The organism is Kitasatospora sp. NPDC057738 (assembly GCF_042798815.1).
In the GTDB taxonomy this organism is placed as follows: Bacteria; Actinomycetota; Actinomycetes; order Streptomycetales; family Streptomycetaceae; genus Kitasatospora; species Kitasatospora lactacystinica.
In genome coordinates, this window is sequence record NZ_JBHVJT010000065.1 from 8,195 (window position 1) to 57,405 (window position 49,211).

Sequence of the window (49,211 nt, forward strand, 5' to 3'; positions counted from 1 at the left end):
CCTGTGGGTTGGTGTCGCCGTAGGGGGGGTCTAGGGCATCCCCTGGGAGACCACCGGGCACTTAAGGAAGCGCCGCGGCGGGGAGCAACCCCCCCCGCGGCCCCGCCGGTCGGGGCGGCCCCGCGGGGGGGGCGCTCAGCCCTCGAAGTCGCGGGCGGCCGAGAGCTCGTAGGCGCGGTCCGGCTCGCTGAGGGCGGCCAGCACCTCGAAGCGGCGGTGCCACTGCCCGACCGACCAGGCCAGCCCGGCGGCCAGGCCCTCCGGAGTGGCCGCGTGCAGCAGACCGGGCACCGGCGGGACCTCGAACTCGTCGTCCTCGTCGGCGGCCTCGGCCAGCTCCGGGTCGTACGGCGGCTCCGGGGCGTCCGCCCCGGTGTCCCAGCGCCAGTCCACCGCCGCCTCGCCGCCGTCCGGCCCGACGACCAGCAGCTCCTCGTGCTCCTCGTAGGCGACCGGGCAGCCGGGCAGCAGTTCCCGCACCACCGCCGGGACCCGGTGCAGCACGCCCTCGGAGAGCACCCGGCCGCCCGCCACCTCACTGGCCAGCGACACGTGCAGCCGCTCGGCGAGGTCGGCGGCCAGCGCCGGGGCGACCGGCAGCAGCGGGTACCGGTGCAGCAGCTGGACCAGGTCGGGAGCGTCGGCGACGACCGCCTCGGTGGCGTCCACCACCACCGTGTGGTCCGGCCGGCGCCCGGTGTCCGGGTCCAGCGGCGGCAGCGCCCGCACCACGTCCAGCGGCTCGATCCGCCCACGGTCCACCCGGGCCAGCGCGGTGTGGATGCCGTGCAGCTGACGGTGGCCGACCTCGGCCTCCGGGTCGGTCATCCGGTCCAGCACCTCGTCCGGCCCGTGCGGCTCGGCGAGCAGCGCGGCCAGCGTGGTGCGCACCCCGAGCGCGTGCAGGAACTGGTCGTCCAGGGTGGTGCGGGCCTCGTCGTACAGGCCGCGCAGCAGCGGGTCGGCCCCGGCGGCACGCAGACCGGCCGGCTCCCGGCCCGCCAGCACCGGGTGGTCGCGCAGCCACCACGCGGTGTACGGCGGCAGGTCGGCGTACGAGCCGTCCGGCAGCAGGGTGCGCACCGGGGCGACCACGGCGTCCCGGTACGGCGGGCGGGCCAGCGCCGCGAGCGCCTCCGGCCAGGCGTCGTCGTCCACCAGGTCGAGGTCGCGCACGGCCAGCAGCTCGGCGGCCACCGGCGGGACGCCGACCGCCTCGTCGGCCTGCAGCGCCTCCAGCGCGTCCTCGGCCCACTCGGCGAGCCCGTCCGGCGCCTCGTCCAGCAGACCGGTGGGGTGGCCGCCGGCCGCGCGGTCGGCCGGGACGGTGGGGTCGAGCCGCTCCAGGTCGTCCGGGTCGAGCACCACGTCCTCGGCGCGCACCAGCACGAAGTCGGCCAGCACGCCGACGGCGGTCAGCACCTCCGGCCCCCAGCGCTCCAGCAGCTCGTCGTCCACCCAGCCGGCGTCCTCCTCGCGGGCGAGCGCGGCGAACGGGCTCCCGGGCAGCACGAGTTCGCCGGCCCGGGCGGGCTCGCCCTCGTCGTCGAGCAGCGCGAGCCGGGCCAGCCAGGGGTGGGCGCCCGGCTCCGGGGCGGCGGCCTTCACCAGGGCCAGGACGGCGTCGGCGAGTTCGAGCGCCGCGTCCAGGTCGTCCTCGGCCAGGTCGTAGGAGCGGGCGACGGCGGCCCGCACCTCGGGGGTGTCCAGCACCCCGGCCGGGGTGGCGGTGCCGGCACCGAGCTTGGCCAGCAGCGGGTGGGCGGCCTCGGGGTGGGCCAGGCGCAGGTCGAGCGCGGCGAGCGCGCCCGCCAGCGACTCGGGGTAGCCGGGGAAGGCCGCCCAGTCGGCGTCCTCGGAGGGCAGCAGGACGCGCCGCGGCCCGGTGACCGTCCGCCCGTCGGCGAGCGGGACGGGCAGCGCGCCGAGCGCCTCCGGGTCGGCCGCGCCCAGCGCCGCGTACAGGTTGCGCCACCAGGCGGGCTCGCGGTCCAGCCCGCCGAGCTGGTCCACCACCTCGGCCAGCGGCACCCGGCGCACGTTCAGCACCCGCAGCTCGGTGCGCCGCTCCAGGCCGGCCGGCAGCAGCCCCGGGAAGATCGGCGAGAGCGCCTCGACCACCGAGCCGTCCGCGCCCTCCAGCAGCGTCGCGTCCCGCGGCCGCAGCGCGGGCGTGCCCTCCTCGACCGGCGCCGGGTGCGGCAGGAACGGCGTCCCGGGCAGCCGGGAGAGCACCTCGGCGCGCAGCGCGTTGTCCAGCGCGCCCTGGCCGAGCGGGGCCGGTACGAGGCCGAGCGAGCCGAGGTCGGCGCCGCGGGCGCGCAGCAGCTCGGCGTAGCTGTCGGCGGCGCGCTCGGTGAGGAAGTCGGCCAGCGGGCCGGGGGCGACGTGCCGGCGGGTGGAGTCCAGCGGGTACGAGGCGATCAGCAGCGCGGGCAGACCGACCGGCTCGTCGCTGGGGGTGGGCGCGTGCAGCACGGAGGCGATCCCGGGCCGCTGCGGGACGCCGTCCGGGCCGACCGGGACGGCCCAGGTCACCGTCCAGTACGGGCGGGCGCGCTCCTCGGTGGGTCGGTCGCCCAGCAGCTCCGCCGAGAGCGTGCCGGAGGCCCCGACGGTCTGCCAGACCGTCTGCCGCAGCCGGCCGCCCGCGTCGTCAGTGACGGTGACCTCGGTGACCCCGTCCGGGCGGGTCTCCGCGGCGTCCCGGGTGAGCGTCCGGGTGCCGTCCGGGGTCTCCACCACGACCTCGCGCAGGCCGGGCAGGGTGAGCAGCAGCGCGTCGTCGATCCCGGCCAGCAGACGGCGGGTCAGGTCCTCGGCGGCGGCGTCCCGCAGCGGCAGCACCACCACCGTGTCGTAGCCCTCCGGGGCCGGGCCCTCGGCCGCGAACGGCAGCCGCAGCAGCGGCACGTGGCCGTCCCGGCGGCGCAGTTCGTCGGCCAGCTCGGGCTGGGCCGCGGCCAGCGCCCGCGCCTCGCCGAGCGACCAGCGCACCCCGCCGGTCGCGCTCAGCACTGCGGGCTCGTCGGTGACCGCGAGGACGGCGGCGAAGCCGACCCCGAACCGGCCGACGGCGGGCGTCTCACCGCGCTTGGAGGAGGCGCGCAGGGTGGACAGCGACTCGACGGCGGCCTCGTCCAGCGGGGCACCGGTGTTGGCGGCGGCGAGCACGCCGTCGGCGAGGGTCAGCCGCAGCCGGCCGGGGCCGTGCCCGGCCCGGACCGCCGCGTCGGCCGCGTTCTGCGCCAACTCGACCACCAGGCGGTCCCGGTAGCCGCCGAGCGCCAGCTCCTCCTCCGCGTTGGCGTCCTCCCGGAACCGGGCCGGCGAGGCGGCCCAGGCGGCCAGCACCCGTCGGCGCAGCGCGGCGCTGCCGAAGGGGTCCGCGAGGTGCTCGTCCGTGCCGCTGCCGATGATCCGAGGTTCCACTGGACCTGCCGCCTTCCGCTGCCCTGTTCGTCGTAGGGCATTCTTCCCTGCCCCACTGACTGCTCCCGACCACGGGCCCCGCCGCCGGCGGGCCGGGGACGGCGCCGGCGGCGGACCTGACGGCCTTTCCGCCGCCCGCCCGCAGCCCGGAAAGCAGCGCGGCCCGCGCCGGTCGTTGACCGGGCGGGCCGCTGGAGCCTGGGCGCGTGCCCGGCTCAGGAGTGGCCGAGCTCCTCGGCCGGGGCGTCGGGTTCGACCGAGCCGGAGGCACGGTCGGGGTGCAGCGGGAGCGGCTCGACCACCAGCTCGTCCAGGATCAGCTCGGACGGCGCCGGCGGGGCCGGGATGACGGCCGCCTCGGAGTGCCCGCCGCAGCCGTACGCGAAGGAGACGATCTGGCCGTCGGCCGGGCCGAACTCGTTGCCGCACACGCCGAAGGCCTGTCCGAGCGAGCCGCCGATCGGCACCAGGAAGCCGCAGCTCGCGCACGAGGCCGGTGCGGCCTGCGCCATCGGGGTCTGCGAGCCGTGGGACTTCTCCCAGCGCTCGGCGGCCAGGTGCAGGCCGAGCCGGGAGAGCACCCGGCTGCGGCCGAGGCCCAGCTCCTCGGCGACGGCGTCGATCCGGGCGCGGGCCGGGGCGGGCTGGACGTGCGGGTCGGTGACGACCAGGTCCTCGTCCTGCGCCAGGGCGACCGCGGAGTTCGGCGCGGGCTCGTCCTCGCCGGTCCAGCCGGGCTCCAGCCGCAGGTCGTCGGCGCCGGTGGGCAGCAGGTCGCCCGGGCCCATGTCGCCGGGGCGCAGCCGGTCGCTCCACGGCACCCACTGGGGCGCGAGCACCGCGTCGGGGCCGGGCAGCAGCACGACCTCGTCCAGGGTCACGTTCTTGGCGCGCGGCGCACGGGCGACGGTGACCGCCCAGTGCCAGCCGCGGTAGGCCGCGTCGAGGCACTCGAAGGTGTGGGTGACGACGCGGTCGGCGTCCGCCTGGACACCCAGGTGCAGCCCGACGGCCTCCGCACCGACGGCCTCCTCGGCGGCCTGACGGGCGAGTTCGACGGCCTCGGCACAGAGCCGGTCGGGGGTACGGCTTCGCATCGCAGCACTCACGGCGTCGATTCTCTCCCAGTTCTTCTGTCGCCCACGGCGTGTTGCCTGTTCCGTCGCGGCTCGGTGTCCCTCGTCCATTCTGCGTGACCGGGAGCCCCCTCGGGTACCGGCCGCGCCGCTCGACCGGCCTGCCGGCGCCCCGGCGGGTCGGCGGGTCGACCTTGGGCAGGCTACCCGTCGGTCGGCGCCCCGGCACAGTCCGGGGCGGACCCGGCCCTTCCGGGACCGCGCCGAGCCGGGCCCGCTCCCGCGTCGGCTCGGCGATTCTGGGGCAGGATGGGCTTGTGGCGGACCACGACCCGTCGCAGCACGCACTGCGCGACCCACGGGCCGGCAGCCCCGACCCCACGGACGCCGTGCCGCGACAGCAGCCCCCGGTCCCCGGCGCGGACGAACCGCAGCCGGCGGACGGTCCCGGGCCGCCCGCAGACACCGTGGACCCCTCCGGGGCCGAAGCCCCGGAGGGCCCCGACCGGGCCCCGCGGGAGCCGGACGGGGACGAGAACGAGGCCCCCGAGCCCCGCCGGCACTTCCTGATCCGCACCGCCTCCGCCGCCGGCTCCCGCACCGGCAAGGTGGTGCACGGCACCGGCCGCCGGATCCGCCGGGCCACCGCCGCCGAGGGCGCGGGCGAGTCCGGCCTCGCGAAGCTGATCGAGCTGCACGCGCTCAACTCCTTCGGCGACATGCTGATCACCGTCGCGCTGGCGTCCACCATCTTCTTCTCGGTGCCCACCGGCGAGGCCCGCGGCCGGGTCGCGCTCTACCTGCTGATCACGATGGCCCCGTTCGCCCTGCTGGCCCCGGTGATCGGCCCGCTGCTGGACCGGCTGCCGCACGGCCGCCGGGCGGCCATGGCGATGGCGATGCTGGCCCGGGCGGTGCTGGCCTGGACGATGGCCGGGGTGATCGTCGGCGGCGGCATCGCGCTCTACCCGGAGGCGCTCGGCGTGCTGGTCGCGTCCAAGGCGTACGGCGTGGTGCGCAGCGTGGTGGTGCCGCGACTGCTGCCGAGCCGGCTGTCCCTGGTGAAGGCGAACTCCCGGGTCACCCTGGCCGGACTGCTGGCCACCGGCGTGGCGGCCGGGGTGGGCGGGCTGCTGCACCTGGTCGGGCCCGGCTGGCCGCTGCGCGGCGCCTTCCTGGTGTTCGTGGTCGGCACCCTGATGGCCTTCCATCTGCCGCCCGCGGTGGACTCCGCCAAGGGCGAGCAGCGCGCCGTCCTGCACGCCGAGGTGCACGGCGAGGGCTCGCACCTGATCCATCACAGGCCGCCGCCGGTCAAGGCCTCGCTGCGCACGGTCGGCCCCTCGGTGATCCTGGCGCTGCGGGCGATGTCGGCGATGAAGTGGCTGGTCGGCTTCCTGGTGATGTTCCTGGCCTTCCTGCTGCGGGAGGAGCCGATCGGCGGGCTGCGGCCGACGGTGGCGCTGGGCCTGGTGGCGCTGGCCGCCGGGACGGGCAACGCGCTGGGCTCGGTGCTCGGCTCCTGGCTGCGCACCCGGGGCCCCGAGAAGACCATCAGCGCGATGCTGCTGCTGGCGACCTGCGCGACGGCCGCGGCCGCGCTCTGGTACGGCGTGGTGACGGTGGTCGTGGTCGCCGCGGTGGCCGGGATGGCTGCCTCGCTGGGCAAGCTGGCCCTGGACGCGCTGATCCAGCGGGACGTCCCGGAGGCGGTGCGGACCTCGGCGTTCGCCCGTTCGGAGACCCTGATGCAGCTGTCCTGGGTGGCGGGCGGCGCGGTCGGCATCCTGCTGCCGCTGAACGGGAAGCTGGGCCTGTCGATCGCCGCCGGGGTGGTCGGCCTGGCGCTGCTGTGGACGCTGCGCTCACTCCTGCGGGTGGGGCCGCGGCGGCACCCGGCGACGCCCCGGGTCGCCTGACCGCGCCGACGCGGCAACACGCGGTGCCGACCCCCGCGTCGCGTGATCGGCCGGGCCCGGTAGATTCTGACGCATGAGCCTCAATTCCCGTGCCATCGCCGCCCTCGGCGCCGTCGTCGTGGTCGGCGCCGCCACGGTGGGCACCTCCGTCGCCATTGCCGCCGGCCAGACCGAGCACATCTCGCACCGTGCCACCCTCACGGTCGGCAACTCCTCGATCGTCGCGGACCCGCTGTGCTGGAACGCCGGCAGCCCGCTCACCGACGACCAGCAGCAGAAGTGCCAGGAGGACGCGACCAAGGCCCTGCACGACGGCACGCTGCCCACCTCGGACGTCGTGGGGAGCGACCGGGTCGGCGTCGGGGTCTCCCCCAACGTGGCCGACACCGGCTGGTGGGCCTTCACCAACGGCGGCTCGTCCAACCAGGGCGGTCGCTACACCCTGTTCTCGGCCGCCAAGGGCCCGACCTGGTCCGGCGCCCAGTCGGCGAACAAGGTGCTCAACTCCAGCGGCAAGACCGTGGTGACCGTGGTCGAGGGCGACCCGAACCAGGAGGCCCCGATCGCCGTCTGGTACTTCCAGCTGAAGACCGAGGGCAACAGCTCCGACAACGGCTGACCGGTCCTGCGATGACCGCGCCCGCCGTCACCGACGGCCGCACCGAGCAGTCGGGCCCCGCACGGGCCCGGCTGCTCGTCGTCGTCGCGGTGGCCGCCGAGGCCGAGGCCGTGCTGCGCGGCCTGCCCGGTGCGACGGGCGCGCTGCCGCTGCCCGGCGGCACGCTGCACCGGGCCCAGGAGGTGCCGGTGGACGTGCTGGCCGCCGGGGTCGGCCCGGCCGCCGCCGCCGCAGGCGCCTGCGCCGCGCTGGCGGCCAGCACGTACGCGCTGGCCGTCTCGGCCGGGATCGCCGGCGGCTTCGCCCCGCTCGCCCCGGTCGGCTCCACGGTGCTGGCCGACGCGATCGTGGCCGCGGACCTCGGCGCCGAGACCCCCGAGGGCTTCGCCGACGTCACCGAGCTGGGCTTCGGCACCGTCCGGCACGCCCCGCCCCCGGCCGCCGTCGCGCTGGTCGCGCGGGCGCTGGGCGGCCCGGGCCTCGCCGTCGGCCCGGTACTGACCGTCTCCACCGTCACCGGCAGCGCCGCGCGGGCCGCCGAACTGGCCGCCCGCCACCCCGGTGCCGTCGCCGAGGCGATGGAGGGCTTCGGGGTGGCCGAGGCCGCCGCCCGGTACGGCGTGCCGGCCCTCGAACTGCGCACGGTGTCCAATCCGGTGGGCCCGCGCGACCGGGCCGCCTGGCGGATCGGCGAGGCGCTGGCCGCCCTGGAGCGGGCCTTCGCCGCGCTGCCCGTGCACGACCTGGCCGCGCGCCACGAACCGGACCCGGCCGCGCGGCACGAACCGATTGAGGAGGCCGGCCGTGGCTGAACGGCTGAGCATCGCGTACTCGCCCTGCCCGAACGACACCTTCGTCTTCCACGCCTGGGCGCACGGCCTGGTACCCGGGGCGGACGCCCCCGAGGTGACCTTCGCCGACATCGACGTCACCAACGGCCGGGCCGAGCGCGGCGAGCTGGACGTGCTGAAGATCAGCTACGGCGCGCTGCCCTGGGTCCTGGAGGAGTACGCCCTGCTGCCCTGCGGCGGCGCGCTGGGCCGCGGCTGCGGCCCGCTGGTGCTCACCCTGCCGGGCGTGGCCTCCCCCGCCGACCTGGCCGGGAAGACCGTCGCGGTGCCCTCCGAGCGCTCCACCGCCTACCTGCTGTTCCGGCTCTGGGCGGCGAAGGCGGTGCCCGGCGGTTTCGGCGAGATCGTCGTCCTGCCGTTCCACGAGATCATGCCCGCCGTCCGGGACGGCCGGGTGGACGCCGGCCTGGTGATCCACGAGGCCCGCTTCACGTACCAGCAGTACGGCCTGCACAGCCTGGCCGACATGGGCGAGGCCTGGGAGCAGGAGACCGGCCTGCCGATCCCGCTGGGCGCGATCGTCGCCCGGCGCTCGCTCGGCGCCGAGCGGCTGCGGGCGATCGCCGACGCGATCCGCGCCTCCGTGCGGCAGGCCTGGGCGGACCCGGCGGCGAGCCGCGAGTACGTGCTGGCGCACGCCCAGGAGATGGACCTGGACGTCGCCGAGCAGCACATCGGGCTGTACGTCACCGAGTTCAGCGAGGACCTCGGCGAGGAGGGCTACGCCGCCGTCCGCGCGCTGCTCACCCGGGCCGCCGCGGAGGGGCTGGTGCCCCCGCTCGACCCGGGTGCGCTCGCGTTCTAGCCGTCGGCCGGCCGACGGTCAGACGTCGAACTGGTCGGCCACCGCGCGCAGCAGGCCGGCCAGCTTCTGGCCGGTCGGCTTGGCGGGGTAGCGCCCGCGCTGGAGACCGGGCAGCACCGCGTCCAGCGTGGTGATCAGGTCCTGGACGATCGGTGCCATGTCGTCGGCGCTCCGGCGCTGGGCGGCGGCCACCGAGGGCAGCGCCTCCAGCAGCTGTACCGCCATCGCCTGGTCCCCGCGGTGCCCGGCGACCACGCCGAACTCGACCCGCTGGCCCGGCTTCAGCGACGTGACACCGGAGGGCAGCGCCTTGGTGTGGACGAAGACGTCGCCGCCGTCGTCGCGCGACAGGAAGCCGAAGCCCTTCGTCTCGTTGAACCACTTGACCTGGCCGGTGGGCATCTCGAACAGTCCTCGAATGGGTGTGGGGGATCCCGGCCCGGGCCGGGGATCACTGGGTGGTGGGAAAAGACGACCGGCCTCGACTCGGCGCCCGTGGGCGCTCATGGCCGGCACGCGGTCAGGAGCAGACTAACCGTCCGTCACTGCCTCATCCGCGTTCCGCGAGGGATCCGCGTTCCGAGGCCCGGTCGGGGCGGCGGGACCGGGATCTCGCGGTCACGGGCAACCCGGCGCCGGCACGGCCGGGGCGCGGCTCCGCGCGGTCCATCGGCTCACACCCCCCCGGGTCTGAGGACGCGGGGCGCACCTGTAGCGCCCCTCGGCACCCCGTGCATACCCCCGCTCAACAGGGATCAAAACGTTCAGCTGCCGGGAAACTGCGCAACGTGACCGACCCGCTCCGGTGGCGGCCCCCGGCCGCCGCTCTGCCAGACTGGGGACAGTGCCGACCGGCCCGGAGGAGTGAGCAGACGTGAGCAGCCAGAGCACCGACCCCGGCGACGTGTACGTCAAGGCCGGGGCGATCGTCTTCGGTCTCGGCGCACTCGCCACCCTGGTCACCTTCGTCCCGCTGTTCCTGCACCTGACGCCGCTGCCGACGGCGGCCTACTGGCTGAGCATGCTGATGCCGGCCGGTTTCCTGGCCGCGCTGACCGGGCTGCTGCTGAACGCGCGGTCCCAGCGCCGCCGGAGCACGCCCGTCGAGTCCTGAGGACGGCCGGGACGGCCGCCGGGGACCGGCTGCGGGCCGCGCGGACGGCTACGGGCCCGCCCGGCCGCTACGGGCCGCAGCGGGCCGCAACGGGCCGGCGCTAGCGTTCGGCCAGGTGCGCGGCGAGCCAGTCCGGGAAGTCGGTGAGGTCCGCCAGCACCACGTCCGCACCCGCCTCGCGCAGCTCCTGCGCGCTGTACGGGCCGGTGGGCACGCAGACCGCGAGGGCGTCCGCGTGCCGGGCGCCCCGGATGTCGCCCAGGTGGTCGCCGACGTAGACGCTCGCGCCGTGCTCGCGCAGCGCCTCGCCCTTGGTCTCCGCCCACAGGTCGCCGATCACGGTGTCCGCGGCCAGCCCGGCGTGCTCCAGGTGGAGGCGGGCGTTCGGCTCGTACTTGCCGGTGATCACCGCGACCCGGCCGCCGTGGGCGCGGACCGCCTCGACGGCGGCGTGCGCGCCGGGCAGGGCCACGGTCGGGGCGAAGGCGTGGTCGCGGTAGAGCTCGCGGTAGCGGTCGGCGACCCGCTCCACGTCGGCCTCCGGGAACCAGTTGCGGATCTCGTCCAGCAGCGGCGGGCCCAGCCGGGTGACCACCAGGTCGGCGTCGACGTAGGTGCCGGTCTCGGCGGAGAGCGCCAGGTAGGTGGCGCGGATACCCGGCCGGGTGTCCAGCAGCGTCATGTCGAGGTCGAAGCCGACGGTGAGCGGAGCGGGTGGGGTCGCGGACATGCCGTCAGGCTACCCAACCGGCGCCGCGGACCACGAGGCGATTTGCCCGGGCTTCTCAGCTGAACTTAGGTTTACCTGAGTTGTCTGCGGAGAGGGCCCATGACCGACACCAGCGCACCGCCCGGCGCACCGCCCGGCTCGCCGTACCGCGCGCCTCGGCGCCGAGCACTGTGGCTCGCCGCCGCCCTCGCCGTCCTGGCCGCCGCGGTGCTGCTGAGCCTGGCGGTCGGCAGCCGGACCATCCCGTTCGGCGACACGCTCGACGCCCTGCTGCACGGCGGCGACACCGCCAACGCCGTGGTGATCCGCGAGCTGCGGGTGCCGCGCACCGTCGTCGGCCTGGCCGTCGGCGCGGCGCTCGGCCTGGCCGGGGCCGTCATGCAGGGCCTGACCCGCAACCCGATCGCCGACCCCGGCATCCTCGGCGTCTCCCAGGGCGCGGCGGCCGGCGTGGTGGTCGCCATCTCCGGCTTCGGCGTCTCCACCCTCACCGGGTACGTCTGGTTCGGCTTCGTCGGCGCCGTGATCGCCACCGCGCTGGTGTACGGGCTCGCCGGGCGCGGCCGGGGCGGGGCCACGCCGATCAAGCTGGCGCTGGCCGGCTCGGCGACGTCCGCCTTCATCGCCTCGCTCAACACCCTGGTGCTGACCACCGACGCCGCCACCATGGACCAGTTCCGCTTCTGGCACGTCGGCTCGCTCTCCGGGCGGACCTCGGACGTGGCCTGGCAGCTGCTGCCGTTCCTGGCCGTCGGCACGGTGCTGGTGGTCGCGGTCGCGCGCGGACTGGACGCGCTGGCGCTCGGCGACGACACCGCGAAGGGGCTGGGCGCCAGGACCGGCCTGGTCCGGGCGGTCGGCGCGCTCGGCGCGACCGTCCTGACCGGTTCCGCGGTCGCGGCGGCCGGTCCGATCGCCTTCGTCGGCCTCGCCGTCCCGCACGCGGCCCGCGCGGTGGCCGGCGCCGACCACCGCTGGATCCTCGCCTTCTCCGCCGTCCTCGGCCCGGCGCTGCTGCTGCTCGCCGACACCCTCGGCCGGGTCCTGTTCCCGCCGTCCGAGGTCCCGGCGGGCGTGATGACGGCCCTGGTCGGGGTCCCGGTGCTGGTGGCCCTGGTCCGCCGCCGGAAGGTGGTGGCGGCATGAGTTCCGTCCCCGGCACGGCTCCCGGCCCCGGCGCGCCTCCCGGCCGCCGCAACGGTTCCGTCCCCCTGCGCGGGTACTCCGTCGTCCGGGCCGGACGGGCGTCGTTCCTGCTGCACCGGCGCTCGGTGGCCGTCGCCGTCGGGCTGCTGGTGGCGCTGGCCGCGACCGTGGTGGCCGCGCTCTGCCTGGGCGAGTCCACCGTCCCGCCGGGCGAGGTGGTCAAGGTGGTGCTCGGACGGCCCAGCCCGCACGAGCTGGTGGTCGGCGAGTTCCGGCTGCCCCGGGTGGTGGTCGGGCTGCTGGTCGGGCTGGCGCTCGGGCTGGCCGGGGCGCTGATCCAGACCGTCGCCCGCAATCCGCTGGCCAGCCCCGACGTGGTGGGCGTGACCTGGGGCGCGACCGCGACCGTGGTCGGCCTGATGGCGTACGGCGTGGTCGGCTCGACCGGCCAGGCCCCGTACGCGGCGGTGGCCGGCGGGCTGGTGGCCGGGCTGCTGGTGTACGCGCTGGCCTGGCGGCGCGGCCTGCACGCGCAGCGCTTCGTGCTGATCGGCATCGGCATCAGCGTCGCGCTGTCCTCCCTCACCTCCGTCTTCCTGACCAAGGGCGACGGCTTCCAGGCCCAGGCCGCCAAGGTCTGGATGACCGGCAGCCTGAACGGCGCCGGCTACGACCAGGCCGGATGGCTCGCCCGGGTGCTGCTCGCCGCCCTGCCGGTCGCGCTGTGGGCCGCCCGCGCCCAGCGGTCGATCTCCTTCGACGACGCCACCGCCGTCGGCCTCGGCCTGCGCCTGGACCGGATCCGCCTCGGCATGGCGCTGCTGGGCATCGTGCTGGCCTCGTGCGCGGCCGGGGCCGCCGGGCCGGTGGACTTCGTCGCGCTGATGGCCCCGCAGATCGCGCTGCGGCTGGCCCGCTCGGCGCAGATCCCGCTGTTCTGCTCGGCGCTGACCGGCGCGCTGGTGGTGGTCCTCGCCGACCTGATCGCCCGGCGGCTGCTCGCTCCGACGGAGCTGCCGGTGGGCGTGGTGACCGGCATGGTCGGCGCCCCGTACCTGATGTGGCTGCTGATCCGATCCCGCCGTGGAGGTTCCTGATGTCCGCTCACCGCCTGGAGGCCCGGGGCCTCACCCTGGCCTACGAGGCGCGCACGGTCGTCGACGGCCTGGACGTGGCCGTTCCGGACGGGCGGGTGACGGTGATCGTCGGCCCGAACGCGTGCGGCAAGTCGACCCTGCTGCGGGCCCTCGGCCGGCTGCTGAAGCCGGTCCGGGGCGCGGTGCTGCTGGACGGCGAGGAGCTGGCGCGGATCCCGACCAAGCGGATCGCCCAGCGGCTCGGCCTGCTGCCGCAGTCGCCGACCGCCCCCGAGGGCATCTCGGTGGCGGACCTGGTCGCGCGCGGCCGCCAGCCGCACCAGAGCTGGTGGCAGCAGTGGTCGCCGGAGGACGAGGCGGCGGTCGCCGAGGCGCTGGAGCGCACCTCCACCGCCGAACTGGCCGAGCGGAGCATGGACGAGCTGTCCGGCGGCCAGCGCCAGCGCGCCTGGATCGCGATGGCGCTCGCCCAGGGCACCGACATCCTGCTGCTGGACGAGCCGACCACCTACCTGGACATCGCGCACCAGGTGGAGGTGCTGGACCTGGTCCGCCGGCTGAACGTCGAGCGCGGCCGGACGGTCGTCGCGGTGCTGCACGACCTCAACCAGGCCGCCCGGTACGCCGACCACCTGGTGGCGATGCGGGACGGCCGGGTGGTGGCGCAGGGCCCGCCCGCGGACGTGGTGACGGCCGAGTTGGTGCGGGAGGTGTTCGGACTGGACTCGGTGGTGGTGCCGGACCCGGTGACCGGCACCCCGCTGGTCGTGCCGGGCGCCCCGTGGGTGGCGCTCACCCCGGACGGCACCCCCGCTTAACGGCACTTTATCTGCCATTTCGGACATAATCGACGGCGCCCCGCCCCGCCCGCGCCGCCAGAGGACCGCCGATGCCCCGGATCTCCCGCCGCACCCTCCTGACCGGCCTCGGCGCGGGCGCGCTCGCGGCGGCCGCCGGCTGCACCAGCCGGCACCCGGCCCCGGGGGCGGCGGACGGCCCCGCCACCGGCGCCTGGCCGTCCCCGGCCCCGGTGCCGCCGGTGACGGTGAACGCCGCCACCGGCCCGGTCGTGGTGCCGGGCGCGCCGATGCGGGTGGTCGTGCTGGACACCGACGTGCTCGACTCCGCGCTGACCCTCGGCATCACCCCGGTCGGCGCCGCGCTGCCGGGCCGCGACACCAGCTACCCCGAGTACTGGCCGGCCTCCCGGACGGCCGGGATCCGGCTGGTCGGCCCGGTCGGCGCACCCGACCTGCCGACCGTACGGGCCCTGCGGCCGGACCTGATCCTCTCCAACCAGACCCGCGACGGCGACCGCTACGAGCAGCTGCGGGAGATCGCCCCCACCGTGCTCACCCAGACCTCCGGGGCGCCGTGGAAGGCCGACTTCCAGCTGCACGCCCAGGCGCTGAGCCGGGAAGCGGCCGGGGCGGCCTTCGCCGGCGCGTACCAGAAGCACGCCGGACAGGTCGCGCAGGCGCTGGCGGCGGCGAAGCTGTCGGGGCGCAAGGTGAGCCTGGTGCGGTTCGTGGAGGGCGGCGGCATCCGGCTGTTCGGGCGGCAGAGCTTCCCCGGGACGGTGCTCTCCGACGCCCAGATCGGCCGGCCCGACGCGCAGAACGTCGACCAGTCGGACTTCGAGATCCCGCCGGACCAGCTCGCCCGGGCCGACGGCGACCTGCTGCTGTACGCCACGTACGGCGATCCGGAACTGTCGGGCGCCACCGCGGCACTCGCGAGCCCGGGGTGGCAGGCGCTGGGAGCCGTCAAGGGGCACCGGGCGTTCCCGGTGGACGACCAGCTGTGGTTCCAGGGGATCGGGTACACCGGGGCCAACTACGTGCTGGACGAGCTGCAGCGCTTCCTGGGGGCGTAGCCGGGGTCCGGCGCGACCCCGCGTAACGGGCCGGGGAGACGCCGACGGCCGCGGTGAAGTCCCGGGTGAGGTGCGCCTGGTCGGCGTAGCCCAGCTCGGCGGCGAGCGCGGCCAGGTCCAACCCGCCGTCCGTACCGGCGCGTTCGGCGGCCTCGTGGAGACGGGCACGGCGCAGCACCCACTTCGGGGAGGCGCCGACGTACTCGGCGAACAGCCGCTGGAGACGGCGGACGGTCAGGCCCAGCTCGGCGGCCAGCTCGTCCACCCGGCGAAGGTCCGGCGTGCGGGTGATCCGGTCCACCACGGCGGCGACCTCGGCGGCGACCGGGTCGGGCGCGGGCAGCCGGGGGCGGAGGAAGGCGTCGGCGAGCGCGGCCGGATCGCCGGGCGCCCCGAGGACCTCCGCGTTGAACCGGTCGGCCCCGGGCCCGAAGTACTCGGCGGCGGGCACGGAACGGTCGGCGAGCCCGCTCACCGGGTGCCCGGCGAGGGCGCGGAAGGCGCCGGGACGGAACCGCGCACCCAGCACGTGCCCGGCGCCCTCCAGCCGGCGGACGAAGAGCGAGCGGTCCACCCCGTACACCCGCGCCACCGGCGCCTCGAAGACCAGGTGGACGTTGGGGTGGGCGAGCACCTTCTGCTCGTACGGCGGCAGGCCGTGCAGGTCCCAGCGGACCAGCCAGTAGTACTCGACGAACACCGCCACAACCGGGTCGGGCGCGAGCCGGTCCACGGTGATCAGCTCGGCCGCCCGGGCGGGGTGGAGCACGCCCCGGCCGAGGTCGGGGGCGTCCGGGGAGGCCCGGGGGTCCGGTGCGGCCGGGGAGTCCGGGGAGGCCGGGGAGTCCATGCCCATGCCGCCAGGCTAGTCGTCGCGTTTCTTCAAGACCCGCCGGTACGGCCCGGCCCAGAATCGGGGCCATGAACGCCCACCCGATGCACCCGTTCCTCACCCGCGCCGCCTCCGCCGCGGCCGGTGTCGCCGCCGCCGTCCCGGCCGACCAGCCGCTGGACGCGCCGACGCCCTGCCCGGAGTTCGACACCCGCGCGCTGATCAACCACTGGGTGCTCTACACCTCGCACGGCCTGGAGCACCGGGCCCGGCGGATCGAGCTGCCCGAGGAGCTGAACGCGCGGGACTTCGCCGCCGACGCCGACTGGCGCTCCGCCTACGCCGCCCAGTTGGAGCGCGCGGTCGCGGCCTGGGCGGACCCGGCCGCCTGGGAGGGGGACGTCGACCTCGGCGGCACCCCGATGCCGGCCGTCGGCATCGCCCGGATGCTGATCCTGGAGCTGCTGCTGCACGGCTGGGACGTGGCCCGGGCGACCGGCGGGCGGATCGAGGTCGACGAGGAACTCGCCCTGCTGACCGGGGAGATCGTGGCGGAGAACGCCGAGCTGTACCGGCAGTACGCGGGCTTCGCCGAGGCGGTGGCCCTGCCGGAGGACGCCCCCGCGTGGGACCGCGCGCTGGCCGCCTCGGGCCGCGACCCGCACGGGAAGGCCTGAGCCGAGGACACCGGGCCCGGCCGGGTCGCACGGGCGGTACGGGATCAGCCCTGACGCAGCGCCGCCCTCAGCCGGGCCATCAACAGCCGTACGGCCGGGGAGGGTTGGTCGCGGCGGGCGACCAGCCCGAGCCGGGCCCGGATGGCGGCGTCGGCCAGCGGGACGGCCCGCAGTCCGTCGCCCGCGGCGGAGGAGGGGCTGAGGACGGCCACGCCCGCGCCGCGCTCGGCGAGCCGGAGCAGGGCGACCGGGGAGCTGGCCTCGATGTCCACCCGCGGGTCGAGGCCGAGCCGGCGGCAGGAGCCCCGGTAGGCGGCACGGATGCCGGTGCCCGGGGAGAGGCAGAGGATCTTCTCGCCCCGCAGGTCCGCGAGCCGCAGCCGCGCCCGGTCCAGGGCGTGCCCGACCGGGACGACGGCGGCGATCGGCTCGTCGATGGCGACGGTGGCCTCCAGGCCCGGGAAGACCTCGCCCGCGTAGCCGATCAGGGCCAGGTCGAGCGAGCCGGCCAGGACCTGCGCCTGGAGGTCCTCGGAGTGCCCCTCGTGCAGGCTGAGTTCGATGCCGGGGTGACTGCGGCCGAGGTCGGCGACGGCGTCCAGGAAGGGCGGGATCGAACAGCCCGTGATCATGCCCAGCCGGACCCGGCCGCGGACGGCGTCCGCGAACTCGGCGGCGGTGTGCTGGATGGCGTCGAGGGTGGCCAGGGCGTTCTTCGCCAGCGGGAGGACCGCTTCGCCGGCCGGGGTGAGGCGCACCTGCCGGCCCGCCCGGTCGAGCAGCAGCTGGCCCAGTTCGCGCTCCAGCTTGGCCACTTGGGTGCTGATGCCGGACTGACTCACGTGCAGCCGGGCCGCGGCGGCGGTGAAGGTCCCCTCGTCGACCACGGCGGCGAAGTAGCGCAGCTGGTGCATCTCCATGACCGGTGACGATATTCGACCGGCGCTCCATCCGCTCGGCCGATCGGTCCGCCGCGGCCGAGCGACCCGACGGCCGAGCGACCCGACGGGACGACCCGCGGGGACGGAGCGCGGCCGCGCGGGGCGGTCACGGCCCGGCCGACGTCACCGGCGGCGGTCCTTGCCCTGGATCTCCTTGCCCTGGACCGCCCTGCTCTGGATCTCCTTGCCCGGCGTCCGTGCCGTCCCGCCGTCGGGCAGGTCGGCCTCGATGCGCTCCTTGCGCACCCGGCCGGTGACGGTCTGCTCCTCGACGCGTTCCTCGGTCACCAGCCGCACGCGCTCGACCGGGACGGCCTCGGTGCGCACGACCGGCCGCTCCGCGTGCAGGGTGACCTCGTACTCGGCCTCCGAGATGAGCTCGCCGGACATCGCGGCACCCCGGTCGGCCTCGGCGATGGGTTCGTGCTCGACGTGGACCTCCTCGTGCCGCACCGGCACGGTCTGCCGCTCCTCCTCGGTGACGACGTACTTGCGCAGCTTCGCGTGGCCGGCTTCGTACCGCTCGACGCCGACGCGCATCCGCTCCTCGGAACGGGTCATCGCGCCGTCCTCGCCCGGGTGGACACCGGTCCCCCCGGCGGCGGAGGCGGCGCCCGGAGCCGCGGCGGCACGCGTGGTGGCGGTCGGGGTCGCGCCGGCGGTCGGGGTCGCGCCGGCCCGGACGGCCGCGGCGGCGGCACCGGTCATGCCCGCGGGACCGGCCGTGCCGACCGCACCGGTGTGTCCGGTCGTGCCGGTGTGCCCGCTCGCGGCGGCGGTTCCGGCAGCGGCGGCCGCGGCGGTGGTGCCGATGCCCGCGGCGGGCCGGTCGGCCGCCTTCCGGGCCCCGTCCCCGATGCCGTAGTACTGGTGGAGCCGATGTTCCTCGCGCTCGGAGAGGTGTCCGCCACGGTCCACGTCCACCAGCGGCGCGTTGTTGACCTTCTCCTTGGGGTACGGCACCTCCAGGTGTTCGCCGACGACCCGGGCGTCGCGGATCGGCACGAACAACTCGCCCGCCCCGAACCATCCGGTCTTGACGCTGACCCACTCCGGCTTGCCGGTGACGTCGTCGAGGAACACGTGGTCCGCCTTGCCGATCCGGCTGCCCCGTACGTCGTGGACGGGCCGGTGCAGCATGGAGCGGGCCTGCTGTTCGGTGATCACGATTCACGCCTCCTTCGCATTCCAGCGATGAGCGCCTTACCGGCCCTCACGGTCCGAAACGACTTCAGCTGGCCCTCACTCAGCGTGACGGTCGTGGCCCGCCGATCACGCAGCACACCCTTCTTTCATCATCAGTAGAGATAGATGCCATCTGATTCATCTGTTGGACCGATGGTCGTGGTGGCCGGGAGGATGGAGGCATGACGACGACGAAGACCGCGCGTGAGCTTGCCGAGACCTACTTCACCGCCTGGGAGGCGGGCGACTTCGAGACCGTCCGGGGGCTGCTGGCCGAGGACGTCGACTTCGTCGGCGCGCTGGGGACGGCCTCCGGGGTGGAGGAGGCGCTGGCCGGGCTGAAGGGGCTCGGGCAGGTGCTGGAGAAGATCGACGTGAAGGTCCGGGTGGCCGAGGGCGACGAGGTGATCACCTGGTTCGAGCTGTGCACGAGCGTCGCCCCGCCGGCGCCCACGGCGAACTGGATGCACGTCGAGGACGGGAGGATCACCCGGATCCGGGTCACCTTCGACCCGCGCGGCCTGCTGGCCGGCTTCGAGCGGAAGGCCTGAGGCCGACGGGCCTGAGGGCGACGGGCCCTACCCGGCCTCGTGCTGCGCGTACCTGGTCGTGAAGCCCAGGACCGCCACGTACCGGCCCTCGGCCGCCTTCGTGACCTCGCTCGGCCGCACGGGCTGCCAGGTCAGGTACGCGGACCGCTGCCCCTCGTCGTTCCGGTAGCGCCGGCTCCCGTACTTCTCGTACCAGTAGTCCTCACCGGAGGTCAGGAGTTCGGGGCCGGGCGGCCGGGTGACGTTCACGGCCAGTTCCGTCCGCACCGCCTCGCCCGTCGCCAGCGCGAACTCCACGGACGGGGCGATCGGCCTGGCCGCCGCCTCCGCCGCCTCCTCCGGGGTCGGGTCGGCGGGCGGCTGGTGGTCGTACTCGTCGGCCGCGACCAGGCTGTTCCACCTCTGTGAGCTGCGCCAGCCCTGGCCGTCCAGGTACCGGTCCAGATCGGCCAGCCGGGAGCGGACGTCACCCCCGTCGAAGGCCAGGTAGACGTTGACGGTCCGCTCGCAGGACACCGGCAGCCACGTACCCCGGCTGAACAGATCACCGCGGTAGTCGGTGCGGCACACGTCGACCGTCGACCTCCCCAACCCCTGCGCCCACGGCAGCAGTTCGGGCAGGTGGTCGATCCGGTCGGCCATCCGCTCCTCGGCCGCCCGGCGGGCCTCCCCGGTCACCGGGGCCTGTGCGATCCCCGGGACGTCCGGAGGGGCCGGGATGGCCGTGGCGCGGTAGAGCCGCCACCCCGCCCAGCCGCCGAACACGACCGCCGTCCCCAGGACCGCGATCATCACCCACCGCAGCCAGAACCGAACCACATCCACCTCCGGCCTCCGCCCACCCCGCTCGGGCATCGTACGGGCGCGAACGCGCGACCGTACGGTCGGTGCCGCAGGACGGCCGGTCCGCACGGGACGCCGGCCGGTCCGATCTCCCCTGCGGGGCAGCGGCGTTCACGCCCTCCCGCGCCTCCCGCCGCGGCGGAGGTGACCGCCGGCCGCCGCGGCGGAGGTGACGGTCACCCGTCGGAGCGGAGCGGCTCGCCGGCCCGGTGCAGGTGGGCGAAGATCTCCCGGTAGGAACGGAACAGGCCGGTCTCGCAGTACGGGACGCCCTTCTCGGCGCAGAACTCCCGGGTGATCCGGGCGGCCCGCCCCAGCGCCGGGGTCGGCATGCTGGGGAACAGGTGGTGCTCCACCTGGTAGTTGAGGCCGCCCATCAGCGAGTCGATGAGCACCCCGCCGCGGACGTTGCGCGAGGTGAGCACCTGGCGGCGCAGGAAGTCGAGCTTCATCCCGGGCGTCACCATCAGCATGCCCTTGTGGTTCGGGGCGAAGACGCACCCCAGGTAGACCCCGAGCAGCGCCTGGTGGACGGCCAGGAAGGCGACCGCCTTGCCGGCCGGGAGCGCGGCGAACACCAGGCCGAGGTAGCCGGCGAAGTGGACCACCAGCAGCACGCCCTCCAGCACCGGGCGCTTCATGACGGGGCTGCGCAGCGCGCGGAAGCTGTTGAAGCTGAGGTTGAGGCCCTCCAGCAGGAGCAGCGGGACGAACAGGTACGCCTGCCGGCGGCCGATGAACCGGGCGAGGCCGCTCGCCTGCCGGGCCTGCCGCTTGGACCACACCAGGAGTTCGGGTGCGACGTCCGGATCCCGCTCCTCGTGGTTCGGGTTGGCGTGGTGGCGGGTGTGCTTGTTCATCCACCAGCCGTAGCTCATGCCCATCAGCAGGTTGGCGGCGATCCGGCCGCCGATCTCGCTCGGCAGCCGCCGGTCGAAGACCTGGCGGTGCGCCAGGTCGTGGGAGAGCAGGCCGATCTGGGCGAAGACGACGGACATCGCCGCCGCCAGGCCGAGCTGCCACCAGGTGTCGCCCAGCGCGAACAGGGCGTACCAGCCGCCGAGGAAGGCGGCGAGCACCAGGCCCACGCGGACGGCGTAGTAGCCGGGGCGCCGGTCGAGCAGGCCCTCGGCGGCTATCCGGCGGGTCAACTGGGCGAAGTCGCTGCCGCCGCTCCCCGGCCGGGGGGAGGGGGCTTCGGGCGCTTCGGTCGTCATCACGGGCTGCGCGGGCATGCCCCGAGTCTGGCGGTGGCCGGCCCGCCCGCAGAACGGGGAAAGCACCCGTCCCGTACGGGTGTTAACCCCCGTGCCGCGAGGGGTGCCGGCCCGCCGCCGGGATCGGCGGGGAGGCGATTCGGCGGGGAGCCGATTCGGCGGGGCGGGGATCGGCGGGCGGACCCTCAGCCGGCTGCCGGCCGCCCGAACAGCTCGTCCAGGTGGTACGCGAGGACCGCGAGCGCCTGCTCACCGGTGCGCTGGCCGCCCAGGACGCTGGAGCCGAGTCCGTTGACCATCGCCAGCAGCCCGGCCGCGACCGTGTCGACGTCCCGCTCCGGCCCGATCTCCCCGGCCCGCTGCGCGGCGCGCAGCTGCTTGGCGAGGAAGCCCTCCAGCACGGCCGGCGGCTGCACGGCCTGCTTCTCCAGCACCTCGGGGTCGCCGAGGACCAGCGTGTAGTACGCCGCGTACGTCCTGGTGATCCGGCGGCTCTCGGCGTCCGTCGGCAGGATGCAGGACAGGACCGCCGTCACCACCTCCCGGGGGGCGCGCGCCGGGCCGATCCACTGCTCCATCCGGGCCTGGAGCTGGGTGCCGAGCCTGGCCAGGGCATCCAGGAGCAGGCCCTCCTTGGTCGTGAAGTAGTACTGCACGAGTCGCAGGGAGACGCCGGCCTCCGTCGCGACCGCCCGCATGCTGGCGGCCTGCAGGCCCTGGGTGTCGGCGATGCGCAGCAGGGCCTCGGCGATCTGCCGGCGGCGTTCCTCGTGGTCGACCTTCGCGGTCATGTTCCGGCCTCCGTACGTCCGACCCGCTCTCCTGGTACACCCGTATCATGCATGTGATACACATGTACCATGCGAATCAGCGAGTTCAGGAACGGCAAGGCCGAAGCCCGCTTCCGCACCGCCTACGAGCGCGCGCTGACCGAACTGCGGCCCCGGCCGTGGACGCCGCTCGACGTCCCCACCGGCTACGGCACCACCCGCGTCTACCGCACCGGCCCCGCCGAAGGACGGCCGATCGTGCTGCTGCCCGGCTCCGGCGGCAACGCGCTGATGTGGCACGGCTACCTCGACACCCTCGCCGCACAGCACCCCGTGATCGCCGTGGACACCGTCGGCGAACCGGGCGCCAGCGTGCAGAGCGCCCCCATCGCGGACGGCCGCGACGCCGCCGCCTGGCTGGAGGACCTGCTCACCGCCCTCGACGTGCCCACCGCCCACCTGGTCGGCTGCTCCTACGGCGGCTGGATCGCCCTCAACCACCAGATCCACCACCCCGGCCGGACCGCCGGCCTCACCCTGGTCGACACGGCGGGCCTGGCCGACCTGGACCGCCGCTTCTACACCTGGATGATCCTCGGCGGCCTCGCCGCCATGGCGCCGCGACCGCTGCGCCCCAGGCTGGCCCGAATGGTCGGCAACAGCGCCGTCCTGGAGACCGAACTGATGGCCCTGGTCCGCGCCTCGATGGGCTTCCGCCGCCGGCTGCCCCCGGCCGCCACCCTCACCGACGAGGAACTCGGCCGACTCACCGCCCCCGCCCTCTTCCTCCTCGGCGAACGCAGCGCCCTGCACGACTCCCGGGCCGTCGCCGACCGCCTGCACCGGCTGGTGCCCGCCGCCCGGGTCGAGATCGTCCCCGGCGCGGGACACTCGCTGCCCACCGACGACCCGGCGACGGTCACCGCCGGGATCCTCGGCATGGCCGCGCGGCAGGCCGGCTGACCGGGGCGGCCGCCGGGGCGCGGCCCCGGAGCCGCTACGGCCGCTCCACCGGCCCACCGAGCGCGGCGCGGACCAGACGGATGACGGCCGGGGTGGCCGCGGTCGGACCACCACCACGACCGCCGCCGTCCGGCGTGCCCGCCGCCTCCGTCCCCATCTCCGTCCCCGTCGCCGTCGCCGTCGCCGCCTCCGCCTCCGCCTCCGCCTCCAACGCGTCGTAGGTCTCGAAGGCGGTGAGGACGAAGAGCAGGCTCGCCGCGTCCGGCGGGGCCGCGGGCAGCCGGCCGGCCAGGACGGCGGCACCCTCGCGGCGGCGGGCGTCGCGGTCGGCGATGACCCGGCCCACCTCCTCGTCGAGCGCGGCGAGGGCCCGCAGCCGCCGGGTGCAGACCCGGTCGACCGCCCAGAAGCCGCCCATCACCTCGACGAAGCGGTCCACCGCCGCCCAGGGGTCGGCCAGGGTGAAGGCCTCGGCGAGCCCGGCCATGCCGCCCTGCGCGGCGAGGGCGTCGCAGACCGCCTCCAGCAGGCCCGCCTTGGAGCCGAACTGGTAGTAGACGGTCGCCCGGGCGACGTCCGCGCGGCGGGCGACGGCGTCCAGCGAGACCCCGCCGGTCTCGGCCAGGTGCGCGCGGGCGGCCGCGACGATCCGGGCGCGGGTCTCGTCGACCTCCGCCTGCCGCTGTCCCATCCGGTAGGACCGGGGGCTCATCCCGCTCGCCTCCACTCGTTCCGCTCGTCCGCGTGAACTGGCAGTATCGCCGATCGGTTCACCCGGGCGGGGCCGCCCCGGCGCCCGCCGGGACGGCCCGGCCGCTCAGAGCATGACCCGCCCGCCGCTGACGTCCAGGGTCTGCCCGGTGATCCAGGAGGACGCGTCCGAGCCCAGGAAGAGCACGGCCGAGGCGATGTCCACCGGCTCGCCGAGGCGGCCCAGCGGGTGCGCGGCGGCGACCGCGGCCTGCACCTCGGGCGGCATCTGCGCCGCCGTCCGCTCGGTACGGACGGCACCCGGCGCGACGGCGTTGACCCGCACGCCCTCACCGGCGACCTCCAGGGCGAGGTGCCGGGTGAACATCAGCACGCCCGCCTTGGCCGTGGCGTAGGCGGCGGAGGCGCCGCTGGGCAGCCGGCCCGCCGTGGAGGCCATGGTGACGATCGAACCGCTGCCGCGGGCCAGCAGGCCGGGCAGGAAGGCCTGGACGGTGAGGAAGGTGGCGGTGAGGTTGCCGTCCAGCACGGCCCGCCAGTGCTCCTCGGTCTCGCGGACGGTCGGCACCGGGTAGCCGTCGCCGCCGGCGAAGGCGGCCAGGACGTCGACCGGGCCGAGGTCCTGCTCGATCCGGGCGGCGGCGGAGCCGAGCGCCGTCGCGTCCGTGCAGTCGGCGACCAGCCCGAGCGCCCGGGCGCCCTCCGCCCGCAGCTCCCCGGCCACCTCCTTCAGCGCTGCCTCGTCGCGGCCGAGGACGGCGACGGCCGCACCCTGCCGGGCGAAGGCGCGGGCGGTCTCCGCACCGATGCCGCGGCTGCCGCCGGCGATCACGACCACCCGGTCGGCCAGATCGGGGTACCGAGCCTGCAGAACTCCCATGTCCCATCGCTCCTTTGGACTTGCACTCGCGGTGTGCTGTGGTTCACTTGATTTCATTCATACAGTCCGTCTGAATGAATGACAAGCACCGACCCCGGACCGTCCGAGTCCCGGAATCCTGAGGAGGAACCGATGAGGATCGCAGTCGTGGGCGCCACCGGACGCACCGGCCGCCTGGTGGTCGACCTCGCACTGGCGGCCGGACACACCGTCACCGCCGTCGCCCGCGACCCCGCCCGGCTACCGGCGCACACGCACGGCAGCGCGCTCACCGCGCGGGCCGACGTCGGCGAACCCGGCTCCCTGCACGGCCCGTTGAACGGCCAGGACGCCGTCGTCGCCACCCTCGGCAGCACCGGCCGCGGGGCCACCACCGTCTTCTCCGACGGCGCCCGGGAGCTGACCGCGGCGGTCCGGGACGGCGGCGTCCGGCACCTGGTGACGATGAGCTCGGCGGGCCTGGACACCAGCCGGCTCCCGTTCGCCCAGCGGGTGGTGAGCAGGCTGGTGGTCGACCGGCTGTACCGGGAGATCCATCACGACCTCGCCCGGATGGAGGCGGTGCTCGCCGGCTCCGACACCGCCTGGACGGTCGTCCGGGTGCCGATGCTCAAGGACGGACCGCCGTCCGTGGGCCCGCAGATCTCCTACGACCGGCCGCTTCCCCGCGCCGGCACCGCCACCCGCGCCACCGTCGCGCACTGGATCGTCGGCCACCTCGGCGACCCGGCGACCTTCCACCGCCTCGTCCACCTCGCCGACGACTGACGCCCGGCCCGCCGCGGCGGCCGCGTCACCCGGGCCGTGAGCGCACGGGCCATGAGCGCACGAGCCGTGAGTTCACGAACCATGGAGCCGCCGAGCCGCGAACGGCCGTCACCCGGCGGCCGCCCCCGCCCGCCCCCGGCTCAGCCCTGCTGCTGCGGCGGGCGGCGGCGCACGGCGAGCAGCAGCAGGACCACCGCCGACAGCACCGCGGCCAGCCGCAGCACGTTCGGGGCCGACGACCAGCTGATCTGGCCCAGCGGCGAGCCCGACTGGAGGCCGCCGCCCTGCCCCCCGGCCTGTTTGGCCTGCCGCATGGAGTAGAGGGTGGTCGCGCTCATCGTGACCAGCGGAATGCCGAGGATCACGAACTTGCGCATCAGGTCGGAGATCTGGCGGGACAGGTAGCCGAGGCCCCAGCCGGCCAGCATGGCCGGGAAGAAGCCGGAGACCGCGCCGCCGACCAGCAGGCCGCAGGAGAGCAGGATCAGCGGGGAGGGCTTGCGGGCGGGCGCGTCCTTCTGCGCCTCCTGGCCATGGCCCTTCGCCTTCGCCTTCCCCTTCGCTTTGCCCGCGGCCTTCCCGGCAGGGGCGGCGGCCGCCGCCGGGGCCTGCTCGATCCGGCCCCTGCGCCGCTTCTTCTTCAGGTCGGCGGCGGGCACCGCCGGTTCCGGCGCGGGCTCGGCCTCCTCCCCGGTGCGCTGCTCGGGGATGGGCTTCGGCGCGGGCCGCGGCCCGTCCGAGAAGTCGAAGAGGGTCATCGTCCACGGGCCGGTGCTCGACACCGTGGGCGGCGGGATCGCGTGCGCCCGCGCCTCGGCGGTGGCCAGGTCCGGCGGGTCCAGCGGTACGGACGGGATGCCGGCCGCGCTCGGCGCCGGCGGGTCGTACACGCTGTCGGGGTCGAAGTCCGGCACGGGCCCCGGGGCGGGGACGGGAGCGGAGGAGGAGGCGGGAGCGGAGGAGGAGGCGGACGGAGCCTCCGCGGCGCCGCCGGAACCGGAGCCCGCGTCGGCCTCCGGGCCGCCGCCCGAACGCTCGCTCCACGGCCCGCTCTTGCGCCACCACTCGCCGTCCGTCATCACCGACCACCCCGCCTCGCCCGTACCGGCCGCCCACCGAACCGCCCTCGGCGTGACGCTACCCACCCCGCCCCCGCCCGCGCGAGTCCGTCCGCGGGTCCTGCGGTGCGCCGCGGGTGCGGCGGGCCGAGGGACACCCCGTCGTCCCCGCGCCCGACTAACCTAGGTCGAATGACCACACAGCAGGGCCCTCAACGCCGGAGCAGGTCCGCCTCCGGCCCGCGCACCCTCGCCGAGGAACTGCGCGCCCGTCCGGACGACGCGCTCGCCGCCCTGCTCCGCTCCCGCCCCGACCTGCTGAACCCCGTCCCCGGCGACCTCACCCAGCTGTCTGCCCGGCTCTCCTCGCGCGCCTCCGCGCTGCGCGCCCTGGAGCGGCTCGACCGCTTCACCCTCCAGGTCGCCGAGGCGCTGGCCACCGCCCCGGACGGCACCTCGCTGAGCACCGTCCGCACGCTGCTGACCGGCCCGGCGAAGGTCAAGCCGCACCCCGGCGCGACCCCGCTCACCCCCGCCGACCGGTCCGCCGTCGCCACCGCCCTGCCGCGCGCGATCGCCACCCTGCGCGACCGGGCGCTGCTCTGGGGCCCGGACAACGGGCTGCGGCTGGTCCTCGCCGTCCGCGAGGCGCTCGCCCCGACCACCGGCAACCCGGGCCGCACCGGCCTCGGCCCCACCCTCGCCGACGCCACCATCGGCATGTCCCCGGCCCGGCTGCAGCAGCTGCTCGCCTCCGCCGGGCAGCCCGCCACCCCGGACCCGGTCAGCGCCGTCGCCGCGCTCACCGCACTGCTCACCGACCGCACCCGCTGCGCGGCACTGCTCGACACCGCGCCCGAGGCCGCGCGGCGGCTGCTGGAACGGCTGGTCTGGGGCCCGCCCACCGGCACCGTCCCGGACGCCGCCCGCCCGGTCACCGCCGAGGACGCCCAGAGCCCGGTCGAGTGGCTGCTCGCCCGCGGTCTGCTGCTGCCCAACAGTCCCGGCAGCGTCGTGCTGCCCCGCGAACTCGCCCTGCACCTGCGCGGCGGCCGCACCCACCGCACCGTCGAGCCGGTCCAGCCCGAGCCCGCGCCCGCCGCCGCCCCGCGCGACCCCCGGGCCGTGGACGGCGCCGCGGCCGGCCAGGCGCACACCGCGGTCAAGACCGTCGAGGAACTGCTGGACGGCTGGGGCCTCACCCCGCCGCTGACCCTGCGCGCCGGCGGCCTCGGCGTGCGCGACCTCAAGCGCACCGCCCAGGCCCTGGAGAGCACCGAGCGGCAGACCGCCTTCTGGCTCGAACTCGCCTACACCGCGGGGCTGCTGGCCCCCGACGGCGAGGTGGACGAACGCTGGGCCCCCACCCCGGGGTACGACACCTGGCTGCACCTGGACACCGCCGAGCGCTGGTCCGTGCTGGCCTCCGCCTGGCTCGCCGCCACCCGCGTCCCCGCCCTCACCGGCACCGCGGACGGCCGGGGCAAGCCGCGCGCCGCCCTCGGCCCCGAACTCGACCGCACCCTCGCCCCCTCCGTCCGCCGCGCCGCCCTCGCCCTGCTCGCGGAACTCCCGCCGGGCACCCCGGCCACCGCCGAGGAACTGCTGCCCACCCTGCGCTGGCAGCGCCCGCTGCGCGGCGGCCCCACCGGCCCGGACGGCCGCGAACTGCGCGACGAGCTCACCGCCTGGACCCTCGACGAGGCCGAACTCCTCGGCATCACCGGCCGCGGCGCCCTGGCCGCCCCCGCCCGCGCCCTGCTCACCGCCGAGTCCGACCCGGCCGAGGTGCTCGCCCCGCTGCTCCCCCAGCCGCTGGACCACGTGATCCTCCAGCCGGACCTCACCGCGATCGCCCCCGGCCCGCTGCTCACCCCGCTCGCCCAGGCCCTCGCCCTGTGCGCCGACATCGAGTCCAAGGGCGGCGCCACCGTCTACCGCTTCACCCCGGCCTCGGTGCGCCGCGCCCTCGACGCCGGCCGCACCGCCACCGACCTGCGGTCCTTCCTGGAGCAGCACAGCCGCACGCCCGTCCCGCAGCCGCTCGCCTACCTGATCGACGACGTCGCCCGCCGGCACGGCGTCCTGCGGGTCGGCGCCGCCTCCTCCTACCTGCGCTGCGACGACCCGTCCCTGCTCGGCGAGGTGCTCGCCGACCGCCGCTCCGCCGACCTGCGGCTGCGGCTGCTCGCCCCCACCGTCCTCGCCTCCCAGGCCGCCCCGGACGTGCTGCTCGCGGCCCTGCGCACCATGGGCTACGCACCGGCCGCCGAATCCGCCGAGGGCGACGTGCTGATCACCCGCCCGGACAGCCACCGCACCCCGCCCCGGACGGCCCCCGTGCCCGTCCCCGACGGCCCGCCCGCGCCCGACGACACCCTGCTCGCGGCCGCCATCAAGGCCATCCGGGCCGGCGACCGCGCGGCCACCGCCACCCGCCGCGATCCCGCCTCCGACCCGCGCCGGCTCCCCCGCACCGCCGCCGCCGAGACGCTGGCCGCCCTGCAGACGGCCGTCCTGCTCGGCGAGCGCATGTGGATCGGCTACCTCAACGCCGAGGGCATCGCCAGCCAGCGCATCATCGACCCGGTCAAGGTCGAAGGCGGCTTCGTCACCGCCTTCGACCACCACGCCGACGAACTCCGCACCTTCGCCCTGCACCGCATCACCGGCGTCGCGGAACTCGACGAGTGAGTCCGGGGCCTCAGTGCCCCTGCTGCGCCTCCTTCATCTTGTCCTGGACGGCCTTGTCCGCCAGGCTGCCGATCTGCCCCTGCCCGACCGGCATCGAGCCCCCGGTGACGGTGTCCGCCAGCAGGAACCCGGGCGCCGCGAGCAGGCCGCCGGGCCCCTCGCCGATGCCCGCGAGGGCGTGGGCCGAACCGGCCGAGGAGGCGGTGGCCGCGAAGGCCGAGCCCATCAGGGCGAGGGCGGTGAGAACACGCTTCGACTTCTTCATGGCCAGCTCAACGAGCGAGTACGCGCCGTGGTCACTCGAAGTAATTGACGGGCCGGTCCCATCGGCGTAGTCCGGAAGCAGGGGATTCCGACAAGGAGGCACCCACCATGCTCGGCGAATTGATCGGTGAGATCCAGGCCGAGGAGACCGGCCGACGCGTCCTCTCCGCCGGAGACGGGCACCCGGTCGTCGAGGTGTCCATCAAGGGCACCGGCAGCTACTACGGCACCGCCGTCAGCACCATCGCCACCTACGAATCCGAACTGCGCTCCGACGGCTCCCTGTTCGGCGAGGGCCAGGGCGTCGACATGACCGCCGACGGCCAGGGCGTCGGCTGGCACGGCAGCGGCATCGGCCACTTCACCGACGGCGGAGGCACCAGCTTCCGCGGCGCGATCTTCTTCTCCACCGCCTCGCCAGCCCTGGAGCGCCTCAACGGCGTCGTCGGCGTCTTCGAGTTCGAGACGGACGCCGGAGGCAAGATCACCGGCAAGTTCTACGAGTGGAAGTAGCCGCCCGGAACCGGGCCCGCCCACGCTCCCGGCGGAATGCGCGACACTGGAGGGTCTGCGTCAATCCACCCTGTCAGCCAGTGGAGGGCTTCCCCGCGTGAACGACGGACCGCTCATCGTCCAGAGCGACAAAACTCTTCTCCTGGAGATCGATCACCCCAAGGCCGGCGACTGCCGTCGCGCCATCGCGCCGTTCGCCGAGCTGGAGCGGGCGCCCGAGCACGTGCACACGTACCGGGTGACGCCGCTCGGCCTGTGGAACGCACGGGCGGCCGGGCACGACGCCGAGCAGGTGGTGGACGCCCTGGTGACGTACTCGCGCTACCCGGTGCCGCACGCGCTGCTGGTGGACGTGGCGGACACCATGGGCCGGTACGGCCGCCTCCAGCTGCTCAAGCACCCGACCCACGGGCTGGTGCTCACCACCACCGACCGGCCGGTGCTGGAGGAGGTGCTGCGCTCGAAGAAGATCGTCCCGCTGGTCGGCGCCCGGGTCGACCCCGACACCGTGGTGGTGCACCCCTCCGAGCGCGGGCAGATCAAGCAGGTGCTGCTCAAACTCGGCTGGCCCGCCGAGGACTTCGCCGGCTACGTGGACGGCGAAGCGCACCCGATCGACCTGGACGAGGACGGCTGGCAGCTGCGCCCGTACCAGGCGCAGGCCGTCGAGGGCTTCTGGCACGGCGGCTCGGGCGTGGTCGTGCTGCCCTGCGGCGCCGGCAAGACGCTGGTCGGCGCGGCCGCGATGGCGCACGCCAAGTCGACCACGCTGATCCTGGTCACCAACACCGTCTCGGCCCGCCAGTGGAAGCACGAGCTGGTCAAGCGCACCTCGCTCACCGAGGACGAGATCGGCGAGTACAGCGGGACGAAGAAGGAGATCCGCCCGGTCACCATCGCCACCTACCAGGTGATGACGACCAAGCGGAAGGGCGTCTACGCCCACCTGGAGCTGTTCGACGCCCGCAACTGGGGCCTGGTCGTCTACGACGAGGTGCACCTGCTGCCCGCGCCGGTGTTCAAGTTCACCGCCGACCTCCAGGCCCGCCGCCGGCTCGGCCTGACCGCCACGCTGGTGCGCGAGGACGGCCGCGAGGGCGACGTGTTCAGCCTGATCGGCCCCAAGCGCTTCGACGCGCCGTGGAAGGAGATCGAGGCCCAGGGCTACATCGCGCCCGCCAACTGCTGCGAGGTGCGGGTCACCCTGACCGACTCCGAGCGGCTCGCCTACGCGACCGCCGAGCCGGAGGAGCGCTACCGCTTCTGCGCCACCACGGCCACCAAGCGGCGGGTGGTGGAGGCGCTGGTCAGGAAGCACGAGAAGGACCAGACGCTGATCATCGGCCAGTACATCGACCAGCTGGACGAGCTCGGCGAGGCCCTGGACGCCCCGGTTATCAAGGGCGAGACCAGCAACGCCCAGCGCGAGAAGCTCTTCGACGCCTTCCGGAACAAGGAGATCGGCGTCCTGGTGGTCTCCAAGGTCGCGAACTTCTCGATCGACCTGCCCGAGGCCACCGTGGCCATCCAGGTCTCCGGGACCTTCGGCTCCCGCCAGGAGGAGGCCCAGCGCCTCGGCCGGGTGCTGCGCCCGAAGGCGGACGGCCACGCGGCGCACTTCTACTCGGTGGTCGCCCGCGACACCGTGGACCAGGACTTCGCCGCCCACCGGCAGCGCTTCCTGGCCGAGCAGGGCTACGCGTACCGGATCATCGACGCGGACGACGTGCTGTAGGACGGCTGTCCGGCACCGGTTCCGTACCGGACACCGTCGCGTTCAGTACCGGACACCGTCGCGCCCGAGGAAGATCACGCGCGCGGCGGTGTCCAGGGCGATGCCGACGTTGCGCACGACGGTGCTCAGCGGATTGCGGTGACGCCCGGAGACGGCGGTGGCGCCGGCCGGGCCGGATCGGGGGATGCGGTTCGTGGTGCTCATGTCTTCAACGGTAGGCACCCGGACGGCCGACGGCATCACTCCAAAGGCCGTATCCGCAGGTGCACGGGTCGTCCTGCCGGTGTACGGCGGCCCCCGACGCCCCGCAGGGAGGAACCCCGAGACACCGTGGGGAGGAACCCCCAGACGCCGCAGGGGCCCGCCCCGGGAGCCGCCGGGCTGGAACCGCCGGGCGGACGGGTCTAGGATCGTCCGTCTGCCCCCTCCCGAACCGTGGTACCTGCTGAAGTCCCGCAGGCAGCCGGGGGAGGTGCCGACCGCACGGCAACCGGTCGGCGTGCCCACCGTGAGCTCCTACGATCCGCTGCGCCCGCCACCGGGGCAGCCGGGAAGGTTCGCTGTGCCCGCCACCCCCATCACCGACCCCCTCCAGCGCGAACGCGACCACCTGGCCGCGTCCCGGGCCGCGCTGCGCGCCATGCGCGAGGACGTCGAGTCGCTCGACATCCGCGACGTGACCGGCACCTGGGTCACCGCCCTCGTGCTCCAGAACCAGATCGAGGCCAGGATCGCCGCACTGGCCGACCTCTCGCACACCCCGCTGTTCTTCGGCCGCCTCGACTACCTCCACGCGATCAGCGAGGAACTGAGCGAGGGCGGAGGCGGGGAGAACTTCTACATCGGCCGCCGGCACGTCCACGACGCCGACGGCGACCCGATGGTGATCGACTGGCGCGCGCCGGTCTCCCAGCCGTTCTACCGGGCCAGCCGCACCGCGCCGATGGACGTCGAGCGCCGTCGCCGCTTCGGCTACACCGGCGGCGAGCTCACCGCCTACGAGGACGAGCACCTCAGCGATCCGGCCGAGGACGACACCGCCTCCGCCCTGCTGGCCGCCGAGATCGAGAAGCCCCGCGTCGGCCCGATGCGCGACATCGTCGCCACCATCCAGCCGGAGCAGGACGAGATCGTCCGCTCCGACATCACGGGCACCATCTGCGTCCAGGGGGCGCCCGGCACCGGGAAGACCGCCGTCGGCCTGCACCGCGTCGCCTACCTGCTGTACGCGCACCGCGAGCGCCTCGCCCGCACCGGCACCCTGGTGATCGGGCCGAACAACGCCTTCCTGTCCTACATCGAGCAGGTGCTCCCGGCCCTCGGCGAGCTGGACGTCGCCCAGGCCACCGTGCAGCAGCTGGTCGGGCACGTCGAGGTGAGGGGCGAGGACGACCCGCGGGCGGCCCGGCTGAAGGGCGACGCCCGGATGGCCGAGGTGCTGCGCCGGGCGGTGCGCTCGGGCATCACCCTGCCCACCGAGCCCTGCGTGGTGGTCCGCGGTTCCCGCCGCTGGCGCGTGCCGGTGTACGAACTGGCCGAGATCATCGAGGAGTTGAAGGGCCGTGAGGTCCGTTACGGCGCGGCGCGGGACGCCCTCCCGCAGCGCATCGCGCACGCCGTGCTGCTGAAGATGGAGCAGGGCGGCGAGGCCCCGGACGACCGGGTGCAGGACGCGGTGGCCCGCAACAGCGCCGTCAAGGCGGTGGTCAAGGAGTGCTGGCCGGCCGTGGATCCGGCGAAGGTCGTCCTGCGGCTGCTCTGCGAGCCGGAGTTCCTGGCCGCGTGCGCCGAGGGCGTGCTGACGCCGGAGGAGCAGCAGGCGGTGCTCCGGCCCAAGCCCGACCGCTCGGTGCGGACCGCCCGCTGGACGGCGGCCGACGCCGTCCTGGTGGACGAGGCGACCGACCTGGTGCAGCGCACCCCCTCGCTGGGGCACGTGGTGCTGGACGAGGCCCAGGACCTCTCCCCGATGCAGTACCGCGCGGTGGGCCGGCGCTGCACCACCGGCTCGGCGACCGTCCTCGGCGACCTCGCCCAGGGCACCACCCCGTGGGCGACGGCGAGCTGGCCGGAGGCGCTGCGCCACCTGGGCAAGCCGGAGGCGCACATCGAGGAGCTGACCAAGGGCTTCCGGGTGCCGGAGGAGGTCATCGCGTACGCCTCCCGGCTGCTCCCGGCGATCGCCCCCGGCCTGGCCCCGGCCTCCTCGGTCCGCGAGGCCCCGGGCTCGCTGACGATCCGCCGGGTCGCCGACGAGGACACCACGGAGGCGGTCCTGGCGGCCTGCCGGGAGGCGCTGGGGCACGAGGGCTCGACCGGCCTGATCGCCGCCGACGCCCGCATCCCGCGGCTCGCCGAGGCGCTGACCGCCGCGGGCCTGCCGCACCTCTCCCCCGGCGCCGAGACCAGCGCGGAGGCCCGGCTCACCCTCGTCCCGGCCTCGCTGGCCAAGGGCCTGGAGTACGACTACGTGGTGCTGGACGAGCCGGCCGCGGTGATCGCCGGGGAGCCGGACGAGCGGACCGGCCTGCGGCGGCTGTACGTGGCGCTGACCCGTGCCGTCTCCGGGCTGACGGTGCTGCACGGCGAGCCGCTGCCGGAGCAGTTGCGGTAGCGCGCGAAAGGGCCGGTCCGGGGACCGGCCCTCTCGCCCGGTGGCCGCCCTCGGCCGGCCACCGCGGGCGCTCGGCACGGGCTCCCGACGCGGCACTCGGCACGGGCTCTCAGCGCGGCGCTCGGCACGGGCGCGCGGTACGGCGCCCGCCGCGGGCGCTCAGGCGTCGATCAGCGCCCGCCACTCGGCGACCTTGGCCGCGTCCACCGGCGTCCGCCAGCCGTCGACCCGCACCGCGCCGCCGACGTGGAAGGCGTCGAAGCCCTCCGCCCGCAGCTCCTTCAGGTGTTCGGCCCGCAGGCCGCCGCCGATCAGGATCCGCTGCCGGTAGCCGGGCTCGCCGGCCCGGGCCAGCTCGGCCGACAGCACCTCGCGCCCGGCGTCCACCCCGGCGGCCGCGCCGGAGGTGAGGAAGGTGTCCAGGCCGGGCAGCCCGCCGACGGCGGCCCGCAGGGCGGCCCGGTCGGCGCTGTGGTCGATGGCCCGGTGGAAGGTCCAGCGGCAGCCGGCGATCGCCCCGGCGACGGCCGTGGTGGCGGCCAGGTCGACGGCGCCGTCGGCGTCGAGGAAGCCGAGGACGAACTCCTCGGCCCCCTCGGCCCGCAGCGCGGCGGCCCGGGCGCACAGCCCGTCCACGTCGCCGGGGGCGAAGCCGTCCCGGATCCGCAGCATGACCCGCAGCGGGATGCCGACGGCGGCCCGGATCCGGCCGAAGTCCTCGACGGACGGGGTGAGCCCGTCGGCGGCCATGTCGGTGACCAGTTCGAGCCGGTCGGCGCCGCCCGACTCGGCGGCCTGGGCGTCCTGGGGCGTCAGCGCGATGACTTCGAAAATTGGTCTAGACATATTCGACAGCCTGCCACATCCGTCCGCCCCCGGAAACTCCGAGGAGGCCGTTCCGGTCACCCGGAAACGGCCTCCCCGCTCCTCCCGGTCAGGCCGGCCCCTGGACCGCCCCGACCGCCTCCCGCCGCCCGAACCGGTGCACCGCGACCGCCACCAGCAGCAGCACGGCCACCGTCGGCGCCGCCACCGGGAGCAGGTGCGACACCCCGCGGGACTCGCGCCAGATGTTGAACAGGCAGCCGGGGCCGGTCAGCACCAGCACCGCCGCCCCCGCCGCCGCCGGCGCCATCCGCCCGCGCAGCCCGGCGAGGGTCAGCAGCAGCGGCACGATCAGCATCACCACGACCCACCCCAGGTCCAGCGGGAAGTTGGTGTCGTCCCAGTTCTGGGCCGCCTCCAGCAGTGCGCCCACCGCCACCGAGGCCAGCACCAGGCCGCCCGTGCGCCAGGTCGGCCGGGGCAGCAGGTCGGTCGGCGCCGCGACCAGCAGCAGCGCGGCCCCGACGAACGGCAGCGTGGCCATCCCGATGTAGCCGCTCCACCACAGGTCGAATCCGGGGTACAGCGCGGCGTCCGCCAGGTCGTGCCACACGGCACCCCCCAGCTCGTACAGCGCCGACGCGCCCAGGATCAGCGCACTGCCCCGCACCGCCGCCCACCGTCCCAGGAGGGCCGCCACCACCAGCAGCGCGGCGGCCACCGGCGGGCAGAACATCGCGAACCGGGTCCCGAACGAGTCGTCCCAGGCGAACCGGTTGGCGACCCGGTCCGCCGTGGTCAGCCAGGCCGCCAGCGCCGCCCCGGCCACCGCCCCGGCGAGCATCGGCGCGAGCAGCGCCAGCAGCCGCCCGGCCGGCGAGGCCCCGGTCAGTCCGAGCCGCACCCGCAGCCCGTACACCGCCAGGCCGAGGACCTCCCGGGCGACCGCCAGCCGGCCGCCGGCCGCGGTCGTGTCGGCGAACACCTCGGCCAGTTCCTCGCCGCGCTCGCGGCGGTACCGCTCCGGGTAGAGCTGGAGCGCGGCCCGCAGCACCGCCGAGGGCGCCGCGCCGATCGCCGGCGTGCTCATGAGAGGCCTCCCCCCGCCGCGGGCCGCCCCTGCGACCCGGCCTTGCCCGGCAGCATCGACCGGATCCTGCTGAGCCGGCGCTCGGCCTCGGTGGCCACCGCCCGCAGCCGCTCCGCCTCGGCGGCCAGCGCGTCCCGGCCGGCCCCGGTCAGCGCGTAGCTGCGCCGGGCGCGGCCGTCCACCACCTCCTCGGCGGCGACCTCGATCAGGCCCTGGCCCAGCAGCCGGTCGAGCGCCCCGTAGAGCGTGCCGGTGCGCATCCTGACCCGGCCGTCGGAGATCGCGGCGATCTCCTGGATGAGCGCGTAGCCGTGCCGCGGGGCATCGGCCAGCGCGGTGAGCAGCAGCAGCGTGGGCTCCTGCATGGAGCGTTCAGTCATACGACTACATATATCGTCAACCTACCTATAGGTCCAGCGCCCGGCCGGGCCGCCACAATGGTCGCCATGCCGACCACCGAGCACGACCCGTCCGCCGCCGCGCACCGGCAGTCCGCCGGGCACCGACCGTCCACCCCCGGGCACCGGCCGCTCGGCGAAGGCCCGCTCGGCGAAGGCCCGCTCGGCGAAGGCCCGCTCACCGAAGGCCCGCTCACCGAAGGCCTGCTCGCCGCCTGGACCGCGCTGCTGACCCGCTGCGGGGCCGCCGTCGAGTCCGAACCGTACGGCCGGGAGCTGCTGCGCCGCTGGTCGGAGCCGCAGCGCCGCTACCACACCGTCACCCACCTGCACGCCGTGCTGGAACACGTCGACGAGCTGGCCGGGCACGCCGACGACCCGGAGGCCGTCCGGCTCGCGGCCTGGTTCCACGACGCCGTCCACCGCCCCGACCGCACCGAGAACGAGGAGCGCAGCGCCGCCCTGGCCGTCCGCGCGCTGACCGCCGCCGGACTGCCCGCCGAGCGGGTCGCCGAGGTCGAGCGCCTGGTGCTGCTCACCGTCGGCCACGACCCGGCGCCCGGCGACCGCAACGGCGAGGTGCTCTGCGACGCGGACCTCGCCGTCCTCGGCGGCAGCCCCGAGGCGTACGCGGCGTACGCGGCCGCCGTCCGCGAGGAGTACGGCTTCGTCCCCGCGCCGGACTTCTCGGCCGGCCGGGCCGCCGTCCTGCGCCATCTGCTCGCCCTGCCCGCGCTCTACCGCACCCCCGCCGCCCGCGAGCGCTACACGGCCGCCGCGCGGACCAATCTGACGGCCGAACTCGGCGCCCTCTGACGCCCGTCAGCCCCGCCGCGCGAGCACCCGGTCCGCGGCGGCCATCCCCGCCAGCACCGCGGGCAGGCGACCCACCACGGCCCACCACGCGTCCTGGCCGGCCCCCGACAGCTCCACCGCGGCCCACCAGAGCCCGAGCCCGCAGCACCCGCCCACCGCACCCCACACCCAGCGCCTCATGCCGCCACCGTACGCACGGGTCTACGCGAGCTTCCCCACGGGTGCCACCACCGCGCCCTGCTTGCCGCACACCCAGTGCGGGTCCGGCCCCAGCTCGGGCTCCACGCCGAGGGCGTGCGGGTCCCCGTCGGCCGCGCAGTCGGCGCACAGCGGCCAGCGCCCGTACGCCTCCAGCAGCGCGTCCTGGACGTCCTGGGCGACCAGCCCGAGCACGTACTCGGTGCCGTCCGGCCACTGCTCCAGCCACCAGCGGCGGTGCGTCACGGCCTGTTCCACCAGCGAGACGACGGCGGCGTCCGCCACGTCCCGCGCGGTGAGGTCGGCCAGGATCAGTGCCCGCGCGTTGTGCAGGGCGGTCTCGATGTCGTCAGCAGCCATCCGTCCATTCTCCGTCGACACGTCCGGAACGCCGAAACGCCCGGAACACCCGGAACACCCGGAACACCCGGACCGCCGAAACGCCGTGTGGGCGGCCCCCCGAAGGGAACCGCCCACACGGACGAGGTCCAACCGATCCGATCGAAGCGATCAGGATCAGAAGTCCATGTCACCGCCCGGCATGCCGCCGCCGGCGGCCGCGGCGGCCTTCTCCGGCTTGTCGGCGATGACGGCCTCGGTGGTGAGGAACAGCGCCGCGATGGAGGCGGCGTTCTGCAGCGCGGAGCGGGTGACCTTGGCCGGGTCGATGATGCCCTCGGCGATCAGGTCGACGTAGGTGTTGGTGGCCGCGTTCAGGCCGTGACCGGCGGGGAGGTTGCGCACCTTCTCCACCACGACGCCACCCTCCAGGCCGGCGTTGGTCGCGATCTGCTTGATCGGGGCCTCCAGCGCGACCTTGACGATGTTGGCACCGGTGGCCTCGTCGCCGTCCAGCTCCAGCTTGTCGAAGGCGACACCGGCCTGCAGCAGGGCGACGCCACCACCGGCGACGATGCCCTCCTCGACGGCGGCCTTGGCGTTGCGGACGGCGTCCTCGATGCGGTGCTTGCGCTCCTTGAGCTCCACCTCGGTGGCCGCGCCGGCCTTGATGACGGCCACGCCGCCGGCCAGCTTGGCGAGGCGCTCCTGGAGCTTCTCGCGGTCGTAGTCCGAGTCGCTGTTCTCGATCTCGGCGCGGATCTGGTTGACGCGGCCCGCGACCTGCTCGCTGTCGCCGCCACCGTCGACGATGGTGGTCTCGTCCTTGGTGATGACCACCTTGCGGGCGGTGCCCAGCAGGTCGATGCCGGCGTTCTCCAGCTTGAGGCCGACCTCCTCGGAGATGACGGTGCCACCGGTGAGGATGGCGATGTCGCCGAGCATGGCCTTGCGGCGGTCACCGAAGCCCGGGGCCTTGACGGCGACGGACTTGAAGGTGCCACGGATCTTGTTCACGACCAGGGTCGACAGGGCCTCGCCCTCGACGTCCTCGGCGATGATGACCAGCGGCTTGCCGCTCTGCATGACCTTCTCCAGCAGCGGGAGCAGGTCCTTGACCGAGCCGATCTTGGAGTTGGCGATGAGGATGTACGGGTCCTCGAACGTCGCCTCCATGCGCTCCAGGTCGGTGGCGAAGTAGGCGGAGATGTAGCCCTTGTCGAAGCGCATGCCCTCGGTGAGCTCGAGCTCCAGACCGAAGGTGTTGCTCTCCTCGACGGTGATGACGCCTTCCTTGCCGACCTTGTCCATGGCCTCGGCGATGAGCTCGCCGATCTGGGTGTCGGCGGCCGAGATGGAGGCGGTGGAGGCGATCTGCTCCTTGGTCTCCACGTCCTTGGCCTGGGCCAGCAGCTGGTCCGAGACGGCGGCGACGGCCTTCTCGATGCCGCGCTTCAGGGCCATCGGGTTGGCGCCGGCGGCGACGTTGCGCAGACCCTCGCGAACCAGGGCCTGGGCGAGCACGGTGGCGGTGGTGGTGCCGTCACCCGCGACGTCGTCCGTCTTCTTGGCGACCTCCTTGACGAGCTCCGCACCGATCTTCTCGTACGGGTCCTCGAGCTCGATCTCCTTGGCGATGGAGACACCGTCGTTGGTGATCGTGGGGGCGCCCCACTTCTTCTCCAGCACGACGTTGCGGCCCTTGGGGCCGAGCGTGACCTTCACCGCGTCGGCGAGCTGGTTCATGCCACGCTCAAGGCCGCGGCGAGCTTCCTCATCAAAGGCGATGATCTTGGCCATCAGAAGTGGTCCTCCGGGACACGGTCGACTGCTCGGACCAAGGGGTGCCCGCGACGGACGGCCCTGGTGCGCGGAGGTCCATTCCCTCCGCTCCCGGGGGCCTCACCGACCCGGTCCGCTGTCACTCTCACACTGTGAGTGCTAACGCCAATGATTAGCACTCCGGGTGGGCGAGTGCAAGCCCAATCGGCAATCCGCGAGCCGCCGCCGGGGCCGCCCGGGAACGCCGACGGGCCCGTGCGACACGAGTCGCACGGGCCCGTCGAGAAGCGAGAGGTCACCAGCCGCAGGGCCGCGCCGAGCTCCTGGGGTCGGAAGGGGTCAGACCGCGGCGCGGACCATGTCCGCCTGCGGGCCCTTCTGTCCCTGAGAGATCTCGAACTCGACCCGCTGGCCCTCCTCGAGGGTGCGGTAGCCGTCCATCTGGATCGCGCTGTAGTGGACGAAGACGTCCGCACCACCGTCGACCGCGATGAAGCCGTAGCCCTTCTCCGCGTTGAACCACTTGACGGTGCCCTGAGCCATTCCGAACTCCCCTAGTGCTGTGCTGGCCCTTCACGCGCCCGCAGGTCGCGGGCCCGGGTTGGTTGAAGGCCGGCCCGGGGAACCCCCCCTGGGCGCAGCCGTGCACGCCGCAACCCTCCGTGCAGGACGCCAGGCGGCTTCCGGCGAGCGGGTGATTGCGTCGACCGCCGCTGAATGTATCCGGATCGACGCCCTCTGCAACAGGGCCAGCCACCGGTAATTCCGCCTCGATGTCAAGGGACAGGACGGGCCGAATCGGAATAATCTCGGCATTTCACGCCGGACATAGCGGACGAATTACTCAAATGTCCGCGGGAATTCTGACATCCGCCTGACATGTTTCACGGGCCGGTCCCGCCGGCCGGACGCCCCCGGGCCGAGCACTGCGGGGGCCGAAAGGGAAACCCTGTTCCCAACCGAGCCACACTCTACTCCGACTCGACCGGGAAATATTCCGGCCGGAATGCCAGCGGTCGCCCGCGCATACGGGAAACGGAATTCCGTACGCGCGGGCGACCGCGGGTTGGTCGCGAAGGCTCAGCAGCCGCCGGCCACCGCCGGGATGATCGAGATGCCGGCGCCGTCCTCGATCTCGGTCGCCAGGCCCTCGGCGAAACGCACGTCGTCGTCGTTCACGTAGACGTTCACGAAGCGGCGCAGCTTGCCGGTGTCGTCCAGGATGCGGGCCGAGATGCCCGGGTGGTTCTTCTCCAGGTCGGCGACGACCTCGGCCAGGGTGGCACCCTCGGCGGTCACCACGGCGGCACCGTCGGTGTAGGTGCGGAGGATGGTGGGAATGCGGACGTTGGCGCTCATGACTCTCCTTGCGGGGGCGGGGCCGATCGGGTGGTTCAGGCGGACGCGAGGCCGGCGGCGCGGAACGAGTCCAGCGTCGGGCGGATGACGGCGGTCATCCCGGCGTCGGAGACGGCGTCCAGGGTCTTCAGGCCGTCGCCGGTGTTGATCGCGACGGTCTCCTTGGCCGGATCCAGCTGCCCGGTCTCGACCAGCTTCTTCAGCACGCCGACGGTCACCCCGCCCGCGGTCTCGGCGAAGATGCCCTCGGTCCGCGCCAGCAGCCGGATCGCCGCCACGACCTCGGCGTCCGTGACGTCCTCCACCGCGCCACCGGTGCGGCGGGCGATGTCCAGCACGTACGGGCCGTCGGCCGGGTTGCCGATCGCCAGCGACTTGGCGATGGTGTCCGGCTTGACCGGCTTGATCACGTCCCGGCCGGCCTTGAACGCGGCCGACACCGGCGAGCAGCCCTCGGCCTGGGCACCGAAGATCCGGTACGGCCGGTCCTCGACCAGGCCGAGCCTGATCAGCTCCTGGAGGCCCTTGTCGATCTTCGTCAGCTGCGAGCCCGAGGCGATCGGGATCACGATCTGCTCCGGCAGCCGCCAACCGAGCTGCTCGCAGATCTCGTACGCCAGCGTCTTGGAACCCTCGCCGTAGTACGGCCGCAGGTTCACGTTGACGAAGCCCCAGCCCTCGCCGGCCGAATCGCCGATCAGCTCCGAGCAGAAGCGGTTCACGTCGTCGTAGTTGCCCTCGATGCCGACCAGCTCGCCGCCGTACACCCCGGCCATGACGACCTTGCCCTGCTCCAGGTCGTGCGGGATGAACACGCAGGACCTGAACCCGGCCCGGGCCGCCGCCGCCCCCACCGCGCCGGCCAGGTTGCCGGTGGAGGAGCAGGACAGCGTGGTGTACCCGAACGCCCGGGCCGCCTCGATCGCGCAGGCGACCACCCGGTCCTTGAACGAGTGCGTCGGGTTCCCGGAGTCGTCCTTGACGTGCAGCTGGGCGGTGAAACCGAGCTCCCGGCCCAGGTTGTCCGCCTTCACCAGCGGGGTCCACCCCGGGTTCAGATTGGGCTTCGACGCCACGTCGGCCGGAACCGGCAGCAGCGGCGCGTACCGCCAGATGGACGCCGGACCGGCCTCGATCCGCTTGCGCAGCTCCTCGGCGCCCTCGCTGCCGAACTCGTAGGCGATCTCCAGCGGGCCGAAGCACTCCAGGCAGGCGAAGCTGGGGCCGAGCGGGAAGCGGGTGCCGCACTCGCGACAGGACAGCGCGGCGGCGGGGCCGAGGTCGACGGGTAGGGGTCCCCCCGGCCGAAGGCTGGGGGAGGGTGCGGCGGTGTCGATAGCCATGATGGCGAGGCCTCTCTCCTCATCTTCCCCGTGGCACGGTCGCGCCACAGGCCGGAATTGGCACCTGTCCCGCCGGGGCCTGTCGACAGACAGCCGCGCGGGAAGGTTGCCGGGACGTCAACGGGCCGTTCCCTCAGTCCCTCTGGATGAGCTTGTGAAATTGTGGTGATGCTCAACGGCGACCCCGGCGTGCAAAGGTCCGACCGCTGTACGAAGACTGTATCCGAAGGCGTCAATCCTGAACGGGTCCGTCCGCCACGCGAGATGACCCGTCCCACCGACCCCGCCGAGGAGACCTCCGTGCCCGCCGAACCGATTCCCGAGCTCCTCCCGCAGGCGGCGTCCTGGCTGCGCCGCCGCTCCTGGAGCGCGGCCGACCGGCCGGTCCGCACCCTCCTCGCCGCCAAGGAACGCACCGGCCGCACCGTCAGCGTGGTCCTCCCCGCCCTGGACGAGGAGGCCACCGTCGGCGACATCGTCCGCACCATCCGCCGCGAGCTGATGGAACGCCTCCCGCTCGTCGACGAACTCGTCGTCGTCGACTCGGGCTCCACCGACGCCACCGCCGCCGTCGCCGCCGAGGCCGGCGCCCGGGTCGAGCACCGCGACGCCGTCCTGCCCCGGCTGCCCGCCGTCCCCGGCAAGGGCGAGGTGCTCTGGCGCTCGCTGCTGGTCACCCGCGGCGACATCGTCTGCTTCGTCGACGCCGACCTGCGCGAATTCGACCCGTCCCTCGTCTCCGGCATCCTCGGCCCGCTGCTGACCGACGAGTCCATCCAGCTGGTCAAGGCCATGTACGACCGCCCGCTGGAATCCGAGGGCGCCGTCCTGCCCGCCGGCGGCGGCCGGGTCACCGAACTCGTCGCCCGGCCCCTGCTCAACCTCCACTGGCCGGAACTCGCCGGTTTCGTCCAGCCCCTCGGCGGCGAGTACGCGGCCCGCCGCTCACTGCTCGAACGGCTGCCCTTCCCCACCGGCTACGGCGTCGAACTCGGCCTGCTGGTCGACGCCCTGGAACTGGCCGGCCTGGACGCCCTGGCCCAGGTGGACGTCGGCGTCCGGCACCACCGCCACCAGGACGGCCAGGCCCTCGGCCGGATGGCCGCCACCATCTACCGGACCGCCCTGGAACGCCTCGACCGCACCCACCGCCTCAAGGCCTCCGCCGACCTCGTCCACCCCCAGCTCACCCAGTTCACCCGCGACCCGGAAACCCGCGCCTTCACCGCCCACACCCACCCGGTGACCGCCCTGGAACGCCCCCCGATGCACACCGTCCCCGAATACGCGACCCGTCATTGAGGGGTTTGCCGCCCCGAACCCCCGGCAACATCCCAACCATGGGCGATCTCACGACCAACCGTTCGAGCGCGACCGGCACCGCCCCCGTCCTGGTTGCCTCCAACCGGGGACCGGTGTCCTTCAGCACCGCCGACGACGGCACGCTGACCCTGCGCCGCGGCGGCGGCGGACTGGTCTCCGGCCTCTCCGCCATCGCGGACCCGAACGCCGTCTGGGTCTGCGCCGCCCTCAACGACGCCGACCGCAGAGCCGCCGCCGAGGCGCCGCGGGGCCGCCTCGACCTGGCCGGCCACGAGGTCGGCGGCCAGGCCGTACGGATGCTGGACATCGACCCGCAGACCTTCGCCCGCGCCTACAACGGCGTCGCCAACTCCACCCTGTGGTTCGTCCACCACCTGCTCTACGCGACCCCCACGGCACCCGCCTTCGACGCCGGCTTCCGCACCGAGTGGGCCGCCTACCGGGCGTACAACGAGGCCTTCGCCGAGGCCCTGGCCGCCGAGGCCGCCCCGAACGCCGCGGTCCTCGTCCAGGACTACCACCTCTCCCTGGTCCCGGCCCTGCTCCGGGCGGCCCGCCCCGACCTGCGGATCGGCCACTTCTCGCACACCCCCTGGGCCCCGCCCGAGTACTACCGGATGCTGCCCGACGACGTCGCCCGGGCCGTCCTCACCGGCATCCTGGGCGCCGACCGGGCCGGCTTCCTGACCGAACGCTGGGCCCGCGCCTTCGCCGCCTGCTGCGAGGACCTCCTGGACGCGACCGTCGACCACGACGCGCTCACCGTCACCCTCGACGGCCGCACCACGGGCCTCGGCGTCCACGCCCTCGGCGCCGACGCCGGCTTCCTGCGCGAACGCGCCCACCGCCCCGACGTCGACGAACGCCTCGCCGCCCTCCGCCGGACCGTCGGCGACCGCCGCACCATCGTCCGGGTCGACCGCACCGAGCTGAGCAAGAACATCGTCCGCGGCCTCCAGGCCTACCGGCACCTGCTCCGCACCCGCCCCGAGTGGCACGACCGGGTGGTGCACATCGCCTTCGCCTACCCCTCCCGCACCGACCTGGCCGAGTACCGCGACTACACGGCCACCGTCCAGCGCCTCGCCGACGAGATCAACGCCGAATTCGCCACCCCCGCCTGGCAGCCGCTGCTCCTCCACGTCGACGACGACTTCCCGCGCTCGCTCGCCGCCTACCGCCTGGCCGACGTCGCCCTGGTCAACCCCATCCGCGACGGCATGAACCTGGTCGCCAAGGAGGTCCCGGTGGTCTCCGACAACGGCTGCGCCCTCGTCCTCTCCCGCGAGGCCGGCGCCCACGCCGAACTCAAGGACGACGCCCTCACCGTCAACCCCTACGACGTCATCGCCACCGCCGACGCCCTCCACGCCGCTCTCACCATGGACCCGAAGGAGCGCGCCGACCGCACCGGGCGCCTGGCCGCGGCGGCCACCGCGCTCCCCCCGCAGCAGTGGTTCCTGGACCAGCTCAACGCCCTGTGAGCGCCTCCCCGAGAGCCCCCAGCAGCTCCACCACCCCCTCCGGCCCGGCGACCACCAGATCCGCCCGGTCGGCCAGCTCCCGCACCGGCGCGTCCCCCACCGCACCGGCGCACACCAGCACCCCGGCCACGCCCTCGCCCCGCAGCTTCTCCACCGCGGCGAAGGCCGCCACGTCCCCCAGGTCGTCCCCCGCGTAGAGCACCGCACGGGCCCCCCGCTCCCGCAGGAACCCGGTCAGCGCCGCCCCCTTGTCCACCCCCGGCGGCCGCAGCTCCAGCACCAGCCGCCCGGGCTCCACCACCAGCCCGTGCTCGGCCGCCAGGTCCCCCACCGGCGCCCGCAGCAGCTGCAGCGCCTCCTCGGGCGCCGCCGTCCGCCGGGTGTGCACGGCCACCGACCGCCCCTTGTCCTCCACCCACGTCCCCTCGGGCGCCCCGACCCGCTCCAGCACCACCGGCAGCACGTCCCGCACCCGCGCCACCCCCGGATGCGCCTCCGGCGCCGAGAGCTTCCCGTCCTCCCACCGCTCGGCCCCGTAGTGCCCCAGCACCACCACCCCCGGCAGCCCCGCGAACCCCCCGTACTCCACCGCCACCGCGGCCGGCCGGCCCGTCACCACCACCACGGCCCCCACCACCGAGCCCAGCCGCCGGAGAGCTCCCACCACCCCCGGATGCGCCCGCGCCCGCCCCGGATCCGCCACGATCGGCGCCAAGGTCCCGTCGAAGTCCAACCCGATCACGGCGTCCCCGGGCGCCGCCAGGACGGCCCGCACCCCGTCCCGGCCGGCCTCGGTCCCCGGCACGAACATCTCTTCAAAACCCATACCGAAGCCCCTACCCCGGACCGCCCCCTCCGCACCCACCCGGCGCCCGGCCGTCCTCCCTGGAGCCGTCCCGTCACCGGGCCCCCCGCCGGGCCTCCCGAATCCGCCGCAACCGATTCACCAGCACCGGCGCGTGCGCCAACGCCGCCTCCCGGTCCAGCAGAGCGTTCAGCACCTGGTAGTACCGCGTCGAGGAGAGCCCCAGCTCCTCCCGGATCGCCCGCTCCTTGGCCCCCGCCGTACGCCACTGCCGCCCTTCCAGCGCCAGCACCGCCCGCTCCCGCTCACTCAGCCCACCCGGTTCGCCCACCGGAACCACCTCCGTCCACCGCTACGGAGTGTCATTCTCGCGCGCAACCCCGACACACCCTGCTCGCCCCACCGCTCCCCGCGCCCGGCTACCGTCACCCCCATGACCACGCCCAGCTTCGCCCTGCACGTCCCCACCGCCGACCTCGACCCCGACCCGCTGGACCCGTCCCAGGTCGTCTCCGGTTCCCCCGAGGTCACCGGCAAGGTGCTGTCCGAGTCGGCCGACGGCCGCCACCTGCGCGGTCTCTGGCAGATCACCCCCGGTGTGGTCACCGACGTGGAGGCGGACGAGATGTTCGTGGTGCTCAGCGGCCGGGCCACCATCGAGATCGAGGGCGGCCCGACCCTGGAGGTCGGCCCCGGCGACTGCGCGGTCCTGCGCGAGGGCGACCGCACCACCTGGACGGTCCACGAGACCCTCCGCAAGGCCTACGCCATCACGCTCCCCTGAAGCAGCACCCCCAGCGGGGCCGGGGCGGGTCCCGGCCCCGCCCCGGTCCCCGGTCCTACTTGCGGACCTTGGCCGCTTCCTTCACCGCCGCGTCCTGCAGTCCCCCGAGCACCTGCTTGGGATCGCCGGTGACGGCCTGCCCGATCCCCGCCTTGATCCCGTTGCTGACCTCGCCCCAGGCCGGGTCGCCGAACGGGTAGAAGCTCGCGTTGGCCAGCCCGACCGCGAACTGCTTGAGGTCCTCGTGCTTGGGGTCCGACGACATCTGGGCGAAGGCGTCCTGGGTGACCGGCAGGAGGTTGTACTGCTCGTCGAACTTCAGCTGGTTGTCCTTGCCGTAGACGAAGGACAGGAACTTCTTGATCTCGTTCTTGTGCCCGTTCGCCTTGAACGCCATCATCCAGTCGGCGACCCCGAGGCTCCCGGTCCGCCCGACGCCGTCCTTCTTGGGGATCGGCGCCGTCCCGAAGTCGATCTTCCCGGCGGTCGCCATCCGCAGCAGCGTCGGGTGCCCGTTCAGCATCGCGACCTTCCCGGCGGCGAAGTCCTGGAACACCGGGGTGCGGTTCATCCTGCCCGGGTCCGGGTACGTCAGCCCGGTGCTCACCAGGTTGCTCTTCAGCCAGCCGAAGGTCGCCTGGTTCTGGGCGCTGTCGATGGTGTAGTTGCCGACGTCGTCGGAGATGCTGCCGCCGCCGCTCAGCGTCCACAGCATCGATTCGGCCGGCGCCTCCTCCGGCCCCAGCGGCAGCCCGTACGGGGTCACCCCCGGCACCTTGGCCTTGATCTTCTCCGCGTCCTGCCGCAGTTCGTTCCAGGTGGCGGGCGGCTGGGTGATCCCGGCCTGCCGGAACATCGCCTTGTTGTAGAAGAGCACCCGCGACGAGGAGACGAACGGGATGCCGTACTGCGTCCCGAGCACCTGCCCGGCGTGGGCGAAGGTGTCCAGGAACCTGGCCTGGGTGTCCACCGAGAGCACGTCGGAGGCCGGGTAGAGCCGGTCCGCCGCGACCTGGTCCGCGAAGCCGCCGGTCTGGAGCAGGTCCGGCGACTTGCCGGCCGCGATCATGTCCTCGACCTTCTTGCCGATCTCGGTCCAGCTGTCCACCTCGACGCTGACCTTGATCCCGGGGTTCGCGGCCTCGAAGTCCCTGGCGACGGTGTCCCAGTAGTGCTGGGAGCTCGTCTCGGGACTCTCCCCGTAGTCGGCGGCGACCAGCCTGAGGGTGACCGGTCCGTCGTCCTGCCCGCCGCAGGCACTGACCGCGGTGAGAACCAGTGCTCCGGCCAGCGCACCGCCGAGCACACGGGTGGGAACGTGGACGCGCCTGTTCAACGCGGGTACCGCCTTCGGGGGGATGAACGTGGATGTACGTCGACCGGATCGGGGGAAATCCGGCGGGGGGAGGCGCAACACTGCCAAACCCGCCGACCACCGGTCCACACCACCGACCGGGGTCGCCCCGGTAGTTATCGAAGTGCGCGGAGTCATTGCACAATGCGCAACAAAACCCCCGCCCCCACCCCGCACATCCCGTTCGGCACCCGGCCCCGCCCCCGGGCGCAAAGCCCCGCACACCCCCGCAGCTGCGACAAAGCTCACCCAGTATGGACCAGACCAATCCGACAACTGGACTAGACCTCTTCTACCCGCCCAAGGGAAACTGTCCTCCGTGAAGCACGTCATCGCACTCGATGTAGGCGGCACCGGCATGAAGGCCGCGCTGCTCGCCCAGGACGGCTCCGTGCTGTTCGAAGCACGCCGACCGACCGGGCGGGAGCACGGCACGGACGCCGTCGTCGCCGCCATCCTCGACTTCGCCGCCGACCTGGCGGACGAGGGCCGCAGCCGCTTCGGCGTCGCCCCGCTCGCGGCCGGCGTCGCCGTCCCGGGCACGATCGACGAGAAGAACGGCATCGCGGTCTTCTCCGCCAACCTCGGCTGGCGCGACCTCCCGCTGCGCAAGCTCCTCGGCGAGCGCCTGGCCGGACCGGACGGCGGCCCGATGCCGGTGGCCCTCGGCCACGACGTGCGCTCCGGCGGCCTGGCCGAGGGCCGACTCGGAGCCGGCCGCGGCGTCGACCGCTTCCTGTTCATCGCCCTCGGCACCGGCATCGCCGGCGCGATCGGCATCGGCGACCGGATCGAGGCGGGCGCGCACGGCTACGGCGGCGAGATCGGCCACGTCGTGGTCCGCCCGGGCGGACCGCCGTGCGGCTGCGGCGCCCGCGGCTGCCTGGAGACACTGGCCTCCGCCTCCGCCGTCTCCCGCGCCTGGGCCGAGGCCAGCGGCGACCCCGACGCCGACGCGGCATCCTGCGCCGCCGCGGTGGACGCCGGGGACGACCGCGCCCTCGCGGTCTGGCAGCAGGCCGTCGACGCCCTCGCGGACGGCATCGTGCTGGCCCAGAGCCTGCTCGACCCGTCCACGGTGATCGTCGGCGGCGGGCTGGCCGAGGCCGGCGACACGCTCTTCACTCCGCTGCGCGCGGCCGTCACCGAGCGACTGACCTTCCAGATGCCCCCGAAGGTCGTACCCGCCATGCTCAAAGACACCGCCGCGTCCCTGGGCGCGGGCCTGCTCGCCTGGGATCTGCTCACCATGGAGGTGACCGCGTGACCACCGCGGACCGTGACCGCATCACCCTGGCCGGCGCCCGCCTGGTCCTGCCCGGCGGCGTCGTCGAGGGCGACCGCCTCGCCGTCGGGGGCGAGCGCATCGCCGGCCTCGGCGGCGACACCGAACCCGGCGACCTCGACCTGACCGGGTACACCGTCGTCCC

The 49,211-nt window shown here is 74.7% G+C and carries 49 protein-coding genes and 1 riboswitch; of the genes, 22 read left to right on the forward strand and 27 right to left on the reverse strand.

Going from position 1 to position 49,211, the window contains the following annotated elements; all coding sequences use genetic code 11:
- Nucleotides 1-135: 135 nt before the first annotated feature.
- Together ACFVGO_RS29340 and ACFVGO_RS29345 are read right to left on the reverse strand one after the other, a co-directional pair.
- Complete coding sequence (locus tag ACFVGO_RS29340; RefSeq protein ID WP_380349032.1) at nucleotides 136-3,432, reverse strand: sacsin N-terminal ATP-binding-like domain-containing protein; 3,297 nt, start codon at nucleotides 3,430-3,432, stop codon at nucleotides 136-138.
- Nucleotides 3,433-3,647: 215 nt separating this feature from the next.
- The gene (locus ACFVGO_RS29345) at nucleotides 3,648-4,529 is read right to left on the reverse strand and encodes a DUF3027 domain-containing protein (RefSeq protein ID WP_359905871.1); all 882 of its coding nucleotides are present in this window, start codon (nucleotides 4,527-4,529) and stop codon (nucleotides 3,648-3,650) included.
- Nucleotides 4,530-5,077: 548 nt separating this feature from the next.
- On the opposite strand from ACFVGO_RS29345, the gene ACFVGO_RS29350 reads away from it, so the two are divergent.
- From ACFVGO_RS29350 to ACFVGO_RS29365, 4 genes are all read left to right on the forward strand, one after another.
- A complete protein-coding gene (locus tag ACFVGO_RS29350) occupies nucleotides 5,078-6,427 on the forward strand; it encodes an MFS transporter (protein ID WP_380349138.1) in 1,350 nt (449 codons plus the stop codon).
- Between the two features lie 73 nt (nucleotides 6,428-6,500).
- Nucleotides 6,501-7,046 (forward strand): hypothetical protein, encoded by a 546-nt coding sequence (locus ACFVGO_RS29355; RefSeq protein ID WP_359905746.1) that lies wholly within the window; start codon nucleotides 6,501-6,503, stop codon nucleotides 7,044-7,046.
- An 11-nt stretch (nucleotides 7,047-7,057) separates the two neighbouring features.
- A complete protein-coding gene (locus ACFVGO_RS29360; protein WP_380635029.1) occupies nucleotides 7,058-7,858 on the forward strand; it encodes a futalosine hydrolase in 801 nt (266 codons plus the stop codon).
- Nucleotides 7,851-8,702 carry a 1,4-dihydroxy-6-naphthoate synthase gene (locus ACFVGO_RS29365; RefSeq protein WP_359905752.1) on the forward strand — a complete coding sequence of 284 codons (852 nt, stop codon included), beginning with the start codon at nucleotides 7,851-7,853 and terminating at the stop codon, nucleotides 8,700-8,702. Before ACFVGO_RS29360 ends, ACFVGO_RS29365 begins: the two co-directional genes overlap by 8 nt.
- Nucleotides 8,703-8,720: 18 nt before the next feature.
- On the opposite strand, the gene ACFVGO_RS29370 is transcribed toward ACFVGO_RS29365, so the two are convergent.
- A complete protein-coding gene (locus tag ACFVGO_RS29370) occupies nucleotides 8,721-9,104 on the reverse strand; it encodes a cold-shock protein (RefSeq protein WP_359905755.1) in 384 nt (127 codons plus the stop codon).
- A 472-nt stretch (nucleotides 9,105-9,576) separates the two neighbouring features.
- On the opposite strand from ACFVGO_RS29370, the gene ACFVGO_RS29375 reads away from it, so the two are divergent.
- Nucleotides 9,577-9,816 (forward strand): hypothetical protein, encoded by a 240-nt coding sequence (locus ACFVGO_RS29375; protein ID WP_359905758.1) that lies wholly within the window; start codon nucleotides 9,577-9,579, stop codon nucleotides 9,814-9,816.
- Nucleotides 9,817-9,916: 100 nt separating this feature from the next.
- Here the strand turns inward: ACFVGO_RS29375 and ACFVGO_RS29380 are convergent, their stop codons facing one another.
- On the reverse strand, nucleotides 9,917-10,546 hold the full coding sequence (locus tag ACFVGO_RS29380) for an HAD family hydrolase (protein ID WP_359905761.1): 630 nt from the start codon (nucleotides 10,544-10,546) through the stop codon (nucleotides 9,917-9,919).
- Nucleotides 10,547-10,645: 99 nt separating this feature from the next.
- Between ACFVGO_RS29380 and ACFVGO_RS29385 the strand changes: the two genes are divergently transcribed.
- The 4 genes from ACFVGO_RS29385 (at nucleotide 10,646) to ACFVGO_RS29400 (ending at nucleotide 14,665) form a co-directional block, all read left to right on the forward strand.
- Entirely contained in the window at nucleotides 10,646-11,692 is a 1,047-nt protein-coding gene (locus tag ACFVGO_RS29385) for an iron ABC transporter permease (RefSeq protein WP_359905764.1), read from the forward strand.
- Nucleotides 11,689-12,789 carry a FecCD family ABC transporter permease gene (locus ACFVGO_RS29390; protein WP_380635033.1) on the forward strand — a complete coding sequence of 367 codons (1,101 nt, stop codon included), beginning with the start codon at nucleotides 11,689-11,691 and terminating at the stop codon, nucleotides 12,787-12,789. Before ACFVGO_RS29385 ends, ACFVGO_RS29390 begins: the two co-directional genes overlap by 4 nt.
- Complete coding sequence (locus tag ACFVGO_RS29395; RefSeq protein WP_380635035.1) at nucleotides 12,789-13,607, forward strand: ABC transporter ATP-binding protein; 819 nt, start codon at nucleotides 12,789-12,791, stop codon at nucleotides 13,605-13,607. Before ACFVGO_RS29390 ends, ACFVGO_RS29395 begins: the two co-directional genes overlap by 1 nt.
- Before the next feature lie 71 nt (nucleotides 13,608-13,678).
- Nucleotides 13,679-14,665, forward strand: coding sequence for an ABC transporter substrate-binding protein (locus ACFVGO_RS29400; protein ID WP_380349039.1), 987 nt, complete (start codon nucleotides 13,679-13,681; stop codon nucleotides 14,663-14,665).
- Here the strand turns inward: ACFVGO_RS29400 and ACFVGO_RS29405 are convergent.
- A complete protein-coding gene (locus ACFVGO_RS29405; protein WP_380635037.1) occupies nucleotides 14,556-15,521 on the reverse strand; it encodes a DUF6597 domain-containing transcriptional factor in 966 nt (321 codons plus the stop codon). The genes ACFVGO_RS29400 and ACFVGO_RS29405 overlap by 110 nt on opposite strands.
- Before the next feature lie 65 nt (nucleotides 15,522-15,586).
- On the opposite strand from ACFVGO_RS29405, the gene ACFVGO_RS29410 reads away from it, so the two are divergent.
- Complete coding sequence (locus tag ACFVGO_RS29410) at nucleotides 15,587-16,174, forward strand: TIGR03086 family metal-binding protein (RefSeq protein ID WP_359905779.1); 588 nt, start codon at nucleotides 15,587-15,589, stop codon at nucleotides 16,172-16,174.
- 44 nt (nucleotides 16,175-16,218) lie between these two features.
- Here the strand turns inward: ACFVGO_RS29410 and ACFVGO_RS29415 are convergent, their stop codons facing one another.
- A complete protein-coding gene (locus tag ACFVGO_RS29415) occupies nucleotides 16,219-17,094 on the reverse strand; it encodes a LysR family transcriptional regulator (RefSeq protein ID WP_359905782.1) in 876 nt (291 codons plus the stop codon).
- 144 nt (nucleotides 17,095-17,238) lie between these two features.
- Nucleotides 17,239-18,282 (reverse strand): PRC and DUF2382 domain-containing protein, encoded by a 1,044-nt coding sequence (locus ACFVGO_RS29420; protein ID WP_380635040.1) that lies wholly within the window; start codon nucleotides 18,280-18,282, stop codon nucleotides 17,239-17,241.
- 200 nt (nucleotides 18,283-18,482) lie between these two features.
- On the opposite strand from ACFVGO_RS29420, the gene ACFVGO_RS29425 reads away from it, so the two are divergent.
- Nucleotides 18,483-18,851 (forward strand): nuclear transport factor 2 family protein, encoded by a 369-nt coding sequence (locus tag ACFVGO_RS29425; RefSeq protein WP_359905788.1) that lies wholly within the window; start codon nucleotides 18,483-18,485, stop codon nucleotides 18,849-18,851.
- 27 nt (nucleotides 18,852-18,878) lie between these two features.
- Here the strand turns inward: ACFVGO_RS29425 and ACFVGO_RS29430 are convergent, their stop codons facing one another.
- The 3 genes from ACFVGO_RS29430 to ACFVGO_RS29440 form a co-directional block, all read right to left on the reverse strand.
- Nucleotides 18,879-19,676 carry a hypothetical protein gene (locus ACFVGO_RS29430; protein WP_359905790.1) on the reverse strand — a complete coding sequence of 266 codons (798 nt, stop codon included), beginning with the start codon at nucleotides 19,674-19,676 and terminating at the stop codon, nucleotides 18,879-18,881.
- A 194-nt stretch (nucleotides 19,677-19,870) separates the two neighbouring features.
- Nucleotides 19,871-20,911 (reverse strand): acyl-CoA desaturase, encoded by a 1,041-nt coding sequence (locus tag ACFVGO_RS29435; protein WP_359905877.1) that lies wholly within the window; start codon nucleotides 20,909-20,911, stop codon nucleotides 19,871-19,873.
- Nucleotides 20,912-21,096: 185 nt separating this feature from the next.
- Nucleotides 21,097-21,702, reverse strand: coding sequence for a TetR/AcrR family transcriptional regulator (locus ACFVGO_RS29440; protein ID WP_380635042.1), 606 nt, complete (start codon nucleotides 21,700-21,702; stop codon nucleotides 21,097-21,099).
- A gap of 69 nt (nucleotides 21,703-21,771) precedes the next feature.
- Here ACFVGO_RS29440 and ACFVGO_RS29445 point away from each other — a divergent pair, with 69 nt between their 5' ends.
- Nucleotides 21,772-22,644: an alpha/beta fold hydrolase gene (locus ACFVGO_RS29445; RefSeq protein WP_380349048.1), complete on the forward strand. Its 873-nt coding sequence runs from the start codon at nucleotides 21,772-21,774 to the stop codon at nucleotides 22,642-22,644.
- Nucleotides 22,645-22,678: 34 nt separating this feature from the next.
- On the opposite strand, the gene ACFVGO_RS29450 is transcribed toward ACFVGO_RS29445, so the two are convergent.
- Nucleotides 22,679-23,356, reverse strand: a complete 678-nt coding sequence (locus tag ACFVGO_RS29450) for a TetR/AcrR family transcriptional regulator (protein WP_380635045.1) — start codon at nucleotides 23,354-23,356, stop codon at nucleotides 22,679-22,681.
- Between the two features lie 105 nt (nucleotides 23,357-23,461).
- Nucleotides 23,462-24,235, reverse strand: coding sequence for an SDR family NAD(P)-dependent oxidoreductase (locus ACFVGO_RS29455; RefSeq protein ID WP_380635047.1), 774 nt, complete (start codon nucleotides 24,233-24,235; stop codon nucleotides 23,462-23,464).
- 132 nt (nucleotides 24,236-24,367) lie between these two features.
- Between ACFVGO_RS29455 and ACFVGO_RS29460 the strand changes: the two genes are divergently transcribed.
- The gene (locus ACFVGO_RS29460) at nucleotides 24,368-25,003 is read left to right on the forward strand and encodes an NAD(P)-binding oxidoreductase (protein ID WP_359905805.1); all 636 of its coding nucleotides are present in this window, start codon (nucleotides 24,368-24,370) and stop codon (nucleotides 25,001-25,003) included.
- 140 nt (nucleotides 25,004-25,143) lie between these two features.
- On the opposite strand, the gene ACFVGO_RS29465 is transcribed toward ACFVGO_RS29460, so the two are convergent.
- Nucleotides 25,144-26,082 (reverse strand): hypothetical protein, encoded by a 939-nt coding sequence (locus ACFVGO_RS29465; protein ID WP_380635049.1) that lies wholly within the window; start codon nucleotides 26,080-26,082, stop codon nucleotides 25,144-25,146.
- Between the two features lie 171 nt (nucleotides 26,083-26,253).
- Here ACFVGO_RS29465 and ACFVGO_RS29470 point away from each other — a divergent pair, with 171 nt between their 5' ends.
- Nucleotides 26,254-28,755, forward strand: a complete 2,502-nt coding sequence (locus tag ACFVGO_RS29470; RefSeq protein WP_380635051.1) for a helicase-associated domain-containing protein — start codon at nucleotides 26,254-26,256, stop codon at nucleotides 28,753-28,755.
- Between the two features lie 10 nt (nucleotides 28,756-28,765).
- On the opposite strand, the gene ACFVGO_RS29475 is transcribed toward ACFVGO_RS29470, so the two are convergent.
- A complete protein-coding gene (locus ACFVGO_RS29475) occupies nucleotides 28,766-29,020 on the reverse strand; it encodes a hypothetical protein (RefSeq protein ID WP_049652328.1) in 255 nt (84 codons plus the stop codon).
- Nucleotides 29,021-29,127: 107 nt separating this feature from the next.
- On the opposite strand from ACFVGO_RS29475, the gene ACFVGO_RS29480 reads away from it, so the two are divergent.
- Nucleotides 29,128-29,532, forward strand: coding sequence for a hypothetical protein (locus ACFVGO_RS29480; RefSeq protein WP_359905814.1), 405 nt, complete (start codon nucleotides 29,128-29,130; stop codon nucleotides 29,530-29,532).
- A gap of 97 nt (nucleotides 29,533-29,629) precedes the next feature.
- The gene (locus tag ACFVGO_RS29485; RefSeq protein ID WP_359905817.1) at nucleotides 29,630-31,267 is read left to right on the forward strand and encodes a DNA repair helicase XPB; all 1,638 of its coding nucleotides are present in this window, start codon (nucleotides 29,630-29,632) and stop codon (nucleotides 31,265-31,267) included.
- A gap of 42 nt (nucleotides 31,268-31,309) precedes the next feature.
- Here ACFVGO_RS29485 and ACFVGO_RS29490 read toward each other — a convergent pair whose 3' ends face one another.
- Complete coding sequence (locus ACFVGO_RS29490) at nucleotides 31,310-31,471, reverse strand: hypothetical protein (RefSeq protein ID WP_359905820.1); 162 nt, start codon at nucleotides 31,469-31,471, stop codon at nucleotides 31,310-31,312.
- 358 nt (nucleotides 31,472-31,829) lie between these two features.
- On the opposite strand from ACFVGO_RS29490, the gene ACFVGO_RS29495 reads away from it, so the two are divergent.
- Nucleotides 31,830-33,881: a HelD family protein gene (locus ACFVGO_RS29495; RefSeq protein WP_380349056.1), complete on the forward strand. Its 2,052-nt coding sequence runs from the start codon at nucleotides 31,830-31,832 to the stop codon at nucleotides 33,879-33,881.
- 159 nt (nucleotides 33,882-34,040) lie between these two features.
- Here ACFVGO_RS29495 and ACFVGO_RS29500 read toward each other — a convergent pair whose 3' ends face one another.
- From ACFVGO_RS29500 to ACFVGO_RS29510, 3 genes are all read right to left on the reverse strand, one after another.
- A complete protein-coding gene (locus tag ACFVGO_RS29500) occupies nucleotides 34,041-34,727 on the reverse strand; it encodes a copper homeostasis protein CutC (RefSeq protein ID WP_380538292.1) in 687 nt (228 codons plus the stop codon).
- An 88-nt stretch (nucleotides 34,728-34,815) separates the two neighbouring features.
- Entirely contained in the window at nucleotides 34,816-35,796 is a 981-nt protein-coding gene (locus tag ACFVGO_RS29505; RefSeq protein WP_380349058.1) for a hypothetical protein, read from the reverse strand.
- Complete coding sequence (locus ACFVGO_RS29510) at nucleotides 35,793-36,176, reverse strand: PadR family transcriptional regulator (protein ID WP_380349060.1); 384 nt, start codon at nucleotides 36,174-36,176, stop codon at nucleotides 35,793-35,795. The genes ACFVGO_RS29505 and ACFVGO_RS29510 overlap by 4 nt, the downstream gene beginning before the upstream one ends.
- Nucleotides 36,177-36,242: 66 nt before the next feature.
- On the opposite strand from ACFVGO_RS29510, the gene ACFVGO_RS29515 reads away from it, so the two are divergent.
- Nucleotides 36,243-37,010 carry a hypothetical protein gene (locus ACFVGO_RS29515; RefSeq protein ID WP_380635055.1) on the forward strand — a complete coding sequence of 256 codons (768 nt, stop codon included), beginning with the start codon at nucleotides 36,243-36,245 and terminating at the stop codon, nucleotides 37,008-37,010.
- A 6-nt stretch (nucleotides 37,011-37,016) separates the two neighbouring features.
- Here ACFVGO_RS29515 and ACFVGO_RS29520 read toward each other — a convergent pair whose 3' ends face one another.
- The 6 genes from ACFVGO_RS29520 to thrC form a co-directional block, all read right to left on the reverse strand.
- Nucleotides 37,017-37,190, reverse strand: a complete 174-nt coding sequence (locus tag ACFVGO_RS29520; RefSeq protein ID WP_380538286.1) for a hypothetical protein — start codon at nucleotides 37,188-37,190, stop codon at nucleotides 37,017-37,019.
- A 21-nt stretch (nucleotides 37,191-37,211) separates the two neighbouring features.
- Complete coding sequence (locus ACFVGO_RS29525; protein ID WP_359905840.1) at nucleotides 37,212-37,568, reverse strand: hypothetical protein; 357 nt, start codon at nucleotides 37,566-37,568, stop codon at nucleotides 37,212-37,214.
- A 156-nt stretch (nucleotides 37,569-37,724) separates the two neighbouring features.
- Nucleotides 37,725-39,347: a chaperonin GroEL gene (gene groL, locus ACFVGO_RS29530; protein ID WP_359905842.1), complete on the reverse strand. Its 1,623-nt coding sequence runs from the start codon at nucleotides 39,345-39,347 to the stop codon at nucleotides 37,725-37,727.
- A 321-nt stretch (nucleotides 39,348-39,668) separates the two neighbouring features.
- Nucleotides 39,669-39,872 (reverse strand): cold-shock protein, encoded by a 204-nt coding sequence (locus tag ACFVGO_RS29535; protein ID WP_030289665.1) that lies wholly within the window; start codon nucleotides 39,870-39,872, stop codon nucleotides 39,669-39,671.
- Nucleotides 39,873-40,409: 537 nt separating this feature from the next.
- Nucleotides 40,410-40,688 (reverse strand): ubiquitin-like small modifier protein 1, encoded by a 279-nt coding sequence (locus tag ACFVGO_RS29540; RefSeq protein ID WP_359905845.1) that lies wholly within the window; start codon nucleotides 40,686-40,688, stop codon nucleotides 40,410-40,412.
- A gap of 35 nt (nucleotides 40,689-40,723) precedes the next feature.
- Nucleotides 40,724-42,031 carry a threonine synthase gene (gene thrC, locus ACFVGO_RS29545; RefSeq protein ID WP_380635059.1) on the reverse strand — a complete coding sequence of 436 codons (1,308 nt, stop codon included), beginning with the start codon at nucleotides 42,029-42,031 and terminating at the stop codon, nucleotides 40,724-40,726.
- Nucleotides 42,032-42,047: 16 nt separating this feature from the next.
- A riboswitch (SAM riboswitch) is annotated at nucleotides 42,048-42,184 on the reverse strand.
- Nucleotides 42,185-42,295: 111 nt separating this feature from the next.
- Here thrC and ACFVGO_RS29550 point away from each other — a divergent pair.
- Together ACFVGO_RS29550 and ACFVGO_RS29555 are read left to right on the forward strand one after the other, a co-directional pair.
- Nucleotides 42,296-43,333: a glucosyl-3-phosphoglycerate synthase gene (locus ACFVGO_RS29550; protein ID WP_359905851.1), complete on the forward strand. Its 1,038-nt coding sequence runs from the start codon at nucleotides 42,296-42,298 to the stop codon at nucleotides 43,331-43,333.
- Nucleotides 43,334-43,371: 38 nt separating this feature from the next.
- Entirely contained in the window at nucleotides 43,372-44,838 is a 1,467-nt protein-coding gene (locus ACFVGO_RS29555; RefSeq protein ID WP_359905854.1) for a trehalose-6-phosphate synthase, read from the forward strand.
- Here ACFVGO_RS29555 and otsB read toward each other — a convergent pair.
- Together otsB and ACFVGO_RS29565 are read right to left on the reverse strand one after the other, a co-directional pair.
- Entirely contained in the window at nucleotides 44,825-45,664 is an 840-nt protein-coding gene (gene otsB / locus ACFVGO_RS29560) for a trehalose-phosphatase (protein ID WP_359905857.1), read from the reverse strand. The two genes, ACFVGO_RS29555 and otsB, sit on opposite strands and share 14 nt — an antisense overlap.
- Before the next feature lie 73 nt (nucleotides 45,665-45,737).
- Nucleotides 45,738-45,983 carry a DUF3263 domain-containing protein gene (locus ACFVGO_RS29565; protein ID WP_380349064.1) on the reverse strand — a complete coding sequence of 82 codons (246 nt, stop codon included), beginning with the start codon at nucleotides 45,981-45,983 and terminating at the stop codon, nucleotides 45,738-45,740.
- 93 nt (nucleotides 45,984-46,076) lie between these two features.
- On the opposite strand from ACFVGO_RS29565, the gene ACFVGO_RS29570 reads away from it, so the two are divergent.
- A complete protein-coding gene (locus ACFVGO_RS29570) occupies nucleotides 46,077-46,427 on the forward strand; it encodes a cupin domain-containing protein (protein WP_359905862.1) in 351 nt (116 codons plus the stop codon).
- Between the two features lie 55 nt (nucleotides 46,428-46,482).
- Here the strand turns inward: ACFVGO_RS29570 and ACFVGO_RS29575 are convergent, their stop codons facing one another.
- Nucleotides 46,483-47,763, reverse strand: a complete 1,281-nt coding sequence (locus tag ACFVGO_RS29575) for an extracellular solute-binding protein (RefSeq protein ID WP_359905865.1) — start codon at nucleotides 47,761-47,763, stop codon at nucleotides 46,483-46,485.
- A gap of 337 nt (nucleotides 47,764-48,100) precedes the next feature.
- Between ACFVGO_RS29575 and ACFVGO_RS29580 the strand changes: the two genes are divergently transcribed.
- Nucleotides 48,101-49,048 (forward strand): ROK family protein, encoded by a 948-nt coding sequence (locus ACFVGO_RS29580; protein ID WP_359905868.1) that lies wholly within the window; start codon nucleotides 48,101-48,103, stop codon nucleotides 49,046-49,048.
- The last annotated feature ends 163 nt before the right edge of the window (nucleotides 49,049-49,211 follow it).

What these genes read in the sequence shown, in the direction of transcription:
- ACFVGO_RS29385 (WP_359905764.1), top strand. Translation starts at nt 10,646, where the DNA reads ATGACCGACACCAGCGCACCGCCCGGCGCACCGCCCGGCTCGCCGTAC.
- ACFVGO_RS29550 (WP_359905851.1), top strand. Translation starts at nt 42,296, where the DNA reads ATGACCCGTCCCACCGACCCCGCCGAGGAGACCTCCGTGCCCGCCGAA.
- ACFVGO_RS29415 (WP_359905782.1), bottom strand. Translation starts at nt 17,094, where the DNA reads ATGGAGATGCACCAGCTGCGCTACTTCGCCGCCGTGGTCGACGAGGGG.
- ACFVGO_RS29405 (WP_380635037.1), bottom strand. Translation starts at nt 15,521, where the DNA reads ATGGGCATGGACTCCCCGGCCTCCCCGGACTCCCCGGCCGCACCGGAC.
- ACFVGO_RS29570 (WP_359905862.1), top strand. Translation starts at nt 46,077, where the DNA reads ATGACCACGCCCAGCTTCGCCCTGCACGTCCCCACCGCCGACCTCGAC.
- ACFVGO_RS29410 (WP_359905779.1), top strand. Translation starts at nt 15,587, where the DNA reads ATGAACGCCCACCCGATGCACCCGTTCCTCACCCGCGCCGCCTCCGCC.
- ACFVGO_RS29520 (WP_380538286.1), bottom strand. Translation starts at nt 37,190, where the DNA reads ATGAGGCGCTGGGTGTGGGGTGCGGTGGGCGGGTGCTGCGGGCTCGGG.
- ACFVGO_RS29355 (WP_359905746.1), top strand. Translation starts at nt 6,501, where the DNA reads ATGAGCCTCAATTCCCGTGCCATCGCCGCCCTCGGCGCCGTCGTCGTG.
- ACFVGO_RS29425 (WP_359905788.1), top strand. Translation starts at nt 18,483, where the DNA reads ATGACGACGACGAAGACCGCGCGTGAGCTTGCCGAGACCTACTTCACC.
- ACFVGO_RS29380 (WP_359905761.1), bottom strand. Translation starts at nt 10,546, where the DNA reads ATGTCCGCGACCCCACCCGCTCCGCTCACCGTCGGCTTCGACCTCGAC.
- ACFVGO_RS29490 (WP_359905820.1), bottom strand. Translation starts at nt 31,471, where the DNA reads ATGAGCACCACGAACCGCATCCCCCGATCCGGCCCGGCCGGCGCCACC.
- otsB (WP_359905857.1), bottom strand. Translation starts at nt 45,664, where the DNA reads ATGGGTTTTGAAGAGATGTTCGTGCCGGGGACCGAGGCCGGCCGGGAC.
- ACFVGO_RS29480 (WP_359905814.1), top strand. Translation starts at nt 29,128, where the DNA reads ATGCTCGGCGAATTGATCGGTGAGATCCAGGCCGAGGAGACCGGCCGA.
- ACFVGO_RS29475 (WP_049652328.1), bottom strand. Translation starts at nt 29,020, where the DNA reads ATGAAGAAGTCGAAGCGTGTTCTCACCGCCCTCGCCCTGATGGGCTCG.
- ACFVGO_RS29515 (WP_380635055.1), top strand. Translation starts at nt 36,243, where the DNA reads ATGCCGACCACCGAGCACGACCCGTCCGCCGCCGCGCACCGGCAGTCC.
- ACFVGO_RS29510 (WP_380349060.1), bottom strand. Translation starts at nt 36,176, where the DNA reads ATGACTGAACGCTCCATGCAGGAGCCCACGCTGCTGCTGCTCACCGCG.
- ACFVGO_RS29555 (WP_359905854.1), top strand. Translation starts at nt 43,372, where the DNA reads ATGGGCGATCTCACGACCAACCGTTCGAGCGCGACCGGCACCGCCCCC.
- ACFVGO_RS29450 (WP_380635045.1), bottom strand. Translation starts at nt 23,356, where the DNA reads ATGAGCCCCCGGTCCTACCGGATGGGACAGCGGCAGGCGGAGGTCGAC.
- ACFVGO_RS29465 (WP_380635049.1), bottom strand. Translation starts at nt 26,082, where the DNA reads ATGACGGACGGCGAGTGGTGGCGCAAGAGCGGGCCGTGGAGCGAGCGT.
- ACFVGO_RS29525 (WP_359905840.1), bottom strand. Translation starts at nt 37,568, where the DNA reads ATGGCTGCTGACGACATCGAGACCGCCCTGCACAACGCGCGGGCACTG.
- thrC (WP_380635059.1), bottom strand. Translation starts at nt 42,031, where the DNA reads ATGGCTATCGACACCGCCGCACCCTCCCCCAGCCTTCGGCCGGGGGGA.
- ACFVGO_RS29535 (WP_030289665.1), bottom strand. Translation starts at nt 39,872, where the DNA reads ATGGCTCAGGGCACCGTCAAGTGGTTCAACGCGGAGAAGGGCTACGGC.
- ACFVGO_RS29390 (WP_380635033.1), top strand. Translation starts at nt 11,689, where the DNA reads ATGAGTTCCGTCCCCGGCACGGCTCCCGGCCCCGGCGCGCCTCCCGGC.
- groL (WP_359905842.1), bottom strand. Translation starts at nt 39,347, where the DNA reads ATGGCCAAGATCATCGCCTTTGATGAGGAAGCTCGCCGCGGCCTTGAG.
- ACFVGO_RS29400 (WP_380349039.1), top strand. Translation starts at nt 13,679, where the DNA reads ATGCCCCGGATCTCCCGCCGCACCCTCCTGACCGGCCTCGGCGCGGGC.
- ACFVGO_RS29445 (WP_380349048.1), top strand. Translation starts at nt 21,772, where the DNA reads ATGCGAATCAGCGAGTTCAGGAACGGCAAGGCCGAAGCCCGCTTCCGC.
- ACFVGO_RS29470 (WP_380635051.1), top strand. Translation starts at nt 26,254, where the DNA reads ATGACCACACAGCAGGGCCCTCAACGCCGGAGCAGGTCCGCCTCCGGC.
- ACFVGO_RS29345 (WP_359905871.1), bottom strand. Translation starts at nt 4,529, where the DNA reads ATGCGAAGCCGTACCCCCGACCGGCTCTGTGCCGAGGCCGTCGAACTC.
- ACFVGO_RS29460 (WP_359905805.1), top strand. Translation starts at nt 24,368, where the DNA reads ATGAGGATCGCAGTCGTGGGCGCCACCGGACGCACCGGCCGCCTGGTG.
- ACFVGO_RS29455 (WP_380635047.1), bottom strand. Translation starts at nt 24,235, where the DNA reads ATGGGAGTTCTGCAGGCTCGGTACCCCGATCTGGCCGACCGGGTGGTC.
- ACFVGO_RS29500 (WP_380538292.1), bottom strand. Translation starts at nt 34,727, where the DNA reads ATGTCTAGACCAATTTTCGAAGTCATCGCGCTGACGCCCCAGGACGCC.
- ACFVGO_RS29440 (WP_380635042.1), bottom strand. Translation starts at nt 21,702, where the DNA reads ATGACCGCGAAGGTCGACCACGAGGAACGCCGCCGGCAGATCGCCGAG.
- ACFVGO_RS29395 (WP_380635035.1), top strand. Translation starts at nt 12,789, where the DNA reads ATGTCCGCTCACCGCCTGGAGGCCCGGGGCCTCACCCTGGCCTACGAG.
- ACFVGO_RS29360 (WP_380635029.1), top strand. Translation starts at nt 7,058, where the DNA reads ATGACCGCGCCCGCCGTCACCGACGGCCGCACCGAGCAGTCGGGCCCC.
- ACFVGO_RS29370 (WP_359905755.1), bottom strand. Translation starts at nt 9,104, where the DNA reads ATGCCCACCGGCCAGGTCAAGTGGTTCAACGAGACGAAGGGCTTCGGC.
- ACFVGO_RS29505 (WP_380349058.1), bottom strand. Translation starts at nt 35,796, where the DNA reads ATGAGCACGCCGGCGATCGGCGCGGCGCCCTCGGCGGTGCTGCGGGCC.
- ACFVGO_RS29435 (WP_359905877.1), bottom strand. Translation starts at nt 20,911, where the DNA reads ATGACGACCGAAGCGCCCGAAGCCCCCTCCCCCCGGCCGGGGAGCGGC.
- ACFVGO_RS29540 (WP_359905845.1), bottom strand. Translation starts at nt 40,688, where the DNA reads ATGAGCGCCAACGTCCGCATTCCCACCATCCTCCGCACCTACACCGAC.